Annotated in this window: 62 protein-coding genes and 1 pseudogene (2 of these 63 running past the window's edge); 53 read left to right on the top strand and 10 right to left on the bottom strand. The window is 69.0% G+C overall.

Going from position 1 to position 54,703, the window contains the following annotated elements:
- Both rpoB and ABZ823_RS04395 read left to right on the top strand, forming a co-directional pair.
- On the top strand, positions 1–1,525 hold the end of the coding sequence (gene rpoB / locus ABZ823_RS04400; RefSeq protein WP_361653498.1) for a DNA-directed RNA polymerase subunit beta. It extends 1,961 nt beyond the left edge of the window; only the last 1,525 of its 3,486 coding nucleotides appear in the window; its start codon lies beyond the left edge, outside the window; its stop codon occupies positions 1,523–1,525.
- A 93-nt stretch (positions 1,526–1,618) separates the two neighbouring features.
- A complete protein-coding gene (locus tag ABZ823_RS04395; RefSeq protein ID WP_361653496.1) occupies positions 1,619–5,518 on the top strand; it encodes a DNA-directed RNA polymerase subunit beta' in 3,900 nt (1,299 codons plus the stop codon).
- A gap of 79 nt (positions 5,519–5,597) precedes the next feature.
- Here ABZ823_RS04395 and ABZ823_RS04390 read toward each other — a convergent pair whose 3' ends face one another.
- The 6 genes from ABZ823_RS04390 to ABZ823_RS04365 form a co-directional block, all read right to left on the bottom strand.
- On the bottom strand, positions 5,598–6,917 hold the full coding sequence (locus ABZ823_RS04390) for a M48 family metalloprotease (RefSeq protein WP_361653494.1): 1,320 nt from the start codon (positions 6,915–6,917) through the stop codon (positions 5,598–5,600).
- A 51-nt stretch (positions 6,918–6,968) separates the two neighbouring features.
- A complete protein-coding gene (locus tag ABZ823_RS04385) occupies positions 6,969–7,517 on the bottom strand; it encodes a Pycsar system effector family protein (protein WP_361653492.1) in 549 nt (182 codons plus the stop codon).
- Positions 7,514–9,370, bottom strand: a complete 1,857-nt coding sequence (locus ABZ823_RS04380) for a hypothetical protein (RefSeq protein WP_361653490.1) — start codon at positions 9,368–9,370, stop codon at positions 7,514–7,516. Before ABZ823_RS04380 ends, ABZ823_RS04385 begins: the two co-directional genes overlap by 4 nt.
- Positions 9,371–9,447: 77 nt before the next feature.
- On the bottom strand, positions 9,448–11,664 hold the full coding sequence (locus tag ABZ823_RS04375) for a hypothetical protein (protein ID WP_361653488.1): 2,217 nt from the start codon (positions 11,662–11,664) through the stop codon (positions 9,448–9,450).
- A complete protein-coding gene (locus ABZ823_RS04370; protein WP_361653486.1) occupies positions 11,661–12,533 on the bottom strand; it encodes a hypothetical protein in 873 nt (290 codons plus the stop codon). The genes ABZ823_RS04375 and ABZ823_RS04370 overlap by 4 nt, the downstream gene beginning before the upstream one ends.
- A 170-nt stretch (positions 12,534–12,703) precedes the next feature.
- Positions 12,704–13,438, bottom strand: a complete 735-nt coding sequence (locus tag ABZ823_RS04365; RefSeq protein ID WP_361653484.1) for a Crp/Fnr family transcriptional regulator — start codon at positions 13,436–13,438, stop codon at positions 12,704–12,706.
- 449 nt (positions 13,439–13,887) lie between these two features.
- Here ABZ823_RS04365 and rpsL point away from each other — a divergent pair, with 449 nt between their 5' ends.
- The 35 genes from rpsL to truA all read left to right on the top strand — a co-directional run bounded on the left by rpsL (position 13,888) and on the right by truA (position 36,343).
- Positions 13,888–14,259 (top strand): 30S ribosomal protein S12, encoded by a 372-nt coding sequence (rpsL, locus tag ABZ823_RS04360; RefSeq protein ID WP_003948652.1) that lies wholly within the window; start codon positions 13,888–13,890, stop codon positions 14,257–14,259.
- 2 nt (positions 14,260–14,261) lie between these two features.
- Positions 14,262–14,732, top strand: a complete 471-nt coding sequence (rpsG, locus tag ABZ823_RS04355; protein ID WP_009330725.1) for a 30S ribosomal protein S7 — start codon at positions 14,262–14,264, stop codon at positions 14,730–14,732.
- Positions 14,733–14,771: 39 nt separating this feature from the next.
- Positions 14,772–16,898: an elongation factor G gene (gene fusA / locus ABZ823_RS04350; protein WP_361653482.1), complete on the top strand. Its 2,127-nt coding sequence runs from the start codon at positions 14,772–14,774 to the stop codon at positions 16,896–16,898.
- Positions 16,899–17,040: 142 nt separating this feature from the next.
- Complete coding sequence (tuf, locus tag ABZ823_RS04345) at positions 17,041–18,234, top strand: elongation factor Tu (RefSeq protein ID WP_234513447.1); 1,194 nt, start codon at positions 17,041–17,043, stop codon at positions 18,232–18,234.
- Positions 18,235–18,988: 754 nt separating this feature from the next.
- Positions 18,989–19,297 carry a 30S ribosomal protein S10 gene (gene rpsJ, locus ABZ823_RS04340; protein ID WP_003948644.1) on the top strand — a complete coding sequence of 103 codons (309 nt, stop codon included), beginning with the start codon at positions 18,989–18,991 and terminating at the stop codon, positions 19,295–19,297.
- Between the two features lie 16 nt (positions 19,298–19,313).
- Positions 19,314–19,958, top strand: coding sequence for a 50S ribosomal protein L3 (gene rplC / locus ABZ823_RS04335; RefSeq protein WP_361653479.1), 645 nt, complete (start codon positions 19,314–19,316; stop codon positions 19,956–19,958).
- Positions 19,959–19,966: 8 nt separating this feature from the next.
- Positions 19,967–20,620 (top strand): 50S ribosomal protein L4, encoded by a 654-nt coding sequence (gene rplD / locus ABZ823_RS04330; protein ID WP_234513443.1) that lies wholly within the window; start codon positions 19,967–19,969, stop codon positions 20,618–20,620.
- Entirely contained in the window at positions 20,620–21,039 is a 420-nt protein-coding gene (rplW, locus tag ABZ823_RS04325) for a 50S ribosomal protein L23 (protein ID WP_234513441.1), read from the top strand. Before rplD ends, rplW begins: the two co-directional genes overlap by 1 nt.
- A 40-nt stretch (positions 21,040–21,079) precedes the next feature.
- Entirely contained in the window at positions 21,080–21,916 is an 837-nt protein-coding gene (gene rplB, locus ABZ823_RS04320) for a 50S ribosomal protein L2 (protein WP_361653477.1), read from the top strand.
- Between the two features lie 12 nt (positions 21,917–21,928).
- Positions 21,929–22,210, top strand: a complete 282-nt coding sequence (gene rpsS, locus ABZ823_RS04315; protein WP_108954814.1) for a 30S ribosomal protein S19 — start codon at positions 21,929–21,931, stop codon at positions 22,208–22,210.
- 40 nt (positions 22,211–22,250) lie between these two features.
- Positions 22,251–22,598, top strand: a complete 348-nt coding sequence (gene rplV, locus ABZ823_RS04310) for a 50S ribosomal protein L22 (protein ID WP_361653683.1) — start codon at positions 22,251–22,253, stop codon at positions 22,596–22,598.
- Positions 22,598–23,419 (top strand): 30S ribosomal protein S3, encoded by an 822-nt coding sequence (gene rpsC / locus ABZ823_RS04305; RefSeq protein WP_066995710.1) that lies wholly within the window; start codon positions 22,598–22,600, stop codon positions 23,417–23,419. The genes rplV and rpsC overlap by 1 nt, the downstream gene beginning before the upstream one ends.
- Positions 23,420–23,424: 5 nt before the next feature.
- On the top strand, positions 23,425–23,844 hold the full coding sequence (rplP, locus tag ABZ823_RS04300) for a 50S ribosomal protein L16 (RefSeq protein WP_046418010.1): 420 nt from the start codon (positions 23,425–23,427) through the stop codon (positions 23,842–23,844).
- A complete protein-coding gene (gene rpmC, locus ABZ823_RS04295) occupies positions 23,844–24,068 on the top strand; it encodes a 50S ribosomal protein L29 (RefSeq protein ID WP_018564811.1) in 225 nt (74 codons plus the stop codon). Before rplP ends, rpmC begins: the two co-directional genes overlap by 1 nt.
- On the top strand, positions 24,068–24,355 hold the full coding sequence (gene rpsQ, locus ABZ823_RS04290) for a 30S ribosomal protein S17 (protein WP_361653474.1): 288 nt from the start codon (positions 24,068–24,070) through the stop codon (positions 24,353–24,355). The genes rpmC and rpsQ overlap by 1 nt, the downstream gene beginning before the upstream one ends.
- Positions 24,356–24,455: 100 nt before the next feature.
- Positions 24,456–24,824: a 50S ribosomal protein L14 gene (rplN, locus tag ABZ823_RS04285; protein ID WP_003998823.1), complete on the top strand. Its 369-nt coding sequence runs from the start codon at positions 24,456–24,458 to the stop codon at positions 24,822–24,824.
- 2 nt (positions 24,825–24,826) lie between these two features.
- On the top strand, positions 24,827–25,150 hold the full coding sequence (rplX, locus tag ABZ823_RS04280) for a 50S ribosomal protein L24 (RefSeq protein ID WP_086726220.1): 324 nt from the start codon (positions 24,827–24,829) through the stop codon (positions 25,148–25,150).
- The gene (rplE, locus tag ABZ823_RS04275; protein ID WP_030174550.1) at positions 25,150–25,707 is read left to right on the top strand and encodes a 50S ribosomal protein L5; all 558 of its coding nucleotides are present in this window, start codon (positions 25,150–25,152) and stop codon (positions 25,705–25,707) included. The genes rplX and rplE overlap by 1 nt, the downstream gene beginning before the upstream one ends.
- A gap of 5 nt (positions 25,708–25,712) precedes the next feature.
- Entirely contained in the window at positions 25,713–25,898 is a 186-nt protein-coding gene (locus ABZ823_RS04270; RefSeq protein WP_003956452.1) for a type Z 30S ribosomal protein S14, read from the top strand.
- A 209-nt stretch (positions 25,899–26,107) separates the two neighbouring features.
- Positions 26,108–26,506: a 30S ribosomal protein S8 gene (gene rpsH / locus ABZ823_RS04265; protein WP_030046382.1), complete on the top strand. Its 399-nt coding sequence runs from the start codon at positions 26,108–26,110 to the stop codon at positions 26,504–26,506.
- Positions 26,507–26,530: 24 nt separating this feature from the next.
- Entirely contained in the window at positions 26,531–27,070 is a 540-nt protein-coding gene (rplF, locus tag ABZ823_RS04260) for a 50S ribosomal protein L6 (protein ID WP_361653471.1), read from the top strand.
- 3 nt (positions 27,071–27,073) lie between these two features.
- A complete protein-coding gene (rplR, locus tag ABZ823_RS04255) occupies positions 27,074–27,457 on the top strand; it encodes a 50S ribosomal protein L18 (RefSeq protein WP_361653469.1) in 384 nt (127 codons plus the stop codon).
- Between the two features lie 37 nt (positions 27,458–27,494).
- Entirely contained in the window at positions 27,495–28,100 is a 606-nt protein-coding gene (gene rpsE, locus ABZ823_RS04250; RefSeq protein WP_189782213.1) for a 30S ribosomal protein S5, read from the top strand.
- 2 nt (positions 28,101–28,102) lie between these two features.
- Positions 28,103–28,285 carry a 50S ribosomal protein L30 gene (rpmD, locus tag ABZ823_RS04245; protein WP_003998814.1) on the top strand — a complete coding sequence of 61 codons (183 nt, stop codon included), beginning with the start codon at positions 28,103–28,105 and terminating at the stop codon, positions 28,283–28,285.
- A gap of 2 nt (positions 28,286–28,287) precedes the next feature.
- Entirely contained in the window at positions 28,288–28,743 is a 456-nt protein-coding gene (rplO, locus tag ABZ823_RS04240; protein WP_361653466.1) for a 50S ribosomal protein L15, read from the top strand.
- Positions 28,744–28,987: 244 nt separating this feature from the next.
- Positions 28,988–30,304 (top strand): preprotein translocase subunit SecY, encoded by a 1,317-nt coding sequence (gene secY, locus ABZ823_RS04235; RefSeq protein ID WP_361653464.1) that lies wholly within the window; start codon positions 28,988–28,990, stop codon positions 30,302–30,304.
- Positions 30,304–30,966 (top strand): adenylate kinase, encoded by a 663-nt coding sequence (locus tag ABZ823_RS04230; protein WP_361653462.1) that lies wholly within the window; start codon positions 30,304–30,306, stop codon positions 30,964–30,966. The genes secY and ABZ823_RS04230 overlap by 1 nt, the downstream gene beginning before the upstream one ends.
- Before the next feature lie 150 nt (positions 30,967–31,116).
- Positions 31,117–31,953 (top strand): type I methionyl aminopeptidase, encoded by an 837-nt coding sequence (map, locus tag ABZ823_RS04225; RefSeq protein ID WP_361653460.1) that lies wholly within the window; start codon positions 31,117–31,119, stop codon positions 31,951–31,953.
- A gap of 141 nt (positions 31,954–32,094) precedes the next feature.
- On the top strand, positions 32,095–32,316 hold the full coding sequence (gene infA / locus ABZ823_RS04220; protein WP_003948620.1) for a translation initiation factor IF-1: 222 nt from the start codon (positions 32,095–32,097) through the stop codon (positions 32,314–32,316).
- A gap of 82 nt (positions 32,317–32,398) precedes the next feature.
- On the top strand, positions 32,399–32,512 hold the full coding sequence (gene rpmJ / locus ABZ823_RS04215; protein ID WP_003998809.1) for a 50S ribosomal protein L36: 114 nt from the start codon (positions 32,399–32,401) through the stop codon (positions 32,510–32,512).
- A gap of 187 nt (positions 32,513–32,699) precedes the next feature.
- Positions 32,700–33,080 (top strand): 30S ribosomal protein S13, encoded by a 381-nt coding sequence (gene rpsM / locus ABZ823_RS04210; RefSeq protein WP_217245475.1) that lies wholly within the window; start codon positions 32,700–32,702, stop codon positions 33,078–33,080.
- A 64-nt stretch (positions 33,081–33,144) separates the two neighbouring features.
- Entirely contained in the window at positions 33,145–33,549 is a 405-nt protein-coding gene (gene rpsK / locus ABZ823_RS04205; RefSeq protein ID WP_003956432.1) for a 30S ribosomal protein S11, read from the top strand.
- A 146-nt stretch (positions 33,550–33,695) separates the two neighbouring features.
- The gene (locus ABZ823_RS04200) at positions 33,696–34,718 is read left to right on the top strand and encodes a DNA-directed RNA polymerase subunit alpha (RefSeq protein ID WP_003966937.1); all 1,023 of its coding nucleotides are present in this window, start codon (positions 33,696–33,698) and stop codon (positions 34,716–34,718) included.
- A gap of 180 nt (positions 34,719–34,898) precedes the next feature.
- The gene (gene rplQ / locus ABZ823_RS04195) at positions 34,899–35,414 is read left to right on the top strand and encodes a 50S ribosomal protein L17 (protein WP_361653458.1); all 516 of its coding nucleotides are present in this window, start codon (positions 34,899–34,901) and stop codon (positions 35,412–35,414) included.
- A 74-nt stretch (positions 35,415–35,488) separates the two neighbouring features.
- On the top strand, positions 35,489–36,343 hold the full coding sequence (truA, locus tag ABZ823_RS04190) for a tRNA pseudouridine(38-40) synthase TruA (RefSeq protein WP_361653456.1): 855 nt from the start codon (positions 35,489–35,491) through the stop codon (positions 36,341–36,343).
- 21 nt (positions 36,344–36,364) lie between these two features.
- Here the strand turns inward: truA and ABZ823_RS04185 are convergent, their stop codons facing one another.
- Positions 36,365–37,240, bottom strand: a complete 876-nt coding sequence (locus tag ABZ823_RS04185) for a hypothetical protein (RefSeq protein WP_361653454.1) — start codon at positions 37,238–37,240, stop codon at positions 36,365–36,367.
- Between the two features lie 337 nt (positions 37,241–37,577).
- Between ABZ823_RS04185 and rplM the strand changes: the two genes are divergently transcribed.
- The 3 genes from rplM to glmM all read left to right on the top strand — a co-directional run bounded on the left by rplM (position 37,578) and on the right by glmM (position 40,197).
- Positions 37,578–38,021, top strand: coding sequence for a 50S ribosomal protein L13 (gene rplM, locus ABZ823_RS04180; protein WP_146463583.1), 444 nt, complete (start codon positions 37,578–37,580; stop codon positions 38,019–38,021).
- 42 nt (positions 38,022–38,063) lie between these two features.
- A complete protein-coding gene (gene rpsI, locus ABZ823_RS04175) occupies positions 38,064–38,576 on the top strand; it encodes a 30S ribosomal protein S9 (RefSeq protein WP_361653451.1) in 513 nt (170 codons plus the stop codon).
- A 262-nt stretch (positions 38,577–38,838) separates the two neighbouring features.
- Positions 38,839–40,197: a phosphoglucosamine mutase gene (gene glmM / locus ABZ823_RS04170; RefSeq protein WP_361653449.1), complete on the top strand. Its 1,359-nt coding sequence runs from the start codon at positions 38,839–38,841 to the stop codon at positions 40,195–40,197.
- On the opposite strand, the gene ABZ823_RS04165 is transcribed toward glmM, so the two are convergent.
- Together ABZ823_RS04165 and coaA are read right to left on the bottom strand one after the other, a co-directional pair.
- Positions 40,194–41,141, bottom strand: coding sequence for a DUF389 domain-containing protein (locus ABZ823_RS04165; RefSeq protein WP_361653447.1), 948 nt, complete (start codon positions 41,139–41,141; stop codon positions 40,194–40,196). The genes glmM and ABZ823_RS04165 overlap by 4 nt on opposite strands.
- Before the next feature lie 16 nt (positions 41,142–41,157).
- On the bottom strand, positions 41,158–42,147 hold the full coding sequence (gene coaA, locus ABZ823_RS04160; RefSeq protein ID WP_361653445.1) for a type I pantothenate kinase: 990 nt from the start codon (positions 42,145–42,147) through the stop codon (positions 41,158–41,160).
- 258 nt (positions 42,148–42,405) lie between these two features.
- On the opposite strand from coaA, the gene glmS reads away from it, so the two are divergent.
- The 11 genes and pseudogenes from glmS (at position 42,406) to ABZ823_RS04105 (ending at position 52,817) form a co-directional block, all read left to right on the top strand.
- Positions 42,406–44,253 carry a glutamine--fructose-6-phosphate transaminase (isomerizing) gene (glmS, locus tag ABZ823_RS04155; RefSeq protein ID WP_361653443.1) on the top strand — a complete coding sequence of 616 codons (1,848 nt, stop codon included), beginning with the start codon at positions 42,406–42,408 and terminating at the stop codon, positions 44,251–44,253.
- A 230-nt stretch (positions 44,254–44,483) separates the two neighbouring features.
- The gene (locus tag ABZ823_RS04150; protein WP_361653441.1) at positions 44,484–45,578 is read left to right on the top strand and encodes an acyltransferase; all 1,095 of its coding nucleotides are present in this window, start codon (positions 44,484–44,486) and stop codon (positions 45,576–45,578) included.
- A gap of 147 nt (positions 45,579–45,725) precedes the next feature.
- Positions 45,726–45,906: pseudogene (locus tag ABZ823_RS04145) on the top strand (ATP-binding protein); the annotation flags it as partial.
- An 80-nt stretch (positions 45,907–45,986) separates the two neighbouring features.
- The gene (locus ABZ823_RS04140; RefSeq protein WP_361653439.1) at positions 45,987–46,952 is read left to right on the top strand and encodes a hypothetical protein; all 966 of its coding nucleotides are present in this window, start codon (positions 45,987–45,989) and stop codon (positions 46,950–46,952) included.
- Positions 46,953–46,955: 3 nt separating this feature from the next.
- Positions 46,956–47,393 carry a hypothetical protein gene (locus ABZ823_RS04135; protein WP_361653437.1) on the top strand — a complete coding sequence of 146 codons (438 nt, stop codon included), beginning with the start codon at positions 46,956–46,958 and terminating at the stop codon, positions 47,391–47,393.
- A gap of 9 nt (positions 47,394–47,402) precedes the next feature.
- Positions 47,403–47,774 carry a holo-ACP synthase gene (locus ABZ823_RS04130; RefSeq protein ID WP_361653435.1) on the top strand — a complete coding sequence of 124 codons (372 nt, stop codon included), beginning with the start codon at positions 47,403–47,405 and terminating at the stop codon, positions 47,772–47,774.
- Positions 47,775–47,815: 41 nt separating this feature from the next.
- Positions 47,816–49,249 carry an NAD(P)H-hydrate dehydratase gene (locus tag ABZ823_RS04125; RefSeq protein ID WP_361653433.1) on the top strand — a complete coding sequence of 478 codons (1,434 nt, stop codon included), beginning with the start codon at positions 47,816–47,818 and terminating at the stop codon, positions 49,247–49,249.
- Positions 49,250–49,410: 161 nt separating this feature from the next.
- The gene (gene alr, locus ABZ823_RS04120) at positions 49,411–50,574 is read left to right on the top strand and encodes an alanine racemase (RefSeq protein WP_361653431.1); all 1,164 of its coding nucleotides are present in this window, start codon (positions 49,411–49,413) and stop codon (positions 50,572–50,574) included.
- A gap of 104 nt (positions 50,575–50,678) precedes the next feature.
- Positions 50,679–51,908 carry an alpha/beta hydrolase gene (locus ABZ823_RS04115; RefSeq protein ID WP_361653429.1) on the top strand — a complete coding sequence of 410 codons (1,230 nt, stop codon included), beginning with the start codon at positions 50,679–50,681 and terminating at the stop codon, positions 51,906–51,908.
- Positions 51,877–52,407 (top strand): tRNA (adenosine(37)-N6)-threonylcarbamoyltransferase complex ATPase subunit type 1 TsaE, encoded by a 531-nt coding sequence (gene tsaE, locus ABZ823_RS04110; protein ID WP_361653427.1) that lies wholly within the window; start codon positions 51,877–51,879, stop codon positions 52,405–52,407. Before ABZ823_RS04115 ends, tsaE begins: the two co-directional genes overlap by 32 nt.
- Positions 52,408–52,634: 227 nt before the next feature.
- Positions 52,635–52,817, top strand: a complete 183-nt coding sequence (locus ABZ823_RS04105) for a hypothetical protein (protein ID WP_361653425.1) — start codon at positions 52,635–52,637, stop codon at positions 52,815–52,817.
- A gap of 8 nt (positions 52,818–52,825) precedes the next feature.
- On the opposite strand, the gene ABZ823_RS04100 is transcribed toward ABZ823_RS04105, so the two are convergent.
- Positions 52,826–53,380, bottom strand: coding sequence for a hypothetical protein (locus tag ABZ823_RS04100; RefSeq protein WP_361653423.1), 555 nt, complete (start codon positions 53,378–53,380; stop codon positions 52,826–52,828).
- Between the two features lie 187 nt (positions 53,381–53,567).
- Between ABZ823_RS04100 and tsaB the strand changes: the two genes are divergently transcribed.
- Both tsaB and rimI read left to right on the top strand, forming a co-directional pair.
- Positions 53,568–54,221 (top strand): tRNA (adenosine(37)-N6)-threonylcarbamoyltransferase complex dimerization subunit type 1 TsaB, encoded by a 654-nt coding sequence (tsaB, locus tag ABZ823_RS04095; protein ID WP_361653421.1) that lies wholly within the window; start codon positions 53,568–53,570, stop codon positions 54,219–54,221.
- Positions 54,218–54,703, top strand: the 5' portion of a protein-coding gene (gene rimI / locus ABZ823_RS04090) for a ribosomal protein S18-alanine N-acetyltransferase (protein WP_361653419.1). 45 nt of this gene lie beyond the right edge of the window; only the first 486 of its 531 coding nucleotides appear in the window; its start codon is at positions 54,218–54,220; the stop codon falls past the right edge of the window. Before tsaB ends, rimI begins: the two co-directional genes overlap by 4 nt.

Below are 54,703 nucleotides of genomic sequence, written 5' to 3'. Positions count from 1 at the left end.
CACGTACCGCCTGGCCAAGTTCGCCCGCTCCAACCAGGGCACCTCGGTCAACCAGAAGGTCGTCGTCAACGAGGGCGACCGCGTCATCGAGGGCCAGGTCCTCGCCGACGGTCCCGCCACGCAGAACGGCGAGATGGCGCTCGGCAAGAACCTGCTCGTGGCGTTCATGCCGTGGGAGGGTCACAACTACGAGGACGCGATCATCCTGTCGCAGCGCCTCGTGCAGGACGACGTCCTCTCCTCGATCCACATCGAGGAGCACGAGGTCGACGCCCGTGACACCAAGCTCGGCCCCGAGGAGATCACCCGGGACATCCCGAACGTCTCCGAGGAGGTCCTCGCCGACCTCGACGAGCGCGGCATCATCCGTATCGGTGCCGAGGTCATCGCCGGTGACATCCTCGTCGGCAAGGTCACCCCGAAGGGTGAGACCGAGCTGACCCCCGAGGAGCGTCTGCTGCGCGCGATCTTCGGTGAGAAGGCCCGTGAGGTCCGTGACACCTCGCTGAAGGTGCCGCACGGCGAGACCGGCAAGGTCATCGGTGTGCGCGTCTTCGACCGCGAGGAGGGCGACGAGCTGCCGCCGGGCGTGAACCAGCTGGTCCGCGTCTACGTCGCGCAGAAGCGCAAGATCACCGACGGTGACAAGCTCGCCGGCCGTCACGGCAACAAGGGTGTCATCTCCAAGATCCTGCCGATCGAGGACATGCCGTTCCTGGAGGACGGCACCCCGGTCGACATCATCCTCAACCCGCTGGGTGTGCCGTCCCGAATGAACCCGGGACAGGTCCTGGAGATCCACCTCGGCTGGCTCGCCAGCCGCGGCTGGGACGTCTCCGGCCTCGCGGAGGAGTGGGCGCAGCGCCTCCAGGCCATCGGCGCCGACCAGGTCGACCCGGGCACCAACGTCGCCACCCCGGTCTTCGACGGTGCGCGCGAGGACGAGCTGGCGGGTCTGCTCCAGCACACCATCCCGAACCGCGACGGCGAGCGCATGGTGCTCCCGACCGGTAAGGCGCGGCTGTTCGACGGCCGCTCCGGTGAGCCGTTCCCGGACCCGATCTCGGTCGGCTACATGTACATCCTGAAGCTGCACCACCTGGTCGACGACAAGCTGCACGCCCGCTCGACCGGTCCGTACTCGATGATCACCCAGCAGCCGCTGGGTGGTAAGGCCCAGTTCGGTGGCCAGCGGTTCGGCGAGATGGAGGTGTGGGCACTCGAGGCCTACGGTGCCGCCTACGCCCTCCAGGAGCTGCTGACCATCAAGTCCGACGACGTCACCGGCCGCGTGAAGGTCTACGAGGCCATCGTCAAGGGCGAGAACATCCCTGAGCCCGGCATCCCCGAGTCCTTCAAGGTGCTCATCAAGGAGATGCAGTCCCTGTGCCTGAACGTGGAGGTGCTGTCCAGCGACGGTATGTCCATCGAGATGCGTGACACCGACGAGGACGTCTTCCGCGCTGCGGAGGAGCTCGGCATCGACCTGTCCCGGCGTGAGCCGAGCAGCGTCGAAGAGGTCTGACGGGAGTCCGGCGGGTCTGATCCCCAGGCCCGCCGACCCCCAGGCCCCCGTACAGACCGAAAGACTTACGACCCTGAGAGGGATTGACGCATAGTGCTCGACGTCAACTTCTTCGACGAGCTCCGGATCGGCCTGGCCACCGCTGACGACATCCGTCAGTGGAGCCACGGCGAGGTCAAGAAGCCCGAGACCATCAACTACCGCACCCTCAAGCCCGAGAAGGACGGACTCTTCTGCGAGAAGATCTTCGGCCCCACCCGGGACTGGGAGTGCTACTGCGGCAAGTACAAGCGCGTCCGCTTCAAGGGCATCATCTGTGAGCGCTGTGGCGTGGAGGTCACGCGCGCCAAGGTGCGCCGCGAGCGGATGGGCCACATCGAACTGGCCGCTCCCGTCACGCACATCTGGTACTTCAAGGGCGTTCCGTCGCGGCTGGGCTACCTGCTCGACCTCGCCCCGAAGGACCTGGAGAAGGTCATCTACTTCGCGGCGTACATGATCACGTACGTCGACGAGGAGCGCCGTACGCGTGACCTGCCCTCCCTGGAGGCGCATGTCTCCGTCGAGCGGCAGCAGATCGAGAACCGTCGCGACGCCGACCTGGAGGCCCGCGCCAAGAAGCTCGAGGCCGACCTGGCCGAGCTCGAGGCCGAGGGCGCCAAGGCCGATGTGCGCCGCAAGGTGCGCGAGGGTGCCGAGCGTGAGATGAAGCAGCTGCGCGACCGCGCGCAGCGCGAGATCGACCGCCTCGACGAGGTGTGGACCCGGTTCAAGAACCTCAAGGTCCAGGACCTCGAGGGCGACGAGCTGCTCTACCGCGAGCTGCGTGACCGCTTCGGCACGTACTTCGACGGTTCGATGGGTGCCGCGGCGCTGCAGAAGCGCCTGGAGTCCTTCGACCTCGAGGAGGAGGCCGAGCGTCTCCGCGAGATCATCCGCACCGGCAAGGGCCAGAAGAAGACCCGTGCGCTGAAGCGGCTGAAGGTCGTGTCCGCCTTCCTGCAGACCTCCAACAGCCCCAGGGGCATGGTCCTCGACTGCGTGCCGGTCATCCCGCCGGACCTGCGTCCGATGGTGCAGCTGGACGGTGGCCGCTTCGCGACCTCCGACCTGAACGACCTGTACCGCCGTGTGATCAACCGCAACAACCGTCTGAAGAGGCTCCTGGACCTCGGTGCCCCGGAGATCATCGTCAACAACGAGAAGCGCATGCTTCAGGAGGCTGTTGACGCCCTCTTCGACAACGGCCGTCGCGGCCGCCCGGTGACCGGTCCCGGCAACCGCCCGCTGAAGTCCCTCAGCGACATGCTGAAGGGCAAGCAGGGTCGCTTCCGTCAGAACCTGCTCGGCAAGCGTGTCGACTACTCGGCGCGTTCCGTGATCGTCGTCGGTCCGCAGCTGAAGCTGCACCAGTGCGGTCTGCCGAAGGCGATGGCGCTGGAGCTCTTCAAGCCGTTCGTGATGAAGCGCCTGGTCGACCTGAACCACGCGCAGAACATCAAGTCGGCCAAGCGCATGGTCGAGCGCGGCCGCACGGTCGTGTACGACGTGCTGGAAGAGGTCATCGCGGAGCACCCGGTTCTGCTGAACCGTGCTCCCACCCTGCACCGCCTCGGCATCCAGGCCTTCGAGCCGCAGCTGGTCGAGGGCAAGGCCATCCAGATCCACCCGCTCGTCTGCACCGCGTTCAACGCGGACTTCGACGGTGACCAGATGGCCGTGCACCTGCCGCTGTCCGCGGAGGCGCAGGCCGAGGCCCGCATCCTGATGCTGTCCTCGAACAACATCCTCAAGCCGGCCGACGGCCGCCCGGTCACGATGCCGACCCAGGACATGGTCCTCGGTCTGTTCTTCCTGACCACGGACGGCGAGATGCGGAACGTGAAGGGCGAGGACCGCTCCTTCGCGTCCGTGGCCGAGGCGATCATGGCGTTCGACGCCGGCGAGCTCTCCCTCCAGTCGCGCGTGGACATCCGCTTCCCGGTGGGCACCATCCCGCCGCGCGGCTGGACCCCGCCGGCCCAGGAGGAGGGCGAGCCGGAGTGGCAGCAGGGTGACAGCTTCCGTCTGAGGACCACGCTGGGCCGTGCGCTCTTCAACGAGCTGCTGCCCGAGGACTACCCGTTCGTCGACTACGAGGTCGGCAAGAAGCAGCTCTCCGAGATCGTCAACGACCTCGCCGAGCGCTACCCGAAGGTCATCGTGGCGGCGACGCTCGACAACCTGAAGGCGGCCGGCTTCTACTGGGCCACCCGTTCCGGCGTCACCGTCGCCATCTCCGACGTCGTCGTTCCCGAGGCGAAGAAGGAGATCGTCAAGGGCTACGAGGCGCAGGACGAGAAGGTCCAGAAGCAGTACGAGCGCGGTCTGATCACCAAGGACGAGCGCACGCAGGAGCTCATCGCGATCTGGACCAAGGCGACCAACGAGGTCGCCGAGGCGATGAACGACAACTTCCCGAAGACCAACCCGATCTTCATGATGGTGAACTCGGGTGCACGAGGCAACATGATGCAGATGCGTCAGATTGCCGGTATGCGTGGTCTGGTGTCGAACGCGAAGAACGAGACGATCCCGCGGCCCATCAAGGCGTCGTTCCGTGAGGGTCTGTCCGTGCTGGAGTACTTCATCTCCACGCACGGTGCCCGTAAGGGTCTGGCGGACACCGCTCTGCGTACCGCCGACTCGGGTTACCTCACCCGTCGTCTGGTCGACGTCTCCCAGGACGTCATCATCCGCGAGGAGGACTGCGGCACCGAGCGTGGCCTCAAGCTCCGCATCGCGGACCGCGGCGCGGACGGTGTGCTGCGCAAGGCGGAGAACGTCGAGACGTCCGTGTACGCGCGCTGCCTCGCCGAGGACATCGTCGTCGACGGGCAGGTGCTGGCCCCGGCCGGCACCGACCTGGGTGACGTCCTCATCGAGGAGCTCGTCGGCCGCGGCGTCGAGGAGGTCAAGACCCGCTCGGTCCTGACCTGCGAGTCCGCCGTCGGTACCTGCGCCATGTGCTACGGCCGTTCGCTCGCCACCGGCAAGCTGGTCGACATCGGTGAGGCGGTCGGCATCATCGCCGCCCAGTCCATCGGTGAGCCCGGTACCCAGCTGACGATGCGTACCTTCCACACCGGTGGTGTGGCCGGTGACGACATCACCCAGGGTCTGCCGCGTGTCGTCGAGCTCTTCGAGGCCCGTACCCCGAAGGGTGTCGCCCCGATCTCCGAGGCCTCCGGCCGCGTGCGGATCGAGGAGACCGAGAAGACCAAGAAGATCGTCATCACGCCGGACGACGGCAGCGACGAGACGGCCTACCCGATCTCGAAGCGCGCCCGACTCCTGGTCAGCGAGGGCGAGCACGTCGAGGTGGGCCAGAAGCTCACCGTGGGTGCCACCAACCCGCACGACGTGCTGCGCATCCTGGGCCAGCGTGCCGTCCAGGTCCACCTGGTCGGTGAGGTCCAGAAGGTGTACAACTCGCAGGGTGTGTCGATCCACGACAAGCACATCGAGATCATCATCCGGCAGATGCTCCGCCGCGTGACGATCATCGAGTCCGGCGACGCCGAGCTGCTGCCCGGCGAGCTGGTCGAGCGCTCGAAGTTCGAGCAGGAGAACCGTCGTGTGGTCCAGGAGGGCGGTCACCCGGCCTCCGGTCGTCCGCAGCTCATGGGTATCACCAAGGCCTCGCTGGCGACCGAGTCCTGGCTGTCGGCGGCGTCCTTCCAGGAGACGACCAGGGTCCTCACGGACGCGGCGATCAACGCCAAGTCCGACTCCCTGATCGGCCTCAAGGAGAACGTCATCATCGGTAAGCTCATCCCGGCCGGTACGGGCCTGTCCCGCTACCGCAACATCCGGGTCGAGCCGACCGAGGAGGCCAAGGCCGCGATGTACTCGGCCGTCGGCTACGACGACATCGACTACTCGCCGTTCGGCGCGGGCTCCGGCCAGGCCGTGCCGCTGGAGGACTACGACTACGGTCCGTACAACCAGTAAGCGAGCAGCCTGAACCGAGGGGCGGTCACCTTGCCGGTGACCGCCCTTCGGCGTGTCCGGGGGCCGGCCCGCCGGGGGCTCAGCGCTGCGGTTGGAGGTACGGCTGGAGGTGGTGCAGCCGGGTGTGGTGGTCCGGGTGCGAGGAGAGCAGCTTCGCGAGGGCGCCCTCCTCCACGGGGCCGCCCCCGTTGCGGGCGGTCAGCTCGGCCTCCTTGCGCTGGTCCTGCTGGTGCAGCTTGTCCAGCACGGCGGCCAGCATCGGGGCGAAGCCGAGGGCGGCCGCGTGTTCGTCGGCGCGCAGCTCGGCACGGCGTCCGACCGCGGCCAGCGCGTAAGGCACTCCCAGGAGCAGCAGCGGCAGTCCGTACAGCGTGCTGATCGTCGCCAGCGCGATGCCACCCATGAACAGCCACACGAAGGCGACCCCGAAGCAGCCGAACGCCCTCGACACCTTGAAGACGAAGCCGGAGAACCCCTTGAGGAGACGCCAGGCCATCCGGCCGGGCAGCGCGTACCAGTAGCCGAGCAGCGAGGACCAGGCGTGGCCGCCGACGTGGTGACCCAGTTCGTGCGCCAGAACGGCGGCCAGCTCGCCGTTGGGCAGCTGGTTCATGGCGAAGCGGGTGACGCCGACGATATGGCCGGCCGCTGCGACCGCGTTCAGGCTCTCGCTGTCCTCCACCCACAGCTCGTAGGCGCGGCCCTCGATACCGGCGCGGGCCGTGACCATGCGCCACACGGGTTCGAGTTTGGCTCGTTCTTGCGGAGTGGGGTAGCGCAGGCGTAGCAGATGGCGCGCGAGGGCGCTTTCGGTGGGGCGGTGGAACACCAGTGCGCCGCTGGCGAGCCAGGCGAGGATCACCAGGAACGCGAACTCGCCGAAGAAGGCGGAGACCAGGGCGACCACGAAGAGGCTGCACAGGAAGTTCGGCAGGTGGAGCAGGAGGTTGCCGACGGCGGTGGCGTCGGTGCGGCGCTGGTCCTTCGACAGGTGCACACGACCGTGGTCGGTGCTGATGTGGTGCGGGTGCGCAGGGTCGTCGGGGGAGAGGGCCGGGGCCGACTGGGGGTGCGGGGGCGTCGGCCCGGCCTGGAGGTAGGGGGAAGTCGGATCGGCCTGGGGATACGCGGGAGGCGGAGCCGCTTGCGGATAGGGGGGCGTCGGAGCGGCGTGCGGATAGGGCGGCGGTGGGGTCGTCTGAGGGTACGGGGGTGGGGTCGGGTCCGGGGTGGACGGTGCGTACGGGGGCACGGCTGCCGTCCGGGGGTACTGCGGGGCGGGGTCCGTGTGCGGGTACGCCGGAGGCTGCTCGGGGTACTGCGGCGCTGTCGGCTGCTGGACGGCAGGCCGGGCCGGTGAGCCGGGATACTCCGGCGGGATCGGTCGGGGTTGGGACATGGTCGTTCATTCCTTCACTTGCTGGTGCGGGGACAGCTGCGATGCGGCGGGTCAGCCGATCAACAGGGACGCGGGCAGCAGGACCGTGCCGGCGCCGAACGCGAACAGGCCCGCCCGGATCCACTGGTGCTTGCGCGCGGCGATCCGGCTCGTCTCGGTGAGCGCCCTGGTCAGGCCGGCCGTGGGAAGGCGCTCGGTGTCGGCGAGCGCGCTCTCCAAGTTCCCCTGCCGGGCGGCCTGTTGGATGTCGCCGAAGTACGACAGGGGCTCGCCGGGCGCCCAGGTCCCGGAGCGGTAGCGGGGAAGTACGGCGAGCAGCAGGGCGAACAGCGAGAGGACGAGGCAGAGGGCCCCGGTCCACCACAGCACGGCGCCCGGTCCGGAGAGCGCGGCCGGGGTCCACTTCCGCCCGGCGAGCAGACCGCTGAAGACACCGGCGGTCATGCCGAGGGCGGCGACCAGGACCGACGCCTTGCTGTCGGCGCGGGCGATCTCGGCCCGCAGCTCCGTGAGGAGCCGCTCACCGAGCCGGGGGAGTGCGGCGGGGTCGGCGCCGGGGGTGACGGTCGGCGGGGCGGGCCCGGGGCCGGGGGAGGTCATGTGCCGTCCTTCTCGGTTCCGTTCCCGGTTCCGCCGGACCGCGTCGACGGGCCCGCTCCGGCGGTGTCATCGCGGTTCTCGGTGTTCTGGGGATCCTCGGGGGTGCCCGCGACCGTGGCCTCGGCCGGGTCCGCCGGGTCCGCCGGGTCCGACGGGGCCGGCCGGTCGGGCATGGTGGGTGTGGTGCCGTATCCGGGCGGGGGCTGCCAGGCCGGGGCCTGCGGACCGTACGCGCCGGGATGCGGACCCTGCGGTGCGCCACCGGCTCCGTAGGGTGCGCCCGTTGGCCAGGGCTGCGGCGAGCCCGGGGCCGGTGGTGTGAACGGCGCGGCGCCCGAGAACTGTGGGGGGACTGGCGCGGCCGCCGGGGCCGGTGGTGTGAACGGCGCGGTGCGCGGGACCGGTGGTAAGAACGGCGCGATGCCCGGAACCGGCGGCGTGAACGGCGCGGCGGTCGGCATCGGAGGTGGGAACTCGGACCCGCTCGGGGACGGTGCCGGGCCCGCCCCCGCCCGGGGGTCGGGGGACCAGGGCGAGGCGTCCGGTCCCGCTGCCGGGGCCGGTGGGACATCGCCCGGCGCGGCGCCGTCCCGCGAGGCCGAGGCCGCATCCGGGTCGTCACCCGCGACCGAAGCGGCCGCCGAAGCCGCCGCCGCGGCAGCCGCCGTCCACGCCCCCGCCGACGGCTCGGGCGCCCCCGGATAGGCCGGTCCCGCTCCTTCGGGCAGCGGGGGCGGGCTCTGGGGCACGCCGGGGAGCCGCTGGGTGAGGATGTCGTTGACCGTGCGCAGGGCGAGCTGCTTGGGCCCCTCCAGCTCGTAGCCTTCCGCCGCGTCGCCGCTCAGCAGCTGTCGTACCAGCTCCATCTGCGCCTGGATCATGCGGAGTTGGTCCTCGCGCATGCTGGACATGACGAGCCGCGAGTCCTCCGGGTGCTGGGCGAGGTGCAGCGCCCAGGCGTGTACGCCGCCCTGCTGGAGGTGCCACTGGTAGAAGGCGATCTTCTGGGCCTCGATCTGCTGGAGTTCCAGCTGCTGTTGCCCCTGCTGAAGAGCGAGCTGGTGCTGCTGTCCGCTGTGCAGCAGCGCCTGCTCGTACTGCCACCGCTGCTGCTGGAGCATCAGTTCCTGCTGCCGCGTGCCGTATGCCATCGCCCGTTCGATCTGGAGGGCGTCCTGCTGCCGTTGACGGCGGTCCGCCTCGGCGTCGACGTCCATGCCCCGCTGGGTCGCGCGGACCTGCTCGGCGGCGGAGTGGTCGATGGCCTGCAACCGCTGCTGGTGCTCGATGTTGGCCTTGTCGCGCTTGATGCGCAGGGTCCAGGTGACCTGGAGTCCCGCGGGCGCCCCGAGCGGCCCCAGCACGGTGACCGCCTCCAGCAGCTCCCGCTCGGCCGCCGCGCTGTCGGTGATGGCGAAGCGGCGGGTCACCGGCCGGGCGGCCTGCTGGAGTTCGCCGAGGATCAGTCCCGGCACGTCCCGGTGTCCGCTCGCCACGAACCGGGCGGGGTCCAGGACCTGCCAGGAGAGGTCGACCTCGGCCGTGAACTCGAAGGCGTCGTTGTCGCTGGGCAGCGTGAGCTCGGCCGTCCACGGATGGACGCCCATGTCCACCTCGTACACGGCGGTGTACCGGTTCGCGGCGACTTCGGCGCGGGTCGGGCGCCGCGGCGGCAGATACGCCTCGTAGGAGCCCTTCGGGGTGGAGAAGACGAGTGCGTGGTCGATGCGGACCAGCTGTCTCAGATTGAACTCGAAGCGCGACAGCTGGCGCACGGTGAGCACCGGGTCGACCAGCTGTGTGTGCCGGTCCGCCGACTGCTGCCACTCGGGCTGGCGGTGGAAGGTGGGCATGGTGCGTGGCTCCTCGGGGCGTGCCGATGGACGTGCGGGGACGTGCGAACGGAAGTGCGACGGGTGTGCGTGCGGGCTCAGCGGGCGGGCAGCGTGGTGAGCAGACGGGCCGCGACCTGCGGCGGGGGGTCGCCGTCCTCCCCGGGCATGGTCCGCAGCAGATGGCTCAGCCGCTGGTGCTCGGCGGGTGTGGTGACGAGCGTGGGCAGCAGCGCGGCCACCGCCCACTCGACCGCCGTGGACCGGTCGGCGATCAGCACCCACTCGCGCAGCACGTCGAGCGCGTGCCGGGTGGTACGCGGATCGGCCAGCGCGGCACGCCACAGGTACGGGATGCCCTGCGCGGCCGGCCCGCTCTCGGCCGCCGCACGGGCGTACCAGCCGAGGACCAGCGGAGTGCCGTAGCGCTCGTCGTCGTTCTCGGTGCGTCTACAGGCGCCGACGAATCCGCCGAGCGTGAGGTCGTGCACGGCCCGGTCGTCGTCCAGGTGGGCGCGCAGCTGCGTGAGGACCGTCTCGCTCGCCGCCGACAGCAGCAGCAGCTCCACCGCGCCCGCGAGCTCCCGGGCCAGCTCGCCGTCGATGTCGTCGGGCCCGTCCGTGTACAGCCGTCGTGCGGCGCCGCGCAGTGCGGCCAGGGCCTGTTCCGGGCGCTCCGGGCCGATCAGCCCGTACGCCCGTACGGCCACCCACCGCAGCCGGGGGTCCCCGCCCTCGCACCAGGTGTCGAGGATGCGCGGGATGTTGGGCGTGTCGATGAGGTGGGCGAGCGTGAGGGCGTTGACGGCGACGAGCCGGTGCCGGAACAGCTTGGAGGTCCCCCATGGCTCGATGACCAGTGCCATCGCCGACGGCAGGTCGGTGCGGGCGAGGACGGCGACGGTGGAGGCGGCGCGGGTGCGCACCAGCGGGCGGCCGTCGTCGGCGAGGCGGCGCAGCCAGCGGATGAGGGCCGGGCGGGCGGACGGATGCCCGGTCCACACCTCCCGCAGCAGCACCAATGAGGCACGCTCGTCGCGGAACCTGGCCTTCTGCTGGGTGACCGGGCCCCATTCGGTGTGCTCGTCGTCCAAGTACCTCTCGGCGCGGGCCAGTTGGAGTCGCTTGCCGACGTGGGTGCCGAAGACGGGGACCTCGGGTACGCGGGCCGGGTTCTCGGTCTCCTGGAGGAAGCGGTAGAGCAGGTCGCTGAGTTCGGCGGTCAGCGCGTACGGGCCACCGTCGAAGGCGGCCAGCGCGACGAGGAAGGCCTTGTCCCGCAGATGGAGCGAGGTCTCGTCCTCCTCGAACCACTCCTGGACCTGGGTCTCCAGGGAAACCAGCGAGAACTGGGCGACCGTGTCCTCGGCGACCTCTCCGGCGGCGTACCGGCCGAGCAGCTGCGCGAAGGCGGCGGCCTCGCGCGGCTGGTGGCTGCGCTCCAGGAAGGCGGTCACCTGCGGCAGGCCGAGCAGTTTGGCGGCGGTCACCTCGTCGACGCGGGCGCGCAGATGGGCGGCGAGGACATCGGCGGCGGCCGGCGCGCGCCACTCCTCGGCGGTCACGTCGTCCAGGGCCGCGCCGGGGTCCAGGGTGAGGACCAGGTACGCGTCTCGTTCGGCGAGGCGGTCGCGGGCCGCCAGCAGATGGGTCCAGCGCAGCGGCTCGTCGCGGCGCGGGGCGAGGTCGCACAGGACGTGACCTCGGGCCTGGCGCTCACCGGTGATCCGGTCGGCCAGGCCGCTCGGACCGGTGTCGCGGACCAGGGTGCGCACAGGGGAGGCGCCGAGGCGGTGCAGCAGCATCAGCGCGGCGGTGCGCCGCCCGGTGAACCGGCCGCCGGACAGCACCAGGACGCGGTCGTCGCGCAGCCGGTCCAGCAGCCGGGACATGAGCGCCTCGTCGGCGACGAACCGGCTCGCCAGCTCTTCCAGAGTGGCCCCCGGAACCTCGCCGGAGGCGGAGGCGGCCGCGGTGGACCCGGGGACCGCGAGCTGGTAGATCTCCGTCTTGCTGCCCAGGAAGACATCTCCGGAGAAGTGGCCGCCGCTGATGCCGCCGTGCTGGTCGCCACCGAGCAGCCCGCCGCTGAAGCGGGCCCCGGCGCCGACGTTCATGGACCGCGGGCTGTGGTCGACCAGGTCGCGCCGGGCCGACCAGGCGTTCTGCGGCTGGTCGCGCTCCTCGGACTCCTGCTCGTCGCCATGCCCGGCGTCGTCTGCGGCGGAGCCGGGATCGCCCGGCGGCTGGTCCTTCGCCGCGGTCCCGGTGCCGGGTACCGGGTGCGGGGCCGCACCGGCCTCGGGTGTGCTCATGCGCGCTCGCCCCGCTCGCGGTGGCCGCCCTCGCCGAGGACGACGTCGCCGGAGAAGTGGCCGCCGCTGATGCCGCCGTACTGGTGACCGCCGATCAGGCCGCCGCTGAACGTGCCGCCCTGGATGTCGAGGACGGGGCCCGGCGCCGGGGCTCCCCCTGATCCGGCCGGCGCCGGGCGGTCCTCGGGGGCCCCGCCCCGCGGGGGCACCCCCGGCGCCGGGCGGTCCCCCGAACCGCCCGGCGCCTCCCCCGCCCCCGTGTCACCGTGGTCCTTCGGGCCGTCCGCGGCCGTGGCACCGGGCACCGGCCCGTGCAGCCACGCCTTCAGGGGGCCGTTCTTGCTCTCCACCGTCACCGGGTGGAAGTCGGCGGCCGGGATGCCGATGTGGTCGTGGCGCACGACCCCGGCGTACAGGGCGTCCGAGACGCACAGCGCGAAGTCGTCGTTCCGCTCGCGCAGCGCGTCGCGCAGCAGCCCGGCGTCCAGCAGCCGGCAGGCGCGGTTCAGATCGGAGCCGACCCAGCCGTCGCGTTCGTCGACCGCGACGAACCCGGTGGCGAGGACGCCGCGCAGCCGGATCTGCGCGGAGCGGGACGCCATGCGGTTCACCGTCCGCAAAAGCGCCGGGACGTCCGTGAGCAGGGCCCGCAGCAGCGCCGTGACCGGGGCGCCCGCGTCGATGAGCTCCATCACCGAGTCACCGCGGTCGGCCCGCAGCCGCCGGGTCTCGTCGATGCCGGCGGCTTCCAGCGTGCGGTCGGTGATGTCGTAGAGCATGCGGCGCAGATACGCCTGCTCCACGTCGTCCCGGTCGCTGAACCTCTCGATGTCCAGCAGCAGGATCGTGCGGCTCACGGGATCGGTCATGGTCGCCTCTCGAAGGGGGAAGCCGTGCAGGGCAGAAGACTGGCCGCGCGGATTCCCCGGTGGTGAGGGCGGATGACGCACTTGGAGTGTGACCGTGTGCACAGAGCGCTGGACGGGACGACGGAGGCCGGGGTGCCGGTGCCGCCGCCCTCCGGTGAGCGCGGCGGGGGTCAGTGGCCGCCCGGCGCGGGCCCCGTCGCCGCGATGCGACGCAGGAGGTCGGGACGGCGGATCAGCAGCGTGCGGCGGCCGGTGACGACGGCTTCCCTGTCGCGCAGTTCACGCAGCAGCCGCTGCACCATCTCCCGTGAGGCGCCCACCGAGCCGGCCAGCTCCTGCTTGCTCAGTGGCACGGACAGCTCGATGCCGTCGGCCGTGCGGCGGCCGTGGGTGCGGGCGAGGTCGAGCAGGAGGACGGCGAAACGCTCCCGCACAGTCATGGACGCGAACTCCAGCCGGCGCCGGTCCGCCGCGCGCGTGCGGTCCGCGGTCAGCCCCAGCAGGGCGAACGAGACGGCGGGGGAGCGGTTGAGGAAGTCCTTGAACCGCTCGTGCTCCACGGCCGTCGCCCGCACGGATTCCAGCGCGGTCACCGTCGCCGACCGCGGACGCCCGGTCAGCGCGGCCGACTCGCCCACGATGTCGCCGGGTCCGCGCAGCGCGAGCAGCGCCTCGTAGCCGTTGGCCGCCGAGGCGGTGACCTTCGTCCAGCCGTGCACGAGGAAGAGGACATGGGACGAGGGCTCGTGCTGGTGCACCAGCACCATGCGCGAGCCGAAGGTCAGCTCACGGCCCAGCGTCAGCAGCGCCGAGCGGTCCTCGGCCTCCAGGCGAGCCAGGAAGGGCACCCGGTCGTCCAGACCGCCGTCGTCCGGCGAGTACGCCGCCGTCGGTGTCGTCGTCATCCCATCCCCCGATCCCTTGCCCGCAGCGGACGGATCAACGTACTCAAAGCGCAAGACCGCGTGGCGAGGAAGAGCGCGATTCGGCCATGGATGTCCGAAGGACTTCGGGCGGCTTCCGACCTGCCGTGCGACAGGCCGCGCCGCTGTTCCCGGGGCCGGGAACAAGTGGGACGAAACCCAGGTGGGGAGGTGGAAAGCCCGGCGTGTCGCGGGGGAGTCCATTTGTTTTGACCGAAGTCCGTGCGGTAGGTACGCTCAGACCTTGTGCCTGGGGTGTGCCCTGGCTTTCGTGCGTGCCTTCAGACCGCACAGGAGTCGTGACCGGCCACCGTAATCTGCGCCCTTTCCGCCTCGCGGCGGGAGTTTGCGGGATTCGACACACCCGACCGCGTGGGTCGGCGACGTTCCAGGTTAGCTGTACCCATCGGCACACAGAAACCGGAGAAGTAGTGCCTACGATCCAGCAGCTGGTCCGCAAGGGCCGGCAGGACAAGGTCGAGAAGAACAAGACGCCCGCACTCGAGGGTTCCCCTCAGCGTCGTGGCGTCTGCACGCGTGTGTTCACGACCACCCCGAAGAAGCCGAACTCGGCCCTCCGCAAGGTCGCGCGTGTGCGTCTGACCAGCGGCATCGAGGTCACCGCTTACATTCCGGGTGAGGGACACAACCTGCAGGAGCACTCCATCGTGCTCGTGCGCGGCGGCCGTGTGAAGGACCTGCCGGGTGTTCGCTACAAGATCATCCGCGGCTCGCTCGACACCCAGGGTGTCAAGAACCGCAAGCAGGCTCGCAGCCGTTACGGCGCCAAGAAGGAGAAGTAAGAATGCCTCGTAAGGGCCCCGCCCCGAAGCGCCCGGTCATCATCGACCCGGTCTACGGTTCTCCTCTGGTGACCTCCCTGATCAACAAGGTGCTGCTGAACGGCAAGCGCTCGACTGCCGAGCGGATCGTTTACGGTGCCATGGAGGGCCTGCGTGACAAGACGGGCAACGACCCGGTCATCACGCTGAAGCGCGCTCTCGAGAACATCAAGCCGACCCTCGAGGTCAAGTCCCGCCGTGTCGGTGGCGCCACCTACCAGGTCCCGGTCGAGGTCAAGCCCGGCCGTGCCAACACCCTGGCGCTGCGCTGGCTGGTCGGTTACTCCCGCGCCCGTCGCGAGAAGACCATGACCGAGCGTCTCCTCAACGAGCTTCTCGACGCCTCCAACGGCCTCGGTGCGGCCGTGAAGAAGCGCGAGGACACCCACAAGATGGCCGAGTCCAACAAGGCCTTCGCGCACTACCGCTGGTAGTCGCTACCCACATCGAGACCGAGAGAAGACTGAAGCCTTATGGCTACCACTTCACTTGACCTGGCCAAGGTGCGCAACATCGGCATCATGGCCCACATCGACGCGGGCAAGACGACCACCACCGAGCGGATCCTGTTCTACACCGGTGTGTCTTACAAGATCGGTGAGGTCCACGACGGCGCTGCCACCATGGACTGGATGGAGCAGGAGCAGGAGCGTGGCATCACGATCACCTCTGCTGCCACTACCTGTCACTGGCCGCTGGAAGACGTCGACCACACCATCAACATCATCGACACCCCGGGCCACGTCGACTTCACCGTCGAGGTGGAGCGCTCGCTGCGCGTGCTCGACGGTGCCGTGACGGTGTTCGACGGCGTCGCCGGCGTTGAGCCGCAGTCCGAGACGGTGTGGCGTCAGGCGGACCGCTACGGCGTTCCGCGTATCTGCTTCGTCAACAAGCTCGACCGCACCGGTGCCGAGTTCCACCGCTGCGTCGACATGATCTCCGACCGCCTGGGTGCGCAGCCGCTGGTCATGCAGCTGCCGATCGGTGCCGAGGCGGACTTCAAGGGCGTCATCGACCTGGTGACGATGAAGGCCCTGGTCTGGTCGGCCGAGGCGACCAAGGGCGAGATGTACGACACCGTCGACATCCCGGCCACGCACACCGAGGCTGCCGAGGAGTGGCGCGGCAAGCTGCTCGAGGCCGTCGCGGAGAACGACGAGGAGCTGATGGAGCTGTACCTGGAGGGCGAGGAGCCCTCCGTGGAGCAGCTGTACGCGGCGATCCGTCGTATCACCATCGCCTCCGGCAAGGGCACCGGCACCACCGTCACCCCGGTGTTCTGCGGCACCGCGTTCAAGAACAAGGGTGTTCAGCCCCTGCTCGACGCGGTCGTGCGTTACCTCCCCTCCCCGCTCGACGTCGAGGCCATCGAGGGCCACGCCGTCAACAACCCGGAGGAGGTCGTCAAGCGCAAGCCGTCCGACGAGGAGCCCCTCTCCGCGCTGGCGTTCAAGATCATGAGCGACCCGCACCTCGGCAAGCTCACCTTCGTCCGGGTCTACTCGGGCCGCCTGGAGTCCGGCTCCTCGGTGCTGAACTCCGTCAAGGGCAAGAAGGAGCGCATCGGCAAGATCTACCGCATGCACGCCAACAAGCGTGAGGAGATCGAGTCGGTGGGCGCCGGCGACATCGTCGCCGTCATGGGTCTGAAGCAGACCACGACGGGCGAGACGCTGTGCGACGACAAGGCCCCGGTGATCCTGGAGTCCATGGACTTCCCGGCGCCGGTGATCCAGGTCGCCATCGAGCCCAAGTCGAAGGGCGACCAGGAGAAGCTGGGCATCGCGATCCAGCGCCTGGCCGAGGAGGACCCGTCGTTCCAGGTCCACTCGGACCAGGAGACCGGCCAGACCATCATCGGTGGCATGGGCGAGCTGCACCTCGAGGTGCTGGTCGACCGTATGCGCCGTGAGTTCAAGGTCGAGGCCAACGTCGGCAAGCCCCAGGTCGCGTACCGCGAGACGATCCGCAAGGCCGTCGAGCGTATCGACTACACGCACAAGAAGCAGACTGGTGGTACCGGCCAGTTCGCCAAGGTGCAGATCGGCATCGAGCCGCTCGAGGCCGGCGACACCTCGTACGAGTTCGTGAACAAGGTGACCGGTGGCCGTATCCCGAAGGAGTACATCCCTTCGGTCGACGCCGGTGCCCAGGAGGCCATGCAGTTCGGCATCCTCGCCGGTTACGAGATGACCGGCGTGCGTGTCATCCTGCTCGACGGTGGCTACCACGAGGTCGACTCCTCCGAGCTGGCGTTCAAGATCGCTGGTTCCCAGGCCTTCAAGGAGGCCGCCCGCAAGGCCAGCCCCGTGCTGCTCGAGCCGATGATGGCCGTAGAGGTCACCACGCCCGAGGACTACATGGGCGAGGTCATCGGTGACATCAACTCCCGCCGTGGCCAGATCCAGGCCATGGAGGAGCGTGCCGGCGCCCGTGTCGTGAAGGGCCTGGTTCCGCTGTCGGAGATGTTCGGCTACGTCGGCGACCTCCGCAGCAAGACGTCGGGTCGCGCGAGCTACTCGATGCAGTTCGACTCCTACGCCGAGGTTCCGCGGAACGTCGCCGAGGAGATCATCGCGAAGGCCAAGGGCGAGTAACGCACCCCGTTTACACGCTTTAGGCTTGACACCGACCGCCGGGGATTCTTCCCCGCGAAGAACCCCGGCGGGCGGCACCCCAGCAAAGATCACCTGGCGCCGATGAGTAAGGCGTACAGAACCACTCCACAGGAGGACCCCAGTGGCGAAGGCGAAGTTCGAGCGGACTAAGCCGCACGTCAACATCGGCACCATCGGTCACATCGACCACGGTAAGACGACCCTCACGGCCGCCATTACCAAGGTGCTGCACGACGCGTACCCGGACCTGAACGAGGCCACCCCGTTCGACAACATCGACAAGGCGCCCGAGGAGCGCCAGCGCGGTATCACCATCTCCATCGCGCACGTCGAGTACCAGACCGAGTCGCGTCACTACGCCCACGTCGACTGCCCGGGTCACGCGGACTACATCAAGAACATGATCACCGGTGCCGCCCAGATGGACGGCGCGATCCTGGTGGTCGCCGCGACCGACGGCCCGATGCCGCAGACCAAGGAGCACGTGCTCCTGGCCCGCCAGGTCGGCGTTCCGTACATCGTCGTCGCCCTGAACAAGGCCGACATGGTGGACGACGAGGAGATCCTGGAGCTCGTCGAGCTCGAGGTCCGTGAGCTCCTCACCGAGTACGAGTTCCCGGGCGACGACGTTCCGGTCGTCAAGGTCTCCGCTCTGAAGGCCCTCGAGGGCGAGAAGGAGTGGGTGGACTCCGTCCTCAACCTGATGGCCGCCGTCGACGAGTCGATCCCGCAGCCGGAGCGCGACGTCGACAAGCCGTTCCTGATGCCGATCGAGGACGTCTTCACGATCACCGGTCGTGGCACGGTCGTCACCGGTCGTATCGAGCGTGGTGTCCTGAAGGTCAACGAGACCGTCGACATCATCGGCATCAAGCCGGAGAAGACCTCCACCACGGTCACCGGCATCGAGATGTTCCGCAAGCTGCTCGACGAGGGCCAGGCCGGTGAGAACGTCGGTCTGCTGCTCCGCGGCATCAAGCGCGAGGACGTCGAGCGCGGCCAGGTCATCATCAAGCCGGGCTCGGTCACCCCGCACACCGAGTTCGAGGCGCAGGCCTACATCCTCTCCAAGGACGAGGGTGGCCGCCACACGCCGTTCTTCAACAACTACCGCCCGCAGTTCTACTTCCGTACGACGGACGTGACCGGCGTCGTGACCCTCCCCGAGGGCACCGAGATGGTCATGCCGGGTGACAACACCGAGATGAAGGTGGAGCTCATCCAGCCCGTCGCCATGGAAGAGGGCCTGAAGTTCGCCATCCGTGAGGGTGGCCGCACCGTGGGCGCCGGCCAGGTCACCAAGATCGTCAAGTAAGTCCGCTTGCTGTGACGGTCTGACCCTCCGGGTCAGCTGACCCGAAGAGGCCCGTACGACTCCGGTCGTACGGGCCTCTTCGCGCTGTCCGCCCGCGACGGCACTCGCGTGTCCGCGCGCGGTAGACGGACTGCAAGGACGCGCTGGGGCGGCTCCAGAGCGCCATCGGCCGGGCCGAGTGGACGGCCCCGCCGATACCGACGCCGACGTGAGCCTGCCGGGCCTGGAGGCCTCCCTGGCCGAGCCGGACGTCGCCTCGGACACCGCGTCCGGCGCTGCCGCCAGACGCCGGGTCAGGGTGGTCCACACGGGTCGTCCGGGCGTCGGATGGGTGCCCGGGTTTGACCCATGTCACTCCCGGGGTAATCTCTTCGGCCCGATTGGCCACGGCCCCGCCCCATGTGGCAGACTGTCCGAGTTGCTCGGTCGAGCGTTGATGCTGCGCGCCTCCCGCCGGGAGGACCGGAAGCGAGTCCCACAGTACTCGTCGTCCTAACTGCCTCATGGCAGCGCTGGGACGGACGTACGGGAATCTTCCGGGAAGCGTGAGCGCGACACCGGCCAGGCGCCCGGTGGGCTCCTCCGCCCTCGGTTCCACGGTGCGGACAGGGCCGTGCGCAATCCCCGGCAGGGATGTTCGAACAAGGGACATCCATGTCAGCGAGGATGCGACACGCCCGACCGCGTGGGTCGGAGAAGAGGGCTGGAACGCCGGGTTCCAGAGCGTGAGAAGAGACAGGACTACGAAGTAGCCATGGCGGGACAGAAGATCCGCATCCGGCTCAAGGCCTACGACCACGAGGTCATCGACTCCTCGGCGAAGAAGATCGTCGAGACGGTGACCCGCACTGGTGCGTCGGTCGCGGGCCCGGTGCCGCTGCCCACTGAGAAGAACGTGTACTGCGTCATCAAGTCGCCGCACAAGTACAAGGACTCGCGCGAGCACTTCGAGATGCGCACGCACAAGCGCCTGATCGACATCCTCGACCCGACCCCCAAGACCGTTGACTCTCTGATGCGACTCGACCTCCCGGCCGGTGTCGACATCGAGATCAAGCTCTGAGGCCGGTGATCTGAGAATGGCTAAGCAGATCAAGGGCATCCTGGGCGAGAAGCTCGGCATGACGCAGGTCTGGGACGAGAACAACCGCGTTGTTCCCGTGACCGTCCTCAAGGCCGGGCCGAATGTCGTGACCCAGGTTCGTACGAACGACGTCGACGGCTACGAGTCCGTCCAGATCGCCTTCGGCGAGATCGACCCGCGCAAGGTGAACAAGCCCCTCAAGGGCCACTTCGCCAAGGCGGACGTCACCCCGCGTCGCCACCTCGTCGAGATCCGCACGTCGGATGCCTCCGAGTACACCCTCGGCCAGGAGATCACCGCTGAGGTGTTCGAGGCCGGTGTGAAGGTCGACGTCACCGGCAAGAGCAAGGGCAAGGGCTTCGCCGGTGTCATGAAGCGTCACAACTTCAAGGGCCTCGGCGCCGGTCACGGCACCCAGCGCAAGCACCGCTCTCCCGGTTCGATCGGTGGCTGCGCCACCCCGGGCCGTGTGTTCAAGGGCCTCCGCATGGCGGGTCGCATGGGCAACGAGCGGGTCACCACCCAGAACCTGACCGTCCACGCCGTTGACGCGGAGAAGGGTCTGCTGCTCATCAAGGGCGCGGTTCCCGGTCCGAACGGCGGCCTCGTCCTGGTCCGCACCGCGGCCAAGGGGGCCTGAGGTAACCGATGAGCACTGTTGACATCCTTTCGCCGGCGGGCGAGAAGGCCGGTTCCGTCGAGCTCCCCGCGGAGATCTTCGGCGTTGAGAAGGTCAGCGTTCCGCTGATCCACCAGGTCGTCGTCGCGCAGCTGGCCGCTGCCCGCCAGGGCACGCACAAGACGAAGACGCGTGGCGAGGTCCGTGGTGGCGGCAAGAAGCCGTACCGCCAGAAGGGCACCGGTCGCGCCCGCCAGGGTTCGACCCGCGCGCCGCAGTTCGCCGGTGGTGGCGTCGTGCACGGTCCCGTGCCGCGCGACTACTCGCAGCGGACCCCGAAGAAGATGAAGGCCGCGGCCCTGCGCCACGCCCTCACCGACCGGGCCCGCAACAACCGCATCCACGTCGTGACCGACGTGGTCGAGTCGGACATCTCCACCAAGGCCGCCAAGGCTCTCCTCGGCAAGATCAGCGAGCGCAAGAACGTGCTCCTGGTCGTCGAGCGCGAGAACGAGAAGGCCCTGCTGTCCGCTCGCAACCTGCCCCAGGTCCACATCCTGGAGCCGGGCCAGCTGAACACGTACGACGTGATCGTCTCCGACGACGTGGTCTTCACCCAGGCCGCTTTCGAGTCCTTCGTGTCCGGCCCGAAGGCCAACGACACCGAAGGGAGCGAGGCCTGATGGCTATCCGTCACCCCGCCATTGCCTCGAAGGCCGCCAAGGCCGCCAAGGCCGCGCGCGTCGCCAAGGCGCGTCGCCACGCCGCCGAGGGCAAGAACACCGTCGTCACCCCGGCGAGCAAGGCGTACACGGACCCCCGTGACGTCCTGCTGAAGCCGGTCGTGTCGGAGAAGAGCTACGCGCTCCTCGACGAGAACAAGTACACGTTCATCGTTGCCCCGAGCGCCAACAAGACCCAGATCAAGGAGGCCGTCCAGGCGGTCTTCTCGGTCAAGGTCACCGGGGTCAACACGATCAACCGCCAGGGCAAGCGCAAGCGGACCCGCACGGGCTTCGGCCAGCGTGCCGCCACCAAGCGCGCGATCGTGACCCTCGCCGAGGGCGACCGTATCGACATCTTCGGCGGTCCGACCGCCTGAGGGCGGTCCGGATCGTCCGATATCGGACGAGGACTGAGAAATGGGAATCCGCAAGTACAAGCCGACTACGCCGGGCCGTCGTGGCGCCAGCGTCGCCGACTTCGTCGAGGTCACGCGGTCCACGCCGGAGAAGTCGCTGGTCCGTCCCCTGCACAGCAAGGGCGGCCGTAACAACGCCGGTCGTGTGACCGTTCGCCACCAGGGTGGCGGACACAAGCGCGCCTACCGCGTGATCGACTTCCGTCGTCACGACAAGGACGGCGTGCCGGCGAAGGTCGCGCACATCGAGTACGACCCCAACCGCACCGCGCGCATCGCGCTCCTGCACTACGCGGACGGCGAGAAGCGCTACATTCTCGCGCCGCGTGGCCTGAACCAGGGCGACCGCGTCGAGAACGGTCCCGGGGCCGACATCAAGCCGGGCAACAACCTTGCCCTGCGCAACATCCCGGTCGGTACGACCCTGCACGCCATCGAGCTGCGTCCGGGCGGCGGCGCCAAGTTCGCCCGCTCGGCCGGTGCCTCCGTGCAGTTGCTCGCGAAGGAGGGCGCCTACGCCCACCTGCGCATGCCGTCCGGTGAGATCCGCCTGGTCGACGTCCGCTGCCGCGCCACTGTTGGCGAGGTCGGCAACGCCGAGCAGTCGAACATCAACTGGGGCAAGGCCGGCCGCAAGCGCTGGCTGGGCGTCCGCCCCACCGTGCGTGGTGTGGTCATGAACCCTGTCGACCACCCGCACGGTGGTGGTGAGGGCCGTACCTCCGGTGGCCGCCACCCGGTGTCCCCGTGGGGTCAGAAGGAAGGCCGTACTCGTTCCGCCAAGAAGGCGAGCAACAAGTACATCGTCCGCCGCCGCAAGACGAACAAGAAGCGCTAAGGACGGGTTGAGATGCCTCGTAGCTTGAAGAAGGGACCCTTCGTCGACGACCACCTGATGAAGAAGGTGGACGTCCAGAACGAAGCCGGTACCAAGAACGTCATCAAGACCTGGTCCCGCCGCTCGATGATCGTCCCGGCCATGCTCGGCCACACGATCGCGGTGCACAACGGCAAGACCCACATCCCGGTGTTTGTCACCGAGTCGATGGTCGGCCACAAGCTCGGCGAGTTCTCGCCGACGCGCACCTTCCGGGGTCACGTCAAGGACGACCGGAAGTCGAAGCGCCGCTAACGCGGGGTGAATGACCATGACAGACACTGAAGGGACAACCATGGAAGCCAGGGCCCAGGCGCGGTACATCCGCGTCACGCCCATGAAGGCCCGCCGCGTGGTGGACCTCATCCGTGGCATGGCCGCCACGGAGGCTCAGGCGGTCCTGCGTTTCGCCCCGCAGGCCGCGAGCGTGCCGGTCGGCAAGGTGCTGGACAGCGCCATCGCCAACGCCGCGCACAACTACGACCACACCGATGTCGACAGCCTCTACGTCTCCGAGGCCTACGTCGACGAGGGCCCGACCCTGAAGCGGTTCCGTCCGCGTGCCCAGGGCCGTGCCTACCGGATCCGCAAGCGGACCAGCCACATCACCGTGGTCGTCAGCAGCAAGGAAGGAACCCGGTAATGGGCCAGAAGGTAAACCCGCATGGGTTCCGGCTCGGTATCACGACCGACTTCAAGTCGCGTTGGTACGCCGACAAGCTGTACAAGGACTACGTCAAGGAAGACGTCGCCATCCGTCGGATGATGACGTCCGGCATGGAGCGCGCCGGCATCTCGAAGGTTGAGATCGAGCGCACCCGTGACCGCGTCCGCGTGGACATCCACACCGCGCGTCCGGGCATCGTCATCGGCCGCCGTGGCGCCGAGGCCGACCGCATCCGCGGCGACCTCGAGAAGCTCACGGGCAAGCAGGTCCAGCTGAACATCCTCGAGGTCAAGAACCCCGAGACGGACGCTCAGCTGGTGGCCCAGGCCGTTGCCGAGCAGCTCTCCTCCCGCGTCTCCTTCCGCCGCGCCATGCGCAAGAGCATGCAGTCGGCGATGAAGGCGGGCGCCAAGGGCATCAAGATCCAGTGCGGTGGCCGCCTCGGCGGCGCCGAGATGTCCCGCTCGGAGTTCTACCGCGAGGGCCGTGTGCCCCTGCACACGCTCCGCGCGAACGTGGACTACGGCTTCTTCGAGGCCAAGACGACCTTCGGCCGCATCGGTGTGAAGGTCTGGATCTACAAGGGCGACGTCAAGAACATCGCCGAGGTCCGCGCCGAGAACGCTGCCGCCCGTGCGGGTAACCGCCCGGCCCGCGGTGGCGCCGACCGCCCGGCCCGTGGTGGCCGCGGTGGCGAGCGGCGCGGTCGCAAGCCGCAGCAGGCTGCCGGCGCCGAGGCCCCCAAGGCCGAGGCTCCCGCGTCCGCTCCGGCTGAGAGCACCGGAACGGAGGCCTGACCGACATGCTGATCCCCCGTAGGGTCAAGCACCGCAAGCAGCACCACCCGAAGCGCGATGGTATGTCCAAGGGTGGAACGCAGGTTGCGTTCGGCGAGTACGGCATCCAGGCGCTGACCCCGGCCTACGTGACGAACCGCCAGATCGAGGCGGCTCGTATCGCGATGACCCGTCACATCAAGCGTGGCGGCAAGGTCTGGATCAACATCTACCCGGACCGTCCGCTGACCAAGAAGCCCGCCGAGACCCGCATGGGTTCCGGTAAGGGTTCGCCGGAGTGGTGGATCGCGAACGTCAAGCCTGGTCGCGTGATGTTCGAGCTGTCCTACCCGAACGAGAAGATCGCCCGTGAGGCGCTGACCCGTGCGGCCCACAAGCTGCCGATGAAGTGCCGGATCGTCAAGCGCGAGGCAGGTGAAGCGTGATGTCGGCCGGTACCAAGGCGTCCGAGCTGCGCGAGCTGGGCAACGAGGAGCTTCTGGGCAAGCTCCGCGAGGCCAAGGAAGAGCTGTTCAACCTCCGCTTCCAGGCGGCGACGGGCCAGCTCGAGAACCACGGCCGTCTGAAGGCGGTCCGCAAGGACATCGCGCGGATCTACACCCTGATGCGCGAGCGTGAGCTGGGCATCGAAACGGTGGAGAACGCCTGATGAGCGAGAACAATGTGACTGCAGAGAACACTGAGGCGCGCGGCTTCCGCAAGACCCGTGAGGGTCTCGTCGTCGGCGACAAGATGGACAAGACCGTCGTCGTCGCCGTCGAGGACCGCGTCAAGCACGCGCTGTACGGCAAGGTCATCCGCCGTACGAACAAGCTCAAGGCGCACGACGAGCAGAACGCCGCGGGTGTCGGCGACCGTGTCCTCCTGATGGAGACCCGGCCGCTGTCCGCGACCAAGCGCTGGCGCGTCGTCGAGATCCTCGAGAAGGCCAAGTAATTCTCCTGCGAGGCACCCCTCGCAGGACAGTTCCGCCAGGCTCCGGGGGCCGCTCGGTTGAGCGGCCCCCGGGGAACCGGCAGACAATCAGGAGATAGACGTGATCCAGCAGGAGTCGCGACTGCGTGTCGCCGACAACACTGGTGCGAAGGAGATCCTTTGCATCCGTGTGCTCGGTGGCTCCGGTCGCCGCTACGCGGGCATCGGTGACGTCATCGTCGCCACCGTCAAGGACGCGATCCCCGGTGGCAACGTGAAGAAGGGTGACGTCGTCAAGGCGGTCATCGTTCGCACCGTCAAGGAGCGCCGCCGTCCGGACGGCTCGTACATCCGCTTCGACGAGAACGCCGCCGTCATTCTGAAGAACGACGGCGACCCTCGTGGCACCCGTATCTTCGGCCCCGTCGGCCGTGAGCTGCGCGAGAAGAAGTTCATGAAGATCATCTCCCTCGCGCCGGAGGTGCTGTGAGCATGAAGATCAAGAAGGGCGACCTGGTCCAGGTCATCACCGGCAAGGACAAGGGCAAGCAGGGCAAGGTCATTGCCGCTTACCCGCGCGAGGAGCGTGTCCTGGTCGAGGGTGTCAACCGGGTCAAGAAGCACACCAAGGCCGGCCCGACCGCAAGCGGTTCCCAGGCCGGCGGCATCGTGACCACCGAGGCCCCGATCCACGTGAGCAACGTTCAGCTCGTCGTGGAGAAGGACGGTCAGAAGGTCGTCACGCGTGTCGGTTACCGCTTCGACGACGAAGGCAACAAGATCCGCGTTGCCAAGCGGACGGGTGAGGACATCTGATGGCTACCACCACTGCCCCGCGTCTGAAGCAGAAGTACCGCGACGAGATCGCCCCCAAGCTGCGTGACGAGTTCAAGTACGAGAACGTCATGCAGATCCCGGGCCTCGTCAAGATCGTGGTCAACATGGGTGTGGGCGACGCCGCCCGCGACTCCAAGCTGATCGAGGGCGCCATCCGCGACCTCACCACGATCACCGGTCAGAAGCCGGCCGTCACCAAGGCCCGCAAGTCCATCGCGCAGTTCAAGCTGCGTGAGGGCCAGCCGATCGGTGCCCACGTCACGCTCCGTGGCGACCGCATGTGGGAGTTCCTGGACCGCACCCTGTCGCTGGCGCTTCCGCGCATCCGCGACTTCCGCGGCCTGTCCCCCAAGCAGTTCGACGGCCGTGGCAACTACACCTTCGGTCTCACGGAGCAGGTCATGTTCCACGAGATCGACCAGGACAAGATCGACCGCGTCCGGGGTATGGACATCACCGTGGTCACCACGGCGACCAACGACGCTGAGGGCCGCGCGCTCCTTCGTCACCTCGGCTTCCCGTTCAAGGAGGCGTGAGCGAGATGGCGAAGAAGGCTCTGATTGCCAAGGCTGCTCGCAAGCCCAAGTTCGGTGTGCGCGCGTACACCCGCTGCCAGCGCTGCGGCCGTCCGCACTCCGTGTACCGCAAGTTCGGCCTGTGCCGCGTGTGCCTTCGTGAGATGGCTCACCGTGGCGAGCTGCCGGGCGTGACCAAGAGCTCCTGGTAACAGCCCAGTTGGGTTGATGCCGGGCTCTCGGTAAGCATCTGGGTCGGCAGGCGACCCACCTCACATGCCTTAGGCTTGTGGGGTTGGGCGTCTGCCGCCCGTACGACTTACTACGCCGTAGGTCCACCGCGCCGCACCCGTCCCGTCTCGGATCGGGGAGAGGGATGGCGCACCAGGAAACCCCGGCGAGAGAGGCCGAAGGCCAATTCATGACCATGACTGATCCGATCGCAGACATGCTGACGCGTCTGCGGAATGCGAACTCGGCGTACCACGACTCCGTGACGATGCCGGCATCGAAGATCAAGTCTCACATCGCGGAGATCCTCCAGCAGGAGGGCTTCATCACGGGCTGGCGTGTCGAGGACGCCGAGGTCGGCAAGAACCTCGTCCTCGAGCTGAAGTTCGGCCCGAACCGTGAGCGCTCCATCGCGGGCATCAAGCGGATCTCCAAGCCCGGTCTCCGGGTCTACGCGAAGTCCACCAACCTGCCGAAGGTGCTCGGCGGCCTCGGCGTGGCGATCATCTCCACGTCCCACGGGCTCCTCACCGACAAGCAGGCCGGCAAGAAGGGCGTGGGTGGGGAAGTCCTCGCCTACGTCTGGTAACGGAAGGGAACGGAGGAAACAGCTATGTCGCGCATCGGCAAGCTCCCCATCGCGGTTCCCGCCGGCGTGGACGTCACCATCGACGGCAACACGGTTTCGGTCAAGGGCCCCAAGGGCGAGCTGACCCACACCATCGTCGCGCCGATCGAGATCGTCAAGAACGAGGACGGCACCCTCCAGGTGACCCGCCCCAACGACGAGCGTCAGAACAAGGCTCTCCACGGCCTGTCCCGCACGCTGGTGGCGAACATGATCACCGGCGTGACCCAGGGTTACGTGAAGAAGCTCGAGATCAGTGGTGTCGGTTACCGCGTGACCGCCAAGGGTTCGAACCTCGAGTTCGCCCTCGGCTACAGCCACCCGATCCTGGTCGAGGCCCCCGCGGGCATCTCCTTCAAGGTGGAGACCCCGACCCGATTCCAGGTCGAGGGCATCGACAAGCAGAAGGTCGGCGAGGTTGCGGCCAACATCCGCAAGCTGCGCAAGCCCGACCCGTACAAGGCCAAGGGCGTCAAGTACGAGGGCGAAGTCATCCGCCGCAAGGTCGGAAAGGCGGGTAAGTAAGCCATGGCATACGGGCAGAAGATCCTCAAGGGCGACGCTTACAAGCGTGCTGCTATCAAGCGTCGTCACATCCGGATCCGCAAGAAGGTCTCGGGTACCGCCGAGCGTCCCCGTCTGGTCGTGACCCGCTCCAACCGCCACATCGTGGCGCAGGTGATCGACGACCTCAAGGGCCACACCGTGGCGTCGGCGTCCACCCTGGACAGCTCGATCCGTGGTGGCGAGGGCGACAAGTCCGCGCAGGCCAAGCAGGTCGGCGCCCTGGTCGCCGAGCGCGCCAAGGCCGCCGGTGTCGAGGCCGTCGTGTTCGACCGTGGTGGCAACCAGTACGCCGGGCGCATCGCCGCCCTGGCGGACGCCGCCCGCGAGGCCGGGCTCAGGTTCTGAGCCGCCGTAGCTAGCGGAAAAGAGAGAGGTAAATCCAATGGCTGGACCCCAGCGCCGCGGTGGCGGTGCCGGTGGCGGCGAGCGGCGGGACCGGAAGGGCCGTGACGGCGGCGCTGCTGCCGCCGAGAAGACCGCGTACGTTGAGCGCGTTGTCGCGATCAACCGCGTCGCCAAGGTTGTGAAGGGTGGTCGTCGCTTCAGCTTCACCGCGCTGGTCGTGGTGGGCGACGGTGACGGCACCGTGGGTGTCGGATACGGCAAGGCCAAGGAGGTGCCGGCCGCCATCGCCAAGGGTGTCGAGGAAGCCAAGAAGCACTTCTTCAAGGTCCCCCGGATCCAGGGCACCATCCCGCACCCGATCCAGGGTGAGAAGGCTGCCGGCGTTGTGCTGCTCAAGCCCGCGTCGCCCGGTACCGGTGTGATCGCCGGTGGCCCGGTGCGTGCCGTGCTCGAGTGCGCCGGTATCCACGACGTGCTGTCGAAGTCGCTCGGCTCCGACAACGCCATCAACATCGTGCACGCGACCGTGGAGGCCCTGAAGGGTCTGCAGCGTCCCGAGGAGATCGCGGCCCGCCGCGGTCTGCCGCTCGAGGACATCGCTCCCGCGGCCCTTCTGCGTGCGCGTGCCGGGGCGGGTGCGTAATCATGGCGCAGCTCAAGATCACGCAGGTCAAGTCCTACATCGGCAGCAAGCAGAACCACCGTGACACTCTGCGGTCGCTTGGTCTCAAGGGGATCAACACCGTGGTCGTCAAGGAGGACCGCCCCGAGTTCCGCGGCATGGTGCACACCGTCCGCCACCTCGTGACGGTCGAGGAGGTCGACTGATCATGGCGGAGCAGAACCCGCTCAAGATCCACAACCTCCGTCCCGCCCCGGGCGCCAAGACCGCCAAGACCCGTGTCGGTCGTGGTGAGGCGTCGAAGGGTAAGACGGCCGGTCGTGGTACCAAGGGCACCAAGGCCCGCTACCAGGTTCCGGAGCGCTTCGAGGGTGGCCAGATGCCGCTGCACATGCGCCTCCCGAAGCTGAAGGGCTTCAAGAACCCGTTCAAGACCGAGTACCAGGTCGTGAACCTCGACAAGCTGGCCGCGCTCTACCCGCAGGGTGGCGAGGTCACGGTCGAGGACCTGGTGGCCAAGGGTGCCGTTCGCAAGAACAGCCTCGTCAAGGTCCTCGGCCAGGGCGAGGTCTCCGTGGCGCTGCAGGTGACGGTCGACGCCGTCTCCGGCTCCGCCAAGGAGAAGATCACCGCCGCCGGCGGCACCGTCACCGAGCTCGTCTGAACCTTTCGGGCGTCTCGATGACCTGAACGATCCCGACCGGGGATACCCCAGATAAGGGGTATCCCCGGTTGGTCGTTCCAAGGGGGGCGGTCTCGCCGGTAAGGTGGCCTGCACTGCCAACTTTCACAGGGTGCCGCGGTACGGGCACCTTGGGCGGCAGTCGACCGTTACACATGTCGTTGTCCAGTCGGAATCTCAAGACCGTCACCCTTGACGCAGTTGCGCGGGGGTCGCAGGAGGCACCGTGCTCACCGCGTTCGCCCGGGCGTTCAGGACGCCCGACCTGCGCAAGAAGCTGCTCTTCACGCTCGCGATCATTGTCGTGTACCGGATCGGTACGCACATCCCGATCCCCGGCGTGGACTACAAGAGCGTCCAGACCTGTATCGACGTGGCCAACAAGGGCAACCAGAGCCTGTTCGGTCTGGTCAACATGTTCAGCGGCGGAGCGCTGCTGCAGATCACGGTCTTCGCGCTGGGCATCATGCCGTACATCACGGCGAGCATCATTCTCCAGCTGCTGACCGTGGTCATTCCGCGCCTGGAGGCCCTGAAGAAGGAGGGCCAGGCGGGTACGGCGAAGATCACGCAGTACACCCGTTACCTGACGGTGGCGCTGGCGATCCTCCAGGGCACCGGTCTGGTGGCGACCGCCCGCAGCGGCGCCCTGTTCTCCGGCTGCCCGGTGGCGACCTCGATCGTCCCGGACCAGTCGATCTTCACCACCATCACGATGGTCATCACCATGACCGCCGGCACGGCCGTCGTCATGTGGCTCGGTGAGCTGATCACCGACCGCGGCATCGGCAACGGCATGTCGATCCTGATGTTCATCTCGATCGCCGCGACCTTCCCGTCCGCGCTGTGGGCCATCAAGAAGCAGGGCACCCTGGCCGGCGGCTGGATCGAGTTCGGCACGGTCATCCTCGTCGGCCTCGTCATGGTCGGCCTGGTGGTCTTCGTCGAGCAGGCGCAGCGGCGCATCCCGGTCCAATACGCGAAGCGCATGATCGGCCGCCGGTCCTACGGCGGTACGTCCACGTACATCCCGCTGAAGGTGAACCAGGCGGGTGTGATTCCCGTCATCTTCGCGTCGTCGTTGCTGTACATCCCGGCACTGGTGGCCCAGTTCTCCGGGGGCAATTCCGACTGGAAGCGCTGGATCAACGACAACCTGACCAAGGGCGACCACCCGATTTACATCAGTCTGTACTTCTTGCTCATCGTTTTCTTCGCGTTCTTCTACGTGGCGATCTCCTTCAACCCCGAAGAAGTCGCGGACAACATGAAGAAGTATGGTGGCTTCATCCCGGGCATCCGGGCCGGTCGGCCCACCGCTGAGTACCTGTCGTACGTGCTCAACCGGATCACCTGGCCGGGTTCGCTGTACCTGGGTCTGATCGCTCTCGTACCGACAATGGCGTTGGTTGGCTTCGGGGCTAGCCAGAACTTCCCGTTCGGTGGTACCAGCATCCTGATCATCGTGGGTGTCGGTCTCGAGACGGTGAAGCAGATCGAGAGCCAGCTCCAGCAGCGCAATTACGAAGGGTTCCTCCGCTGATGCGAATTGTCCTCGTCGGGCCGCCCGGCGCCGGCAAGGGAACGCAGGCCGCGTTCCTCGCCAAGAACCTGTCGATCCCGCACATCTCCACGGGCGACCTGTTCCGCGCCAACATCAGCCAGCAGACGGAACTCGGCAAACTGGCGAAGTCCTACATGGACAGGGGCGAACTGGTACCGGACGAGGTCACCATCGCGATGGCCAAGGACCGCATGGAGCAGCCCGACGCGCAGAACGGCTTCCTGCTGGACGGCTTCCCGCGCAATGTGCAGCAGGCGGAGGCGCTGGACGACATGCTCAAGTCCGAGGGCATGAAGCTGGACGCGGTCCTCGATCTCGAGGTGCCCGAGGAGGAGGTCGTCAAGCGCATCGCGGGCCGCCGCGTGTGCCGCAACGACTCGTCGCACGTCTTCCACGTCTCGTACAAGAAGCCGAAGCAGGACGGCGTCTGCGACATCTGCGGCGGCGAGCTGTACCAGCGTGACGACGACTCCGAGGACACCGTCCGCAAGCGGCTGGAGGTCTACCACACGCAGACCGAGCCGATCATCGACCACTACAAGGCCCAGGATCTGGTGGTCACCATCCCGGCCCTCGGCAAGGTGGATGAGGTCACCCAGCGCTCCATGGACGCGCTCACGCAGAAGGTCGGCGACAAGTAGTCGTCGCTGCTGTCACCGGCCGCGGTTCCCCCGCCAGGGAGCCGCGGCCGACCTGTGGGCGGTGCTCCTCGCACGCCGCAGGGCTGGATGACGCGGCCCCGTATCGTTGAAGCTGTCCCCAGTCCCCCGGTCAGAAAGGCCGCAGCCCCCATGGTGCAGATCAAGACCCCCGAGCAGATCGCCAAGATGCGTGCGGCGGGGCTGGTCGTCGCCGCCGTGCACGCGGCCACGCGTGAGGCGGCGGTGCCGGGCGCCACGACGAAGGACCTGGACGAGGTGGCTCGCAAGGTCCTCGCCGAGCACGGGGCGAAGTCGAACTTCCTGGGCTACGGCGGCTTCCCCGCGACCATCTGCACCTCGGTGAACGAGGTGGTCGTCCACGGCATCCCCTCCGACGAGGTGGTGCTCAAGGACGGCGACATCATCTCCGTCGACGCGGGTGCGATCGTCGACGGCTGGCACGGGGACGCCGCCTTCACCGCGTTCGTGGGGTCGGGCCACGCTCCGGAGCTGATCGAGCTGTCCCGGGTGACCGAGGAGTCCATGTGGGCCGGGATCGCGGCGATGAAGCAGGGCAACCGGCTCGTCGACGTCTCCCGGGCCGTCGAGACGTACATCCGCCGGCAGCCCAAGCCGGGCGGCGGGCGGTACGGGATCATCGAGGACTACGGCGGCCATGGCATCGGCACCGAGATGCACATGGACCCGCACCTGCTGAACTACGTCGACCGCAGGCGCGGCAAGGGCCCGAGGCTGGTGCCCGGCTTCTGCCTCGCCATCGAGCCGATGGTGTCGCTCGGGACTCCGAGGACGGAGGTCCTCGACGACGACTGGACCGTCATCACCACCGACGGAACATGGTCGTCCCACTGGGAGCACTCCGTCGCCCTGACGGAACAGGGCCCGCTGGTGCTCACGGCCCCCGACGGCGGCAAGGCCAAGCTGGCGGAGTACGGCGTCACCGCGGCTCCCGATCCTCTCGCATAATGATCTTCCGCGTGGGGCAGACTCCATCGATTCGTGTTTCCGGGTGCGCTGACGTAGACTGACTCGTCGGCTCTCGTGCATCCGCATGTCCGCATGCGCTCGTACGGAGTTGATCAAGGTAGTCGATTCGAAGGGCGAAGCGTGGCCAAGAAGCAAGGTGCCATCGAGATCGAGGGCACTGTCGTCGAGTCTCTTCCGAACGCCATGTTCAAGGTCGAGCTCCAGAACGGCCACCAGGTCCTGGCACACATCAGCGGCAAGATGCGTATGCACTACATCCGCATCCTCCCTGACGACCGGGTCGTGGTGGAGCTGTCTCCGTACGACCTGACGCGTGGCCGGATCGTCTACCGCTACAAGTAGATCTTGCCCGCACCCCGCGCTCGCGGGGCGCGCATCCCGTTTCGGCGGGGTGGTGGCACTGACCCGGAGAACCTCACATCCCATGAAGGTCAAGCCGAGCGTCAAGAAGATCTGCGACAAGTGCAGGGTGATCCGCCGTCACGGCCGGGTCATGGTCATCTGCGAGAACCCGCGCCACAAGCAGCGCCAGGGCTGACGCACGACCGCACCCTCTGCATCGATCGCAGAGATTCGCGCGACGCAAGCTGAACAGTTCATACGCAGGGCCCGAGCCGGAAGGCTCGATACCCCCGGTTCGGAGGCCGGGGACCCAGTTCGTACCTCGTACGGCGGCTGGGAGCCGGTCCTGTGGAAGACCTCCGAAGATCAACTGGAGCCATTGAATGGCACGCGTTTCCGGTGTTGACATCCCGCGCGAAAAGCGCGTGGAGATCGCCCTCACCTACGTGTTCGGCATCGGCCGGACCCTTTCGCAGCAGACGCTGGCAGCCACCGGCGTCGACCCGAACACCCGCGTTCGCGACCTCTCCGAGGAGCAGCTCGTCGCGATCCGCGAGTACGTCGACAACAACATCAGGACCGAGGGTGACCTCCGTCGTGAGATCCAGGCCGACATCCGCCGCAAGGTCGAGATCGGCACGTACCAGGGTCTGCGGCACCGCCGTGGTCTTCCCGTCCGCGGTCAGCGCACCAGCACCAACGCCCGTACCCGCAAGGGCCCGCGTCGCGCCATCGCCGGCAAGAAGAAGCCGGGCAAGAAGTAGTCCGCAGCGGACACCTGTCCACGGTCTTCGCTGTAGGACCGACCACCTCCCTAGGAGTTAAAGGATGCCCCCCAAGGGACGTCAGGGCGCTGCCAAGAAGGTGCGCCGCAAGGAAAAGAAGAACGTCGCTCACGGCCACGCGCACATCAAGAGCACGTTCAACAACACCATCGTTTCGATCACCGACCCGTCCGGCAACGTGATCTCCTGGGCCTCCGCCGGCCACGTCGGCTTCAAGGGCTCCCGGAAGTCCACGCCGTTCGCCGCGCAGATGGCCGCCGAGTCGGCCGCCCGCCGCGCCCAGGAGCACGGCATGCGCAAGGTCGACGTGTTCGTCAAGGGCCCGGGCTCCGGTCGTGAGACCGCGATCCGCTCCCTGCAGGCCACGGGCCTCGAGGTCGGCTCCATCCAGGACGTCACCCCGACCCCGCACAACGGCTGCCGTCCGCCGAAGCGCCGCCGCGTCTGAGGCCTGGCTGCTTACGGGATTCGGGCGGTACGTCTCCGTGAGGGGCCGTGCCGCCCGTACCCTTGCAGTACCCGCACTTTTCACGGGTGCGGTTTCCGTCGGACGTCAAATAGCGGGCGTCCACGAAAGAAGGATCTGATCCACCCATGCTGATCGCTCAGCGTCCCTCGTTGACCGAAGAGGTCGTCGACGAGTTCCGCTCCCGGTTCGTGATCGAGCCGCTGGAGCCGGGCTTCGGTTACACCCTCGGCAACTCCCTGCGTCGTACGCTCCTCTCCTCGATCCCGGGTGCGGCGGTCACGTCCATCCGCATCGACGGCGTTCTGCACGAGTTCACCACCGTGCCGGGCGTCAAGGAGGACGTCACCGACCTGATCCTCAACATCAAGCAGCTGGTCGTCTCCTCCGAGCACGACGAGCCGGTCGTGATGTACCTGCGCAAGCAGGGCCCGGGTCTCGTCACCGCCGCCGACATCGCGCCCCCGGCCGGTGTCGAGGTGCACAACCCCGACCTCGTCCTCGCCACGCTCAACGGCAAGGGCAAGCTGGAGATGGAGCTGACCGTCGAGCGCGGTCGCGGTTATGTCTCCGCCGTGCAGAACAAGCAGGTGGGTCAGGAGATCGGCCGCATCCCGGTCGACTCGATCTACTCGCCGGTTCTCAAGGTCACCTACAAGGTCGAGGCGACCCGTGTCGAGCAGCGCACCGACTTCGACAAGCTGATCGTCGACGTCGAGACCAAGCAGGCCATGCGTCCGCGTGACGCCATGGCGTCGGCCGGAAAGACCCTGGTCGAGCTGTTCGGCCTCGCCCGCGAGCTGAACATCGATGCCGAGGGCATCGACATGGGCCCGTCCCCGACGGACGCCGCCCTGGCCGCCGACCTGGCGCTGCCGATCGAGGAGCTGGAGCTCACGGTCCGCTCCTACAACTGCCTCAAGCGTGAGGGCATCCACTCCGTGGGTGAGCTCGTCGCCCGTTCCGAGGCCGACCTGCTGGACATTCGCAACTTCGGTGCGAAGTCCATCGACGAGGTCAAGGCGAAGCTGGCCGGCATGGGCCTGGCCCTGAAGGACAGCCCGCCCGGATTCGACCCGACCGCCGCCGCCGACGCCTTCGGCGCCGACGACGACGCGGACGCGGGCTTCGTCGAGACCGAGCAGTACTGAGAGCTCGGACCAGACGGTCCGTTTGCGGTGCGGGTGCGCTGTGCTTGATCGCTCGGTTCCCCGCGCCCCTTCCGGGGCACCCCCATGCGGGGCTGCCCCGGATCTCCGACAGGCGACCGCCTGCTCGGATACTGACCCCGGTACCTGATACGGCCGGGGCAGACACCTAGGAGAAACACGATGCCGAAGCCCACCAAGGGTCCCCGCATGGGCGGCAGTGCCGCGCACGAGAAGCTGCTCCTCGCGAACCTCGCGAAGTCGCTCTTCGAGCACGGGCGTATCACCACCACCGAGGCGAAGGCCCGCCGCCTGCGCCCGTACGCCGAGCGTCTGATCACCAAGGCGAAGAAGGGCGACCTTCACAACCGCCGTCAGGTGCTTCAGGTGATCACGGACAAGGGCGTCGTCCACACGCTCTTCACCGAGATCGGCCCGCGCTACGAGAACCGTCCGGGTGGCTACACCCGTATCACCAAGATCGGTAACCGCCGTGGCGACAACGCGCCCATGGCCGTGATCGAGCTGGTCGAGGCGCTGACGGTGCAGCAGAAGGCGGTCGGCGAGGCCGAGGCGGCGACCAAGCGCGCCGTCAAGGAGGCCGAGGAGACCAAGGTCGAGGAGACCCAGGTCGAGGACGCGGCTCCGGCCGCCGACGAGGCCGCCGAGGCTCCGGCCCAGGAGTCCAAGGACGCCTGAGGTCCGCCCTCGCCCTGAGAACGGGTCCGCCCTTCGGGGCGGGCCCGCTTTCGCGTACCTGAGAGGATCCAGGAGTGAGTGAGGAAGTACAGGCCGGCCGCGTCCGTGTCCGTCTCGACCTCTCCTACGACGGCACCGACTTCCACGGCTGGGCCAAGCAGGCCGGCGGCAGGCGGACCGTGCAGGGGGAGGTCGAGGACGCCCTGCGGACGGTCACCCGGTCCGGGGAGACGTACGAGCTGACCGTCGCCGGGCGGACCGACGCCGGGGTGCACGCCCGGGGCCAGGTGGCCCATGTGGACCTTCCCCTCGAGGTCTGGGGCGAGCACCGTGGGAAGCTGCTGAAGCGGCTTGCCGGGCGCCTTCCCAAGGACGTACGGGTGTGGGCCCTCCGGGAGGCTCCCAGGGGCTTCAACGCCCGTTTCTCGGCCGTCTGGCGCCGGTACGCGTACCGGGTCACCGACAACCCCGGCGGTGTCGATCCCCTTCTGCGGAACCATGTCCTCTGGCACGACTGGCCGCTCGACGTCGACGCGATGAACGAGGCCGCCCGGGGGCTCCTGGGGGAGCACGACTTCGCCGCCTACTGCAAGAAGCGCGAGGGCGCGACCACCATTCGCACCCTCCAGGAGCTGAGCCTGGTGCGCGGTGAGGACGGAATCATCACGGCCACCGTCCGTGCGGACGCCTTTTGTCACAACATGGTGCGCTCGCTGATCGGGGCGCTGCTGTTCGTGGGAGACGGGCACCGCCCGTCCGACTGGCCCGCGAAGGTGCTGGCCGCCGGGGTGCGGGACTCGGCGGTGCACGTCGTACGGCCGCACGGGCTCACGCTGGAGGAGGTCGGCTACCCGGCCGACGAGCTGCTCGCCGCGCGGAACAAGGAGGCGCGGAACAAACGGACGCTGCCGGGGGCGGGCTGTTGCTGAGCCCCCGGCAGGCCCGTACCGCTACTGGTTGGAGGCCGCGGACGCCTGTGCCTCGCCCCGGCGCCGTATCTGGCGGAAGGTGAACTCGGCCAGGTCGTCGCCGGCCGCGAAGACCTTGGCGTCCTTGGTCGTCACGTCCTTGCCGCTGGTGAAGCCGGCGAGCGTGAAGTAGGCGTAGCGGCCGTAGGAATTGGTGGTGGAGCGGCAGATCGTCGTCCGGCAGAAGGCGGGCACGCCCTTGCCGGACAGCGAGGTGAGGATGCTCTTGTCGTCCGCCTCCGACTTCGCCTTCGTCGCCTGGGACGCGGTGTCGAACAGGGCCACACCGACCGTCACCGCCACGCCGTCCTTGGTGTAGGTGGCGCGGAAGACCTCCGTGCAGTCGTTCTTGGTGAGCACCGCGGGCAGCGTGCCCTGGACGGCGGAGGCGCAGTTCTTCGTGGCGGCCGAGGGGCCCCGCTTGTAGACGTTCGCGCCCACGGTCAGCTGCGTGCCGGGGAACAGCGTGTTCGCGCTGATCGGGGCCGTGTCCTTCGCGGCGCTGGAGATGAAGTCCATCGGGTTCAGCGGGGGAGGCGCCGAAGTCGGGGCGAAGGACGGGGCCGGGTCGGCGCTCTCACTGGGGATGTCCGCCGTGCCGGGCAGGGCGCCGGCCGGTTTGCCCGAGGTCCCGGAGCTGCCGTTCGCGGACACGACCGCGACCGTGACGGCGGCGCCGATGCCGATCGTGGCCAGAGCCCCGCCGAGGATCAGCAGCAGCCGACGGCGCTTGTTGCGCGCCTCGGAGGCCTCGGCGAGTGCGGCCCAGTCGGGGGTGCCGCCCCGGCTGTCCCACTGCGGTTGCTGGGAACTCGGTTTCCAGGGATCCCATGGGGGCTCCCCCTGCCCATAACTCATGCGGCGCATCTTAGACGCGCCGCGGACCGCCTTGTTCCCTTCGGTGGGCACTATGGCAACAACACTGGTCAAGCGAGACAGGGACCGGGCACCCGCACGACCCGGCCGAGCCAGGCGGCGGCCCCGTTTTGACCCGTGTGGGCGCCCCCGTTATCCTGGCTGTTCGTTATGTGTATTGGCTTGCTCATTCTCACGTGAGGGGCCCTTACACCGGTCCACCGGGCCGATGACCAGCGACCAGCACGCGGTTTGCGTCACCGCGGTGCGGTCTGGGCTGTCGTGATCGTCTTCGGTGACCTTGTCAGGAACCTCACTGAAGAAGCGAAGGCTACGAACCGTGCGTACGTACAGCCCCAAGCCCGGCGATGTGACGCGTCAGTGGCACGTCATCGACGCTCAGGACGTCGTCCTGGGCCGTCTGGCCACCACCGCCGCCACCCTTCTGCGCGGCAAGCACAAGCCGATCTACGCGCCCCATGTGGACGCCGGCGACTTCGTCATCATCATCAACGCGGACAAGGTGCACCTGTCCGGTAACAAGCGGACCCAGAAGATGGCGTACCGCCACTCCGGCTACCCGGGTGGTCTGCGTTCCGTCCGCTACGACGACCTGCTGGCGAACAACCCCGAGAAGGCCGTCGAGAAGGCCGTCAAGGGCATGCTCCCCAAGAACTCCCTGGGCCGTCAGATGCTCTCGAAGCTGAAGGTCTACAAGGGTGACCAGCACCCGCACGCTGCCCAGCAGCCGGTGCCGTTCGAGATCACCCAGGTCGCGCAGTAAGTCCGGCCACCCCCTAAGACTGAAGAGAATCTGAGGAGAATCGTGGCCGAGACCACTGCCGAGCAGCCGCTCGAAGAGCTTGACATCGACAGCTACACCACGGAGACCGAGGTTCCGCTCGAGGGCGAGTACACCTCCGAGTCCCTCGCGTCCCGTTTCGGTGAGCCCCAGCCGGCCGCCGGCCTGGGCCGCCGCAAGAACGCCATCGCCCGTGTCCGGATCGTTCCGGGCTCCGGCAAGTGGAAGATCAACGGTCGCACCCTCGAGGACTACTTCCCGAACAAGGTGCACCAGCAGGAAGTGAACGAGCCCTTCAAGGTGCTCGAGCTCGAGGGCCGCTACGACATCATCGCCCGCATCGCGGGTGGCGGCGTCTCCGGTCAGGCCGGTGCGCTCCGTCTCGGTGTCGCCCGTGCGCTGAACGAGGCGGACGTCGACAACAACCGCGGCCCGCTGAAGAAGGCCGGCTTCCTCAGGCGCGACGACCGTGCGGTCGAGCGTAAGAAGGCCGGTCTGAAGAAGGCCCGCAAGGCGCCGCAGTACAGCAAGCGCTAATCGCGCCCGCTGGTCGCGCAGGCTCGTACCGCCTGCTGCGCGCACGCATCGCCCCGGCTGCACGCTCCGTGCCGCCGGGGCGGTTCGTTTACGCGGAAAGGTGCTTATCACCGGCATATGAAGCTTATGGAGCAATCCCGACAGGTTCGGGGCGGCTGCGTGGGATAAGCCTCAAGACGGGTCCGGGGGATGTACGTATCCCGCGCCGGTCTGGACACTCGGCATGTGCCGCACATTTGCAGCAAGTTCGGAGGACACCACAGTGGGACGACTCTTCGGCACGGACGGCGTGCGCGGTGTCGCCAACGCGGATCTCACGGCCGAGATGGCACTCGGCCTGTCCGTGGCGGCGGCGCACGTACTGGCCGAGGCGGGCACGTTCGAGGGCCACCGGCCGACGGCGGTCGTCGGACGCGATCCGCGGGCGTCCGGGGAGTTCCTGGAGGCCGCCGTGGTCGCCGGTCTCGCCAGCGCGGGCGTGGACGTGCTGCGCGTCGGCGTGCTGCCCACCCCGGCCGTGGCGTATCTGACCGGCGCGCTCGGCGCCGATCTCGGTGTGATGCTCTCCGCCAGTCACAACGCCATGCCCGACAACGGCATCAAGTTCTTCGCCCGCGGCGGCCACAAGCTCGCCGACGAGCTCGAGGACAAGATCGAAGCCGTGTACGAGGAGCACCGTACGGGTGCTCCCTGGGACCGGCCCACCGGTGCCGGTGTCGGCCGGGTGAAGGCGTACGACGAGGGCTTCGACCAGTACGTCGCCCACCTCATCGGGGTCCTGCCGAACCGGCTCGACGGTCTCAAGATCGTCCTGGACGAGGCGCACGGCGCCGCCGCCAGGGTCTCGCCCGAGGCGTTCAGCCGGGCGGGCGCCGAGATCGTCACGATCGGCGCCGAGCCCGACGGGCTCAACATCAACGACGGCTGCGGCTCCACCCATCTGGACAAGCTGAAGGCGGCCGTCGTCGAGCACGGCGCTGACCTCGGCATCGCGCACGACGGGGACGCCGACCGCTGTCTCGCCGTGGACCACACCGGTGACGAGGTGGACGGCGACCAGATCCTGGCCGTGCTCGCGCTGGCGATGCGGGAGCGTTCCGCACTGCGCTCCGACACCGTTGTCGCGACGGTCATGTCGAACCTGGGCTTCAAGCTGGCCATGGAGCGTGAGGGCGTCGAGCTGCTGCAGACCCGGGTCGGCGACCGGTATGTGCTGGAGGAGATGAAGAACAAGGGCTACGCCCTCGGCGGCGAGCAGTCCGGCCACGTCATCATCCTCGACCACGCCACCACCGGCGACGGCACGCTCACCGGCCTGATGCTGGCCGCCCGGGTCGCGCAGACCGGCCGTACGCTCAAGGACCTCGCGTCCGTGATGGAGCGGCTGCCGCAGGTCCTCGTGAACGTCCCTGACGTCGACAAGTCCCGCGTCGGCACGTCCGCCGAGCTGGCCACCGCCGTGACCGAGGCCGAGCGGGAGCTGGGGTCGACCGGACGGGTGCTGCTGCGTCCGTCGGGCACCGAGCCGCTCGTACGGGTCATGGTCGAGGCCGCCGACATCGACCAGGCACGGTCGGTCGCCGGGCGGCTCGCGGACGCCGTGAAGTCGGCGCTCGGCTAGGCCCTGCCGGCCTCACTGACACGAGCGCGCTGTCTGGCCCAGAGCCACTTCTGGGCCACCAGCGTCAGGGTGCCCGCCAAGACGATGCCGAGCAGGTTCAGCAGCAGCTGTTCGGTGGAGCCCCACGCCTGCCGGTACTCGTCGTAGCTGAAGGCCACGGCCGCGTTCGCCGCGGCCGGGACCGTGGTGACCGAGATCGCGACGCCGATCAGCGCCCCCGATTTCGCCGACGTCAGCGAGAGCGTGCCGGCGATGCCCGCGAGGACCGCGACGACGAACGAGAACGCGTCCGGCCGGTAGATGAAGTTGGTGTTGGGACGCTCGGCGTCCAGTTTGACCCGGCTGAACAGGTCGACGGCGTCCATGAAGTGGGTGAATCCGACCGTCACCAGCAGGGCCACCGCGAACCCCGCGACGAGCGCGATCAGCGAGCGCAGCGCCAGCCGCGGTGCCCGCCTCACCAACGCGGTGCTCAGACCGGCGAGCGGGCCGAACTCCGGACCCACCGCCATGGCCCCCACGATCAGGATCGCGTTGTCCAGGACGACACCGCAGGCGGCGATCATCGTGGCGATCGTGAGGAAGGCGACGTAGGTGACCGACAGCGTCGAGTCCTCGTGCGTCGCGTCCTGAAGCTGCTCCCACAGCACCGCGTCCGCGCCTTCGCCGGGCGCATCCTCCTCGGCCTTCTCGGCGTGTTCGGAGAGCGACAGCTCGATGTGCTCGACCGCGATCGCGCCGCTCCGGTGCAGCCCCAACTTCCTCAGCTCGGCGATCAGTTCGTCGCCCGCCTCCCGCGCGACGTCGCACATCACGACGTCACCGGCCGGGTGGCGGGCGGCCCCCGGTATCACGACGAGATGCGCGGTGCCGACCGTCCCTTCGATCAGACGCACCACGTCGTCCGTTCGCTCGGGCGGGGTGATCAGACGCAGATGCAGCATGCCGGCAGGGTAGCCGTCATAGCTTGCGCAGGCTCAGCCGCTGCACCTTGTGGTCCGCGCCCTTGCGCAGCACCAGGGTGGCGCGTCCGCGGGTCGGGGCGACATTCTCCAGCAGGTTCGGCTTGTTGATGGTCCGCCAGGTGGTGCGGGCGTAGTCGAGGGCCTCCTCCTCGGAGACCTGGGTGTACTTGCGGAAGTACGAGGACGGGTTCTGGAAGGCCGTCTGACGGAGCTTCTTGAACCGGTTGAGGTACCAGCGTTCGATGTCCTCGGCGCGGGCGTCGACGTACACGCTGAAGTCGAAGTAGTCCGCGAGCCCGACGCGGGTGCGGCCGTCCTTGCCGGGGAGGGCGGGCTGAAGCACGTTGAGGCCCTCGACGATGAGGACGTCCGGACGGCGCACGGTGAGCTTCTGGCCGGGGACGATGTCGTAGATCAGGTGCGAGTAGACCGGGGCCGTCACCTCGCCCTTGCCGGCCTTGATGTCGGCGACGAACCGGGTGAGCGCGCGGCGGTCGTAGGACTCGGGGAAGCCCTTGCGGGACATCAGTCCGCGGGCCTCCAGTTCCTTGGTGGGCAGCAGGAAGCCGTCGGTGGTCACCAGCTCCACACGCGGATGCTCGGGCCAGCGGGACAGCAGTGCCTGGAGAAGGCGGGCCACGGTCGACTTGCCGACCGCCACGGAGCCCGCCACGCCTATCACGAACGGCGTGCCGGACTGGGAGCCCTGTTCGCCGAGGAAGGTGTTGAGGGCGCCGCGCAGGCCGTCCGTGGCGCCGACGTAGAGATTGAGGAGCCGGGACAGCGGGAGGTAGATGTCCCGCACCTCGTCGAGGTCGATCACGTCGCCGAGGCCGCGGAGCTTCTCCACCTCCTCGGCGGTCAGGGGAAGCGGCGTCTTGTTGCGCAGCGCACTCCACTCGGCACGGGTGAGGTCGACGTAGGGAGTCGCCTCCGGCCTGGGCCGGTGGGCGCTCCGGGGCATCGAGGAGACCGGAGAGATCACAGTCCATTGTTAACGGAGTTTGAACGGGGCGCCGCGTGGCCTGTGTCACGTCGTCTCCATGACGGGCGGGGCTCGACGTTCGGGCCGGTCGGTCGTCAGACCCGTCGCGCCCGCGCCGAACGGTCTCGGCCGACTGTTGCCCCTGGGTTCGAACGGTGCTCCTGGGGGCCTGTTTGGCGCTCGTACGCCAGTGGGAATTTCCGATTTCGGGCAGGATTCGAGAGGTCGCGGCGCCGCGCTGACCGTAGGCTGCGGCACATGTGCGGAATCGTGGGATACGTGGGGCCGCAGTCGGCGCTCGATGTCGTCGTGGCGGGACTGAAGCGGCTGGAATACCGGGGCTACGACTCGGCGGGCGTCGCCGTGCTCGCGGACGGCAGCCTGGCCGCCGCCAAGAAGGCCGGGAAGCTGGTGAACCTGGAGAAGGCGCTGGTCGAACGGCCACTGCCGAGCGGGACCACGGGCATCGGGCACACCCGCTGGGCCACCCATGGCGGTCCCACCGACGCCAACGCGCACCCCCACCTGGACAACGCCGGACGTGTCGCCGTCGTCCACAACGGCATCATCGAGAACTTCGCGGCGCTGCGGGCGGAGCTGGAGGAGCGGGGCCACGCCCTCGCCTCCGAGACGGACACCGAGGTCGTCGCGCATCTGCTCGCCGAGGAGTTCTCCGCCGCCGCGGACCTCGCGGAGGCGATGCGGCTGGTGTGCCGGCGGCTGGAGGGCGCGTTCACGCTGGTCGCGGTGCACGCCGACGATCCGGACGTGGTCGTGGGCGCGCGGCGCAACTCCCCGCTCGTGGTGGGCGTCGGCGAGGGCGAGGCCTTCCTCGCCTCGGACGTGGCGGCCTTCATCGCCCACACCCGCTCCGCGATCGAGCTGGGGCAGGACCAGGTGGTGGAGCTGCGCCGGGACGGAGTGACGGTCACCGGTTTCGACGGCCGGCCCGCGGACGTCCGCTCTTACCACGTCGACTGGGACGCCTCGGCCGCCGAGAAGGGCGGCTACGACTACTTCATGCTCAAGGAGATCGCCGAGCAGCCCAAGGCGGTCGCCGACACCCTGCTCGGCCGGATCGACGCGGCCGGTTCGCTGACGCTGGACGAGGTGCGCATCTCCACCGCCGAGCTGCGCGAGGTCGACAAGGTCGTGATCGTGGCCTGCGGGACCGCCTTCCATGCCGGGCTCATCGCCAAGTACGCCATCGAGCACTGGACGCGGATCCCGTGCGAGGTGGAACTGGCCAGCGAGTTCCGCTACCGGGACCCGATTCTCGACCCGCGCACGCTGGTCGTCGCCATCTCCCAGTCCGGCGAGACCATGGACACGCTGATGGCGCTCCGGCACGCCCGCGAGCAGGGCTCCAAGGTCCTGGCGATCTGCAACACCAACGGCTCGACGATCCCGCGCGAGTCCGACGCGGTGCTGTACACGCACGCGGGCCCGGAGGTCGCGGTGGCGTCGACGAAGGCGTTCCTGACCCAGCTCGTCGCCTGCTATCTGGTCGCCCTGTATCTGGGTCAGGTGCGCGGCACCAAGTGGGGCGACGAGATCCGGGCCGTGATCCGCGATCTGTCGAAGATCTCCCAGGAGGTCGAGCGGGTCCTGGAGACGATGGAGCCGGTACGGGAGCTGGCGCGGTCGCTCGCCGCGAAGAACACCGTGCTGTTCCTGGGGCGGCACGTGGGCTATCCGGTTGCCCTCGAAGGCGCCCTCAAGCTCAAGGAACTGGCGTACATGCACGCCGAGGGCTTCGCGGCGGGCGAGTTGAAGCACGGACCGATCGCGCTGATCGAGCAGGACCTGCCGGTCGTGGTCGTGGTGCCGTCACCGCGCGGCCGCTCGGTCCTCCACGACAAGATCGTGTCGAACATCCAGGAGATCCGGGCGAGGGGCGCGTGCACGATCGTGATCGCGGAGGAGGGCGACGAGGCGGTGGTGCCGTACGCCGACCATCTGATCCGCATCCCGGCGACCCCGACGCTGCTTCAGCCGCTGGTCGCCACCGTGCCGTTGCAGGTGTTCGCATGCGAGTTGGCGACGGCGCGGGGGAACGAGGTCGACCAGCCTCGGAATCTGGCGAAGTCGGTGACGGTGGAGTAGCCGGGCGGCTGACCTCCTCGTAGGAGGTGCGTTCGCACATGCGACGAAGGTCACCCGCGCCCCCTTGCGTCCACCAGGGGCCCGATCGCTAGGGTGTTGCGGGCCCGAGCCCCGCGTATTGGTGGATCTGCATGCCCGCACCCCCCGCACTGGCAGAAAATCCCGCCCCGACTGCGGCCGGGCCCGGCCCGGCCGCAGAGCACGTACCGCTTCCTGGACATCTGGCGTCCTTGACCAGCCTGCGGTTCTTCGCGGCGTTCGCAGTCTTCGTTCATCACTTCAACGGCGTGAGCCCCGGCGGCGGCGTGTGGCACGTGCCCTTCCTGTTCCCGTACTCCAGAATCGGCGTACACGGGGTGACGTTCTTCTTCGTGCTCTCCGGTTTTCTGCTCACCTGGAGCCACAGGCCCGGCATCCCGAAGCGGGTATTCCACTGGCGCCGTGTCGGCCGGATCTATCCCGCCCACCTCGTTGCCGCCGGCCTCGCCCTCGCCGTCTTCTACGGCCTGGGCGGCGACCGCACCGACGCGCCGAGCCTCATCTCCTCGCTGCTGCTGGTGCAGACCTGGCTGCCCAACGCGGTGCCCACCCTGCCGGGCAACCCCGTCACCTGGACCCTCAGCGTCGAGCTCCTCTTCTACGCCCTCTTCCCGCTGCTCATCGGCCGCCTGCGCCGGACGAGGACCAGGACGCTGGGGCTGTGGACGCTCGCCGGCCTGGCCGCGATGTGGGCGGTGAACACGGCCGCCGACCGCTTCCTGAACCAGCACGGCGCCGAGTGGGTGATGCGTCACCCGGTGGTCTACCTTCCGCAGTTCCTCGTCGGCGTCACCTTCGCCCTCGCGCTCCGGCGCGGTTACCGCGTCCCGCTGCGCCCCGCGGGAGCCGTCGGGCTGCTCGCCGTGTACACCGTCGTCTTCACCCGCGCCTCCGACTGGGGCGGCCCGTTCGTGGTCCACCAGATGGAATGCGCCGTCCGCCCCGTCATCGCCGTCCTCTCCGCGCTGACGATCGCCGCCTGCGCCCAGAACGAGGCCGCCGGCCGCTCCAGGTTCCTGACCAGGCGCCCCCTGATCGTCCTCGGCGCCAGCTCCTACGCCTTCTACCTGGTCCACCAGAGCGTCAACCAGGTCATCCGCCTCTACCTGCCCGCCATGGACGACAGCGACGCGGCCGTCCTCCTCCTCCTGGGTGCCTTCCTGGTCTCCCAGGCGGCGGCCTGGCTGCTGTGGCGGTGGATCGAGGAGCCGGCCCAGCGCTGGTGGTCCAAGCGGGGACCGCAGCCGGTCCGACGGACGGTCACACCCGCGGCGAGTGCCGCTTGATCTTCGAGAAAGCCGGCGAGGGCCGGGGTGGGGAAGGAGAGGGTGGCCCAGCTCGGGCGCTTTGAATCGCGTATGGACACGCGGGCGGGGGAGCTCGCGTTCTCTACGCAGGGGTTGCCGTCGCCGGAGCCCGAGTAGGACGACTGTGCGTGGGAGGCCGACCCCGAGCCGCCGGAGCCGCCGGTGCCGCTCGAACAGGTGGCCGACGTGGAGAAGGGGCGGGGGCTGGCGCTCGTCCGGGTCTGCCGACCTGTGGGGCCGGCAGCCGCCGGCCAGAGACGGCGACCGGGGCAAGGTCGTGTGGTGTGAGCTGGCCGCGGCGGCCTGATCGTTTTTTCGCCACTCGCAAGAGTGAACGCTTCCCGATCACCCGGACAGCCCATCCCTTGATCCACCTAGGTTGCGCACATGGTCACATCAGCTCACGAGGGCATGCACCGCATCTTCCAGGAGCGGCCCGAGATCCTGGCTCCCGTGTTCGGGCTGCTGGGCGTCCCGTTATCAGCGAAGGCGACCGTGGACGCCGTCACCACGGACGTGACGGAGGTCCGGCCACTGGAGCGACGCGTGGACACCGTGCTGCGTGTCGGCCCGTCGGACGGTGAGGACTTCCTGCTCGCCATCGAGTCGCAGTCGGGCAAGGACGAGAAGAAGGCGTCGAGTTGGTCGTACTACATCGCATATCTCCAGGCGAAGTACCGGCTGCCCGTGCTGCTTCTCGTGGTCTGCCAGGACAGGGCCACGGCCAAGTGGGCGACGGGCCCCTTCGACTGCGGCACGCGCGGCTGGACGGCTCAGCGGACGTACCCACTGGTCGCCGGGCCGGACAACCTGCCGGTGATCACCGACGCCAGAACCGCGGCGAAGAACTACGCACTGGCCGTGCTCTCCGTCCTGGCGCACGCCCGCAGCGCCGAGTGTGAAGCCATACTGAACGCAATCACAGCCGCGCTTCAGGAGATCCGGAAAACAGACCCCGACACCGCCGACTACTTCTTCGACTTCCTGGAAATCAGCCTGGGTGACACCCCAGCCGGACAGAAACTGAGGGAAATCATGTCGTTCGTCAGCTACTTCCCTGGCCGGGGAACAGTCCGTGAAACCGCCTACCTGGAGGGCAAGGCCGAGGGCAAGGCCGAGGGCAAGGCCGAGGGCAAGGCCGAGGGCAAGGCCGAAGACCGCGCCTTGCTGATCCTGCGCGTCTTGGAGAAGCACGGGATCCCAGTCGCGGAGGAGACACGGCAGCGCATCACCTCGTGCACCGACCTGGACACCCTCGCCCTCTGGTTCGACCGATCCCTGACGGCCACGGCGGCCGAGGATCTGTTCGCCGCGTGCCCCGGGGCTCCGGGGACCGGCCCCGGGCAGGCCTGAGCGGTGACCGACCGGCAAGACAACCGCCAGGACGTGCCGTCGGAGCTGTTCGACCTCTACCGGTTCACGACGACGTGCCTCGCGTTGGGCATCCCCGTGCCCAAAGTGGCGGGCGACTTCCGCTTCGGGCTTGAGGGTCTCAGACAGCGCGGGGTTCTTCCCCTTGAGGACGTGGCTCGGATTCGTGCCGTCACGGAAGGGGAGGACCACCCGGGGTGGGCCGCGGGTTTCGCCGCGGGGTATCGCTCGGCCTGGGCGGCAGCCATCCTGCGCGTCCTGGACAGGCGCGGCGTCGCATTCTCCAAGCATCTCCACCGGGGCCTCAACCTGTGCCCCGACGCGGACGCGCTCACCCGCTTCCTCGATCGGGCCGTCACCGCAGCGCATGAGGCCGATCTGGTCGTCGAGGAGCCGAGCCCGCGGCCGCCGGACGGGTCGTAGAGTGCACGGATGAGCATCATCGGGGTAGGTATCGACGTGGCCGAGATCGACCGGTTCGCGGCGTCGTTGCGGCGTACGCCGGGGCTGGTCGAGCGACTCTTCCTGGAGCGAGAGTTGCTGCTGCCCAGCGGCGAGCGGCGCGGGATCGCCTCGCTGGCCGTGCGGTTCGCCGCCAAGGAGGCGGTGGCCAAGGCCCTGGGCGCGCCGGGCGGGCTGCACTGGACCGACGCCGAAGTCTACGTCGAGGACAGCGGGCAGCCCCGGCTGCGCGTGACGGGCACGGTCGCGGCCCGTGCGGCCGAACTCGGCGTCCAGAACTGGCACGTGTCGCTCAGTCATGACGCCGGTGTTGCCTCGGCCGTGGTCGTGGCCGAGGGATAGCCTCCGTCATGGTGTGAGGGCGGTGGGGGAGACTCGACGGTATGCGTACTGCGTACAGCGTGGAGACGGTGAGGGCTGCCGAGCGTGCCCTCATGGCACGGCTTCCGGAGGGGGCGCTGATGCAGCGTGCCGCCGCCGGACTGGCCGCGGCCTGTTCGGACCTGCTCGGACGGGTGTACGGCAGCCGGGTGGTGTTGCTGGTCGGCAGCGGGGACAACGGCGGTGACGCCCTGTACGCCGGGGCGCGGCTCGCCCGGCGCGGAGCGGGGGTCACGGCAGTGCTGCTGTCGCCCGAACGCACCCATGGGGGCGGGCTCGCGGCCCTGCGGAGGGCGGGTGGCTCGGTCACGGAGCCTTCCCGGGGCGCGGAGGAGCTGATCGGGGGGGCTGACCTCGTCGTCGACGGCATCGTCGGCATCGGCGGCAAGGGCGGACTGCGGCCGGACGCCGCCGTGCTCGCCGCGCTCGCCGCCCAGTCGCGCGCGGCCGTCGTCGCCGTCGATCTGCCGAGCGGGGTCGAGGCCGACACCGGTGAGGTGCGGGGCGAGGCCGTACGCGCGGATCTCACCGTGACGTTCGGTACCCACAAGCCGGCCCTGCTGATCGATCCGGCGCGGGAGTACGCCGGTTCGGTGCGGCTCGTCGACATCGGGCTCGACCTGCCGGAGGAGCCGGAACTCGAGGCGCTGCAACACGCGGACGTGGCGGCGCTGCTGCCGGTGCCTCAGGCGGAGAGCGACAAGTACCGGCGCGGAGTGGTCGGTATCGCCGCCGGATCCGCGCGCTACCCCGGGGCCGCCGTGCTCGCCGTGGCGGGGGCGTTGCGGGGCGGCGCCGGAGCCGTGCGGTATGTGGGGCCCGCCGCGGGCGCGGTGATCGCCCGCTTCCCGGAGACGCTGGTGTCCGACCGGGGGCCCGCGAAGGCGGGGCGGGTGCAGGCGTGGGTGGTCGGTCCCGGTGCCGGGGACGACGTCCAGACGGTGGCGGAGGTCCTGGAGGCCGATGTGCCGGTGCTCGTCGACGCGGACGGGCTGCGGCTGGCCGACCGGGACGCCGTACGCGGCCGTGCCGCGCCGACGCTGATGACCCCGCATGCCGGTGAGGCGGCCGCGCTGCTCGGGGTGTCGCGCGAGGAGGTGGAGGGCGCCCGGCTCTCGGCGGTGCGGGAGCTGGCGGCACGGTACGCGGCGACCGTGCTGCTCAAGGGCTCCACCACGCTGGTGGCGGGCCCCGAGGGCGGGCCGGTGCGGGTGAACGCCACCGGCACGCCGTGGCTCGCGACCGCGGGCAGTGGTGATGTGCTGTCCGGGCTGTCCGGATCGCTGCTCGCTGCCGGTCTCCGGACGCGCGACGCGGGCAGCGTGGCGGCCTATCTGCACGGCCTTGCAGGCCGTTACGCGGCGGACGGCGCCCCCGCCGGGGCCCATGATGTGGCGAACGCGATCCCCGAGGCGTGGCGGGACGTGCGGAGCTGAACGGCCGGGCGGGTTCCCCTGACCGGGGAGGTCGCGGCGCCCGGTGGGACCTGCGGTGCGCCCCGGCGGCGCGGGTTCAGGGGTGCCCGCGCCCCCGCCGTCACCACGATCGGTACCGCTGCCCGAACGCTCTCGAAGGCCTCTGAGACACTGGTGGCGCGATGACGAGTTCTGAGACAGCACCCCTGCGTGCCCGTGCCGAGATCGATCTGGCCGCCCTGCGGGCGAACGTACATGCCCTGCGTGCCCTCGCGCCCGGCGCGGCCCTGATGGCCGTCGTGAAGTCGGACGCGTACGGTCACGGGGCGGTGCCGTGTGCCCGCGCGGCCCTGGAAGCCGGCGCCGAGTGGTTCGGTACGGCCACCCCCGAGGAGGCCCTCGCCCTGCGCGCGGCCGGTCTGCCCGGACGCGTCCTGTGCTGGCTGTGGACCCCGGGCGGCCCCTGGCGCCAGGCGATCGAGGCCGACGTCGACGTCTCCGTGAGCGGCCTGTGGGCGCTGGAGGAGGTGCGTGAGGCGGCGGCCGCCGCGGGCGCGCCCGCCCGTGTCCACCTCAAGGCCGACACGGGCCTCGGGCGCAACGGCTGCCAGCCCTCGGACTGGCCCGAACTCGTCGCCGAGGCCCTGCGAGCCCAGGCGGACGGCCTGATCACCGTCGTGGGCCTCTGGTCGCACTTCGCCTGCGCCGACGAGCCCGGACACCCCTCCATCCAGGCCCAACTCGGCCGTTTCCGCGAAATGGTGGCGTACGCGGAGGATCAGGGCGTACGGCCGGAGGTGCGCCACATCGCCAACTCGCCCGCCACGCTGACCCTGCCCGAGGCCCACTACGACCTCGTCCGCACGGGGATCGCGATGTACGGGCTCTCGCCCAGCCCCGACCTGGGCACCCCCGCCGACCTCGGACTGCGCCCGGTGATGAGCCTGAAGGCCTCGCTCGCCCTGGTGAAGAACGTCCCCGGCGGCCACGGCGTCAGCTACGGCCACCTGTACACCACTCCCGGCACCACCACCCTCGGCCTGATCCCCGTCGGTTACGCGGACGGCATCCCGCGCCACGCCTCCGGCGCCGGGCCGGTCCTGATCGACGGCAAACTCCGTACGGCCGCGGGCAGGATCGCCATGGACCAGTTCGTGGTGGACCTGGGCGGCGACGAGCCCCGGCCCGGCGCGGAGGCCGTCCTCTTCGGTCCCGGCGACCACGGTGAGCCCACCGCCGAGGACTGGGCGCAGGCGGCCGGAACCATCGCTTACGAAATCGTGACCCGGATCGGAACCCGTGTGCCCCGCGTCTACGTAAATGTGAAGGCAGAGCAGGATAGGTAACCCATCCGGGTGAACCTGGGCAGGCGTGGCAGGCGTAGGGCAGGGCGAGCGGTGCATCCGCGCACGGCAGGGCTGGCGGAGTATCCGGCCAGGAGGAGGGGGACGTGAGCGAGACGAGGGCGGAGGTCGTGGAGGCCGTCGCGGGCGCCACCGCCACCACCACCGGGAACTGGCGCATCGCCGGCCTCGCCGGCGCCGCGATAGGCGTGGTCGCGGCGGGCGCCGCGGCCGGTGTCGCCCTCGAGCGGATGACGGTCGGCCGCGGCATGCGCCGCAAGGCCCGGCTCGCCCTCGACTCCGCCGGCCCCTACGGCTCGCTGCGCGGCACCCCCGGCAAGGCGCACGCGGACGACGGGACCGAGCTGTACTACGAGGTCGACGACGTGGAGCCGGAGGGCGGCCCCGCACCACGCCGTCGCAGGCTCTTCGGACGCAAGGCCCCGGCCCCGGTCACCGTCGTCTTCAGCCACGGTTACTGCCTGAGCCAGGACTCCTGGCACTTCCAGCGGGCGGCACTGCGCGGCGTGGTGCGGACCGTGCACTGGGACCAGCGCAGCCACGGCCGCTCCGGGCGCGGAGTGGCCCAGGCGCAGGGCACGCCCGTCTCCATCGACCAGCTCGGGCGCGATCTGAAGGCCGTGATCGACGCGGCCGTGCCCGAGGGGCCGATCGTCCTGGTCGGGCACTCCATGGGCGGTATGACGGTGATGGCCCTCGCCGACCAGTACCCCGAGCTGATCCGCGACCGGGTCGTAGGCGTGGTCCTGGTCGGCACCTCGTCGGGACGGCTCGGCGAGGTCAACTTCGGACTGCCCGTCGCGGGCGTCAACGCGATACGCCGTGTCCTGCCCGGTGTGCTGAAGGCGCTGGGACAGCAGGCCGAGCTGGTGGAGAGGGGGCGCAGGGCCACCGCCGACCTGTTCGCGGGGATCATCAAGCGGTACTCGTTCGCCTCGCGAGACGTCGACCCGGCCGTCGCCCGGTTCGCCGAGCGGATGATCGAGGCGACTCCGATCGACGTGGTCGCCGAGTTCTACCCGGCGTTCGCCGACCATGACAAGACCAAGGCGCTGGCCCGTTTCGCCGAGCTCCCCGTGCTGGTGCTGGCCGGAGTCCGGGACCTGGTGACCCCGAGCGAGCACAGCGAGGCGATCGCCGCTCTGCTGCCCGACGCGGAACTGGTGCTCGTGCCGGACGCCGGGCACCTGGTGATGCTGGAGCATCCCGAGGTCGTCACGGACCGCCTCGCCGACCTCCTGATACGCGCGGGAGCGGTTCCCGCAGGGGCTACCGTGGGGGGCTATGGAAGCACCAGCACCGCACGGCACGGCTGAGACCCCGCTGCCGGGCGTCACCGCCAAGTTCACCGTCACCTCCCCCGAACAGATGCAGGAACTGGGGCGCCGTCTGGCCAAGCTGCTGCGCGCCGGCGACCTCGTGATGCTGAACGGCGAGCTGGGCGCGGGCAAGACCACGCTGACCCGCGGCCTCGGTGAGGGGCTCGGGGTGCGCGGCGCGGTGACCTCGCCGACCTTTGTGATCGCCCGGGTGCACCCGTCCCTCGGGGACGGCCCGCCGCTGGTCCATGTGGACGCCTATCGTCTGGGCGGCGGGCTGGACGAGATGGAGGACCTCGATCTCGACGTCTCGCTGCCGGACTCCGTGGTCGTCGTGGAGTGGGGCGAGGGCAAGGTCGAGGAGCTGACGGACGACCGGCTGCACGTGGTGATCCACCGCGCCGTGGGGGACACCACGGACGAGGTGCGCCACGTGACCCTCACCGGCCTCGGACATCGCTGGTCGACGGTGGGCCTGGCCGTGCTGTCGGCCTGAGGGCGCCGTTACCGTCGTTCCGCCCCGCATCCCCGAGCGAAAGACCCGGGGGATGCGGGGCGTTCGTCTTCTTTCGGTCGAACATGCCGACAAGTTCTTTCGGTCGAACATGCCGACAAGTCGTCGGCAAAGTGTTGCGCCGCAGGTGCCGGGCGTGGTCACATGGATATCAGTCCGTGGTTAGGTCTGCCTAACCACGTCCGCCCCCGCGAGTCCAGGAGGCGTCCATGCCGGCTTCAGAACGCGACGAGGCGCTGCCGCGCGTGGTGCCCCGGGCGGCCGCAGTGTCGATGCGGGACCTGCTGGCGTCGTGCGCCGCGGCGAAGGCCGTCTCGACGCCGCCGCGGGACCCGGCACCGAAGATGTCCCCGGTGACCCCCGCGACCGAGGAGCGCCGCAGGGCCGCGTAGGGCCGTCCCTACGGGATGACGACCACCTTCTGGCTGGTCGTCGCGAACTCCCACATCGCCGTGCCGTCCGCACGGGACTCACGGATCCCGCCCAGCTTCTTCGAGCCGCTCGGCTTGGGCGTCGAGCCGTCCATCGCCGCACTGAAGCCGATCACCGCGCCCTGGTTCGCCGCGAACCGCACGATGTGCTCGATCGCCGTACCGTCCGAACCGGTCCCGGCGGCGGTCCGGGAGGTCACCTCGTAGGTGCCCGGCAGCGGGTCCACCGTCCCCGGCATGACCTTGAACGTGCGCTGGACCTTGTTGTCCGGGCCGACCAGCCACACCCGGTCGTCGTCGAGCGCGTACACGACCCGTTCACCGGTGCCGGAGCCTCCGGGCAGTGCCACCGGGTTCTTCCTGGTCCGGGCGGCCTTCGACGCGGCGGCCTCCGGGGAGTCCTTCACCTGGGGCTTGCCCAGCGTGTCGGGTACGTGCGCCGACGCCTGGTAGGCGAGGTAACCGACCGCGACGATGGCCGCCACGGTGAGCCCGGCCACGAATCCCGAGCTGCTCCTAGCCACCCTTGCCCACCTCTCGACCCCCGCACGCGGAAGCAGTGCGTCGCCCGGATACGACTTGTCCTACGTCTCGTACGACGTGCCGATGTGTTCACCGATTCCGCCGTACTCCTGTGCTGTGACGGTAGCAGCAGGCGCACGCGGGACCGGCCCGGCCGTGCGCCGGGCGTGGGCGCCGTACGCTGTTTGCGTGCTGTTGCTCGCTCTGGATACCGCCACCCCCGCCGTCACCGTCGCCCTGCATGACGGAACGTCCGTCGTCGCCTCGTCGAGCCAGGTCGACGCGCGCAGGCACGGGGAACTGCTGCTGCCCGCCGTCGACCGGGTTCTCGCCGAGGCGGGCATCCGGCTCGACGCCGTCACCGGGATCGTCGTGGGCGTGGGCCCCGGCCCGTACACCGGGCTGCGCGTCGGCCTCATGACCGCCGACACCTTCGGTCTCGCGCTCGGCGTGCCCGTGCACGGCGTGTGCACCCTCGACGGCCTCGCCTACGCCTCCGATCTGGAGGTGCCCTTCGTCGTGGCCACGGACGCACGCCGTAAGGAGGTCTACTGGGCGCGCTACGACAACGCCCGGACCCGGGTGACCGAGCCCGCCGTGGACCGGCCCGCGGAGATCGCGGAGCAGGTCGCGGGCCTGCCCGCCGTCGGCGCCGGCGCGCTGCTGTACCCGGACACGTTCCCGCAGGCCCACGAGCCCGAGCACGTCTCGGCGGCGGCGCTCGCGTCCCTGGCGGCGGAGAGACTGGCGGCGGGCGAGGACCTGGCCCCGCCCCGCCCGCTGTACCTGCGCCGCCCCGACGCGCAGGTGCCCAGGAACTACAAGGTGGTCACCCCCAAGTGACCGCGCCCGTGACACCCGTGCTGCGCGAGATGCGCTGGTGGGACATCGACTCCGTCCTGGAGCTGGAGAAGGAGCTCTTCCCCGAGGACGCCTGGTCGCGGGGCATGTTCTGGTCCGAGCTCGCGCACTCCCGCGGACCCGAGGCGACCCGGCGGTACATCGTGGCCGTCGACGGCGGGCGGGTCGTCGGCTATGCGGGGCTGGCCGCCCAGGGCGACCTGGCGGACATCCAGACCATCGCCGTGGCGCGCGGCCTGTGGGGCACGGGACTCGGCGGACGGCTGCTGGCCGAGCTGCTGCGGGCCGCCACGGCGTTCGAGTGCGCCCAGGTGATGCTCGAGTGCCGCGTCGACAACGTGCGCGCACAGAAGCTCTACGAGCGCTACGGCTTCGAGCCCATCGGGTTCCGACGCGGCTACTACCAGCCGGGGAACGTGGACGCCCTGGTGATGCGCCTGACCACAGCGCCCGACGGCGGATTC

Origin of the sequence: Streptomyces sp. NPDC047079 (genome assembly GCF_040643755.1) — a bacterium.
Classification (GTDB): domain Bacteria; phylum Actinomycetota; class Actinomycetes; order Streptomycetales; family Streptomycetaceae; genus Streptomyces.
Note: the sequence above shows the minus strand (reverse complement) of the source record. Positions and strands in the feature narration are given on the sequence as shown.

Excerpts from the sequence above, each read along its gene's own strand:
- rplQ (WP_361653458.1), top strand. The coding sequence starts at position 34,899 with ATGCCGAAGCCCACCAAGGGTCCCCGCATGGGCGGCAGTGCCGCGCAC.
- rplO (WP_361653466.1), top strand. The coding sequence starts at position 28,288 with ATGGCGGAGCAGAACCCGCTCAAGATCCACAACCTCCGTCCCGCCCCG.
- rpsQ (WP_361653474.1), top strand. The coding sequence starts at position 24,068 with ATGAGCGAGAACAATGTGACTGCAGAGAACACTGAGGCGCGCGGCTTC.
- rplE (WP_030174550.1), top strand. The coding sequence starts at position 25,150 with ATGGCTACCACCACTGCCCCGCGTCTGAAGCAGAAGTACCGCGACGAG.
- rpsH (WP_030046382.1), top strand. The coding sequence starts at position 26,108 with ATGACCATGACTGATCCGATCGCAGACATGCTGACGCGTCTGCGGAAT.
- ABZ823_RS04125 (WP_361653433.1), top strand. The coding sequence starts at position 47,816 with ATGCGTACTGCGTACAGCGTGGAGACGGTGAGGGCTGCCGAGCGTGCC.
- ABZ823_RS04370 (WP_361653486.1), bottom strand. The coding sequence starts at position 12,533 with ATGACCGATCCCGTGAGCCGCACGATCCTGCTGCTGGACATCGAGAGG.
- rpsG (WP_009330725.1), top strand. The coding sequence starts at position 14,262 with ATGCCTCGTAAGGGCCCCGCCCCGAAGCGCCCGGTCATCATCGACCCG.
- rplB (WP_361653477.1), top strand. The coding sequence starts at position 21,080 with ATGGGAATCCGCAAGTACAAGCCGACTACGCCGGGCCGTCGTGGCGCC.
- ABZ823_RS04140 (WP_361653439.1), top strand. The coding sequence starts at position 45,987 with ATGGTCACATCAGCTCACGAGGGCATGCACCGCATCTTCCAGGAGCGG.
- rpsE (WP_189782213.1), top strand. The coding sequence starts at position 27,495 with ATGGCTGGACCCCAGCGCCGCGGTGGCGGTGCCGGTGGCGGCGAGCGG.
- rpsJ (WP_003948644.1), top strand. The coding sequence starts at position 18,989 with ATGGCGGGACAGAAGATCCGCATCCGGCTCAAGGCCTACGACCACGAG.
- ABZ823_RS04380 (WP_361653490.1), bottom strand. The coding sequence starts at position 9,370 with ATGCCCACCTTCCACCGCCAGCCCGAGTGGCAGCAGTCGGCGGACCGG.
- glmS (WP_361653443.1), top strand. The coding sequence starts at position 42,406 with ATGTGCGGAATCGTGGGATACGTGGGGCCGCAGTCGGCGCTCGATGTC.
- ABZ823_RS04185 (WP_361653454.1), bottom strand. The coding sequence starts at position 37,240 with ATGAGTTATGGGCAGGGGGAGCCCCCATGGGATCCCTGGAAACCGAGT.
- rpsC (WP_066995710.1), top strand. The coding sequence starts at position 22,598 with ATGGGCCAGAAGGTAAACCCGCATGGGTTCCGGCTCGGTATCACGACC.
- rpsM (WP_217245475.1), top strand. The coding sequence starts at position 32,700 with ATGGCACGCGTTTCCGGTGTTGACATCCCGCGCGAAAAGCGCGTGGAG.
- ABZ823_RS04130 (WP_361653435.1), top strand. The coding sequence starts at position 47,403 with ATGAGCATCATCGGGGTAGGTATCGACGTGGCCGAGATCGACCGGTTC.
- ABZ823_RS04230 (WP_361653462.1), top strand. The coding sequence starts at position 30,304 with ATGCGAATTGTCCTCGTCGGGCCGCCCGGCGCCGGCAAGGGAACGCAG.
- rplV (WP_361653683.1), top strand. The coding sequence starts at position 22,251 with ATGGAAGCCAGGGCCCAGGCGCGGTACATCCGCGTCACGCCCATGAAG.
- ABZ823_RS04385 (WP_361653492.1), bottom strand. The coding sequence starts at position 7,517 with ATGACCTCCCCCGGCCCCGGGCCCGCCCCGCCGACCGTCACCCCCGGC.
- rplP (WP_046418010.1), top strand. The coding sequence starts at position 23,425 with ATGCTGATCCCCCGTAGGGTCAAGCACCGCAAGCAGCACCACCCGAAG.
- rpsS (WP_108954814.1), top strand. The coding sequence starts at position 21,929 with ATGCCTCGTAGCTTGAAGAAGGGACCCTTCGTCGACGACCACCTGATG.
- ABZ823_RS04365 (WP_361653484.1), bottom strand. The coding sequence starts at position 13,438 with ATGACGACGACACCGACGGCGGCGTACTCGCCGGACGACGGCGGTCTG.
- rpmC (WP_018564811.1), top strand. The coding sequence starts at position 23,844 with ATGTCGGCCGGTACCAAGGCGTCCGAGCTGCGCGAGCTGGGCAACGAG.
- ABZ823_RS04375 (WP_361653488.1), bottom strand. The coding sequence starts at position 11,664 with ATGAGCACACCCGAGGCCGGTGCGGCCCCGCACCCGGTACCCGGCACC.
- rpmD (WP_003998814.1), top strand. The coding sequence starts at position 28,103 with ATGGCGCAGCTCAAGATCACGCAGGTCAAGTCCTACATCGGCAGCAAG.
- fusA (WP_361653482.1), top strand. The coding sequence starts at position 14,772 with ATGGCTACCACTTCACTTGACCTGGCCAAGGTGCGCAACATCGGCATC.
- rplD (WP_234513443.1), top strand. The coding sequence starts at position 19,967 with ATGAGCACTGTTGACATCCTTTCGCCGGCGGGCGAGAAGGCCGGTTCC.
- tsaE (WP_361653427.1), top strand. The coding sequence starts at position 51,877 with ATGGAAGCACCAGCACCGCACGGCACGGCTGAGACCCCGCTGCCGGGC.
- rplW (WP_234513441.1), top strand. The coding sequence starts at position 20,620 with ATGGCTATCCGTCACCCCGCCATTGCCTCGAAGGCCGCCAAGGCCGCC.
- rplR (WP_361653469.1), top strand. The coding sequence starts at position 27,074 with ATGGCATACGGGCAGAAGATCCTCAAGGGCGACGCTTACAAGCGTGCT.
- ABZ823_RS04390 (WP_361653494.1), bottom strand. The coding sequence starts at position 6,917 with ATGTCCCAACCCCGACCGATCCCGCCGGAGTATCCCGGCTCACCGGCC.
- ABZ823_RS04165 (WP_361653447.1), bottom strand. The coding sequence starts at position 41,141 with ATGCTGCATCTGCGTCTGATCACCCCGCCCGAGCGAACGGACGACGTG.
- rplC (WP_361653479.1), top strand. The coding sequence starts at position 19,314 with ATGGCTAAGCAGATCAAGGGCATCCTGGGCGAGAAGCTCGGCATGACG.
- map (WP_361653460.1), top strand. The coding sequence starts at position 31,117 with ATGGTGCAGATCAAGACCCCCGAGCAGATCGCCAAGATGCGTGCGGCG.
- rplF (WP_361653471.1), top strand. The coding sequence starts at position 26,531 with ATGTCGCGCATCGGCAAGCTCCCCATCGCGGTTCCCGCCGGCGTGGAC.
- alr (WP_361653431.1), top strand. The coding sequence starts at position 49,411 with ATGACGAGTTCTGAGACAGCACCCCTGCGTGCCCGTGCCGAGATCGAT.
- ABZ823_RS04105 (WP_361653425.1), top strand. The coding sequence starts at position 52,635 with ATGCCGGCTTCAGAACGCGACGAGGCGCTGCCGCGCGTGGTGCCCCGG.
- ABZ823_RS04270 (WP_003956452.1), top strand. The coding sequence starts at position 25,713 with ATGGCGAAGAAGGCTCTGATTGCCAAGGCTGCTCGCAAGCCCAAGTTC.
- rplX (WP_086726220.1), top strand. The coding sequence starts at position 24,827 with ATGAAGATCAAGAAGGGCGACCTGGTCCAGGTCATCACCGGCAAGGAC.
- ABZ823_RS04200 (WP_003966937.1), top strand. The coding sequence starts at position 33,696 with ATGCTGATCGCTCAGCGTCCCTCGTTGACCGAAGAGGTCGTCGACGAG.
- rpsK (WP_003956432.1), top strand. The coding sequence starts at position 33,145 with ATGCCCCCCAAGGGACGTCAGGGCGCTGCCAAGAAGGTGCGCCGCAAG.
- rpmJ (WP_003998809.1), top strand. The coding sequence starts at position 32,399 with ATGAAGGTCAAGCCGAGCGTCAAGAAGATCTGCGACAAGTGCAGGGTG.